This window comes from Nonomuraea sp. NPDC050540, assembly GCF_044457485.1.
In the GTDB taxonomy this organism is placed as follows: domain Bacteria; phylum Actinomycetota; class Actinomycetes; order Streptosporangiales; family Streptosporangiaceae; genus Nonomuraea.
Window position 1 is genome coordinate 607,112 of the sequence record NZ_JBITHA010000004.1, and the last position, 53,891, is coordinate 661,002.

General features: G+C 70.9%; 57 protein-coding genes (1 of these 57 cut by a window edge). 33 read left to right on the forward strand and 24 right to left on the reverse strand.

Features of this window, described 5'->3' with window-relative positions; all coding sequences use genetic code 11:
* Window positions 1-64: 64 nt before the first annotated feature.
* The gene (locus ACIBI5_RS17540) at window positions 65-910 is read left to right on the forward strand and encodes an aldehyde dehydrogenase family protein (protein ID WP_397247868.1); all 846 of its coding nucleotides are present in this window, start codon (window positions 65-67) and stop codon (window positions 908-910) included.
* Between the two features lie 143 nt (window positions 911-1,053).
* Here the strand turns inward: ACIBI5_RS17540 and ACIBI5_RS17545 are convergent, their stop codons facing one another.
* Window positions 1,054-2,343 carry an FAD-binding oxidoreductase gene (locus ACIBI5_RS17545; protein WP_397247870.1) on the reverse strand — a complete coding sequence of 430 codons (1,290 nt, stop codon included), beginning with the start codon at window positions 2,341-2,343 and terminating at the stop codon, window positions 1,054-1,056.
* A 70-nt stretch (window positions 2,344-2,413) separates the two neighbouring features.
* Between ACIBI5_RS17545 and ACIBI5_RS17550 the strand changes: the two genes are divergently transcribed.
* Window positions 2,414-3,301, forward strand: a complete 888-nt coding sequence (locus ACIBI5_RS17550) for a LysR family transcriptional regulator (protein WP_397247872.1) — start codon at window positions 2,414-2,416, stop codon at window positions 3,299-3,301.
* Between the two features lie 7 nt (window positions 3,302-3,308).
* Here the strand turns inward: ACIBI5_RS17550 and ACIBI5_RS17555 are convergent, their stop codons facing one another.
* Window positions 3,309-4,457: an MFS transporter gene (locus ACIBI5_RS17555; protein WP_397247874.1), complete on the reverse strand. Its 1,149-nt coding sequence runs from the start codon at window positions 4,455-4,457 to the stop codon at window positions 3,309-3,311.
* A gap of 57 nt (window positions 4,458-4,514) precedes the next feature.
* Between ACIBI5_RS17555 and ACIBI5_RS17560 the strand changes: the two genes are divergently transcribed.
* From ACIBI5_RS17560 to ACIBI5_RS17570, 3 genes are all read left to right on the forward strand, one after another.
* Window positions 4,515-4,829, forward strand: coding sequence for an ArsR/SmtB family transcription factor (locus ACIBI5_RS17560; protein WP_397247876.1), 315 nt, complete (start codon window positions 4,515-4,517; stop codon window positions 4,827-4,829).
* Window positions 4,830-4,977: 148 nt separating this feature from the next.
* On the forward strand, window positions 4,978-7,356 hold the full coding sequence (hrpB, locus tag ACIBI5_RS17565) for an ATP-dependent helicase HrpB (RefSeq protein ID WP_397248032.1): 2,379 nt from the start codon (window positions 4,978-4,980) through the stop codon (window positions 7,354-7,356).
* On the forward strand, window positions 7,353-8,039 hold the full coding sequence (locus ACIBI5_RS17570) for a hypothetical protein (RefSeq protein WP_397247878.1): 687 nt from the start codon (window positions 7,353-7,355) through the stop codon (window positions 8,037-8,039). Before hrpB ends, ACIBI5_RS17570 begins: the two co-directional genes overlap by 4 nt.
* A 49-nt stretch (window positions 8,040-8,088) precedes the next feature.
* Here ACIBI5_RS17570 and ACIBI5_RS17575 read toward each other — a convergent pair whose 3' ends face one another.
* A complete protein-coding gene (locus ACIBI5_RS17575) occupies window positions 8,089-9,267 on the reverse strand; it encodes a pyridoxal-phosphate dependent enzyme (RefSeq protein WP_397247880.1) in 1,179 nt (392 codons plus the stop codon).
* 56 nt (window positions 9,268-9,323) lie between these two features.
* Here ACIBI5_RS17575 and ACIBI5_RS17580 point away from each other — a divergent pair, with 56 nt between their 5' ends.
* The 3 genes from ACIBI5_RS17580 to ACIBI5_RS17590 are packed head-to-tail and all read left to right on the forward strand — an operon-like array spanning window position 9,324 to window position 11,797.
* Window positions 9,324-10,172, forward strand: coding sequence for an SPFH domain-containing protein (locus tag ACIBI5_RS17580; RefSeq protein WP_397247882.1), 849 nt, complete (start codon window positions 9,324-9,326; stop codon window positions 10,170-10,172).
* Complete coding sequence (locus tag ACIBI5_RS17585) at window positions 10,165-10,326, forward strand: hypothetical protein (protein WP_184958437.1); 162 nt, start codon at window positions 10,165-10,167, stop codon at window positions 10,324-10,326. Before ACIBI5_RS17580 ends, ACIBI5_RS17585 begins: the two co-directional genes overlap by 8 nt.
* A 43-nt stretch (window positions 10,327-10,369) precedes the next feature.
* On the forward strand, window positions 10,370-11,797 hold the full coding sequence (locus ACIBI5_RS17590) for an amidase (RefSeq protein WP_397247884.1): 1,428 nt from the start codon (window positions 10,370-10,372) through the stop codon (window positions 11,795-11,797).
* On the opposite strand, the gene ACIBI5_RS17595 is transcribed toward ACIBI5_RS17590, so the two are convergent.
* Entirely contained in the window at window positions 11,794-12,627 is an 834-nt protein-coding gene (locus ACIBI5_RS17595; RefSeq protein WP_360458744.1) for an undecaprenyl-diphosphate phosphatase, read from the reverse strand. The genes ACIBI5_RS17590 and ACIBI5_RS17595 overlap by 4 nt on opposite strands.
* A gap of 156 nt (window positions 12,628-12,783) precedes the next feature.
* Here ACIBI5_RS17595 and ACIBI5_RS17600 point away from each other — a divergent pair, with 156 nt between their 5' ends.
* Together ACIBI5_RS17600 and ACIBI5_RS17605 are read left to right on the forward strand one after the other, a co-directional pair.
* The gene (locus ACIBI5_RS17600; protein ID WP_397248033.1) at window positions 12,784-13,269 is read left to right on the forward strand and encodes a SigE family RNA polymerase sigma factor; all 486 of its coding nucleotides are present in this window, start codon (window positions 12,784-12,786) and stop codon (window positions 13,267-13,269) included.
* Complete coding sequence (locus ACIBI5_RS17605) at window positions 13,266-13,961, forward strand: hypothetical protein (protein ID WP_397247886.1); 696 nt, start codon at window positions 13,266-13,268, stop codon at window positions 13,959-13,961. Before ACIBI5_RS17600 ends, ACIBI5_RS17605 begins: the two co-directional genes overlap by 4 nt.
* Here ACIBI5_RS17605 and ACIBI5_RS17610 read toward each other — a convergent pair.
* Window positions 13,958-14,767, reverse strand: a complete 810-nt coding sequence (locus tag ACIBI5_RS17610) for an NmrA family transcriptional regulator (protein WP_397247888.1) — start codon at window positions 14,765-14,767, stop codon at window positions 13,958-13,960. The genes ACIBI5_RS17605 and ACIBI5_RS17610 overlap by 4 nt on opposite strands.
* Window positions 14,768-14,842: 75 nt before the next feature.
* Between ACIBI5_RS17610 and ACIBI5_RS17615 the strand changes: the two genes are divergently transcribed.
* The 4 genes from ACIBI5_RS17615 (at window position 14,843) to lipB (ending at window position 17,149) form a co-directional block, all read left to right on the forward strand.
* Entirely contained in the window at window positions 14,843-15,754 is a 912-nt protein-coding gene (locus tag ACIBI5_RS17615) for an AraC family transcriptional regulator (RefSeq protein WP_397247890.1), read from the forward strand.
* Window positions 15,751-16,257 (forward strand): HAD domain-containing protein, encoded by a 507-nt coding sequence (locus ACIBI5_RS17620; RefSeq protein ID WP_379615233.1) that lies wholly within the window; start codon window positions 15,751-15,753, stop codon window positions 16,255-16,257. Before ACIBI5_RS17615 ends, ACIBI5_RS17620 begins: the two co-directional genes overlap by 4 nt.
* 63 nt (window positions 16,258-16,320) lie before the next feature.
* On the forward strand, window positions 16,321-16,509 hold the full coding sequence (locus ACIBI5_RS17625) for a PspC domain-containing protein (RefSeq protein ID WP_379615231.1): 189 nt from the start codon (window positions 16,321-16,323) through the stop codon (window positions 16,507-16,509).
* A 1-nt stretch (window position 16,510) separates the two neighbouring features.
* A complete protein-coding gene (gene lipB / locus ACIBI5_RS17630; RefSeq protein ID WP_397247892.1) occupies window positions 16,511-17,149 on the forward strand; it encodes a lipoyl(octanoyl) transferase LipB in 639 nt (212 codons plus the stop codon).
* 19 nt (window positions 17,150-17,168) lie between these two features.
* Here lipB and ACIBI5_RS17635 read toward each other — a convergent pair whose 3' ends face one another.
* Window positions 17,169-18,695 (reverse strand): amino acid permease, encoded by a 1,527-nt coding sequence (locus tag ACIBI5_RS17635; protein WP_397247894.1) that lies wholly within the window; start codon window positions 18,693-18,695, stop codon window positions 17,169-17,171.
* Between the two features lie 344 nt (window positions 18,696-19,039).
* Window positions 19,040-19,537, reverse strand: coding sequence for a hypothetical protein (locus tag ACIBI5_RS17640; protein ID WP_397247896.1), 498 nt, complete (start codon window positions 19,535-19,537; stop codon window positions 19,040-19,042).
* Between the two features lie 66 nt (window positions 19,538-19,603).
* Here ACIBI5_RS17640 and ACIBI5_RS17645 point away from each other — a divergent pair, with 66 nt between their 5' ends.
* The gene (locus tag ACIBI5_RS17645) at window positions 19,604-20,143 is read left to right on the forward strand and encodes an AAA family ATPase (protein ID WP_397247898.1); all 540 of its coding nucleotides are present in this window, start codon (window positions 19,604-19,606) and stop codon (window positions 20,141-20,143) included.
* On the opposite strand, the gene ACIBI5_RS17650 is transcribed toward ACIBI5_RS17645, so the two are convergent.
* The 3 genes from ACIBI5_RS17650 to ACIBI5_RS17660 all read right to left on the reverse strand — a co-directional run bounded on the left by ACIBI5_RS17650 (window position 20,136) and on the right by ACIBI5_RS17660 (window position 21,750).
* The gene (locus tag ACIBI5_RS17650) at window positions 20,136-20,663 is read right to left on the reverse strand and encodes a type 1 glutamine amidotransferase domain-containing protein (protein ID WP_397247900.1); all 528 of its coding nucleotides are present in this window, start codon (window positions 20,661-20,663) and stop codon (window positions 20,136-20,138) included. The genes ACIBI5_RS17645 and ACIBI5_RS17650 overlap by 8 nt on opposite strands.
* On the reverse strand, window positions 20,638-21,249 hold the full coding sequence (locus ACIBI5_RS17655; RefSeq protein ID WP_397247902.1) for a Pr6Pr family membrane protein: 612 nt from the start codon (window positions 21,247-21,249) through the stop codon (window positions 20,638-20,640). The genes ACIBI5_RS17650 and ACIBI5_RS17655 overlap by 26 nt, the downstream gene beginning before the upstream one ends.
* Window positions 21,250-21,381: 132 nt before the next feature.
* The gene (locus ACIBI5_RS17660; RefSeq protein WP_397247904.1) at window positions 21,382-21,750 is read right to left on the reverse strand and encodes a DUF2809 domain-containing protein; all 369 of its coding nucleotides are present in this window, start codon (window positions 21,748-21,750) and stop codon (window positions 21,382-21,384) included.
* Window positions 21,751-21,808: 58 nt separating this feature from the next.
* Here ACIBI5_RS17660 and ACIBI5_RS17665 point away from each other — a divergent pair, with 58 nt between their 5' ends.
* From ACIBI5_RS17665 to ACIBI5_RS17690, 6 genes are all read left to right on the forward strand, one after another.
* A complete protein-coding gene (locus tag ACIBI5_RS17665) occupies window positions 21,809-23,443 on the forward strand; it encodes an ABC-F family ATP-binding cassette domain-containing protein (protein ID WP_397247906.1) in 1,635 nt (544 codons plus the stop codon).
* A 113-nt stretch (window positions 23,444-23,556) separates the two neighbouring features.
* Window positions 23,557-25,371 carry an ABC transporter substrate-binding protein gene (locus tag ACIBI5_RS17670; RefSeq protein ID WP_397247908.1) on the forward strand — a complete coding sequence of 605 codons (1,815 nt, stop codon included), beginning with the start codon at window positions 23,557-23,559 and terminating at the stop codon, window positions 25,369-25,371.
* The gene (locus ACIBI5_RS17675; protein ID WP_397247910.1) at window positions 25,368-26,423 is read left to right on the forward strand and encodes an ABC transporter permease; all 1,056 of its coding nucleotides are present in this window, start codon (window positions 25,368-25,370) and stop codon (window positions 26,421-26,423) included. Before ACIBI5_RS17670 ends, ACIBI5_RS17675 begins: the two co-directional genes overlap by 4 nt.
* The gene (locus ACIBI5_RS17680; RefSeq protein ID WP_397247912.1) at window positions 26,420-27,292 is read left to right on the forward strand and encodes an ABC transporter permease; all 873 of its coding nucleotides are present in this window, start codon (window positions 26,420-26,422) and stop codon (window positions 27,290-27,292) included. The genes ACIBI5_RS17675 and ACIBI5_RS17680 overlap by 4 nt, the downstream gene beginning before the upstream one ends.
* Window positions 27,289-28,254 (forward strand): ABC transporter ATP-binding protein, encoded by a 966-nt coding sequence (locus ACIBI5_RS17685; protein WP_397247914.1) that lies wholly within the window; start codon window positions 27,289-27,291, stop codon window positions 28,252-28,254. Before ACIBI5_RS17680 ends, ACIBI5_RS17685 begins: the two co-directional genes overlap by 4 nt.
* On the forward strand, window positions 28,251-29,255 hold the full coding sequence (locus ACIBI5_RS17690; protein ID WP_397247916.1) for an ABC transporter ATP-binding protein: 1,005 nt from the start codon (window positions 28,251-28,253) through the stop codon (window positions 29,253-29,255). The genes ACIBI5_RS17685 and ACIBI5_RS17690 overlap by 4 nt, the downstream gene beginning before the upstream one ends.
* Window positions 29,256-29,262: 7 nt before the next feature.
* Here the strand turns inward: ACIBI5_RS17690 and ACIBI5_RS17695 are convergent, their stop codons facing one another.
* Both ACIBI5_RS17695 and ACIBI5_RS17700 read right to left on the reverse strand, forming a co-directional pair.
* The gene (locus ACIBI5_RS17695) at window positions 29,263-29,910 is read right to left on the reverse strand and encodes a response regulator (protein ID WP_397247918.1); all 648 of its coding nucleotides are present in this window, start codon (window positions 29,908-29,910) and stop codon (window positions 29,263-29,265) included.
* The gene (locus ACIBI5_RS17700; RefSeq protein ID WP_397247920.1) at window positions 29,907-31,016 is read right to left on the reverse strand and encodes a sensor histidine kinase; all 1,110 of its coding nucleotides are present in this window, start codon (window positions 31,014-31,016) and stop codon (window positions 29,907-29,909) included. The genes ACIBI5_RS17695 and ACIBI5_RS17700 overlap by 4 nt, the downstream gene beginning before the upstream one ends.
* A gap of 108 nt (window positions 31,017-31,124) precedes the next feature.
* On the opposite strand from ACIBI5_RS17700, the gene ACIBI5_RS17705 reads away from it, so the two are divergent.
* Window positions 31,125-32,177, forward strand: coding sequence for an alpha/beta hydrolase family protein (locus ACIBI5_RS17705; RefSeq protein WP_397247922.1), 1,053 nt, complete (start codon window positions 31,125-31,127; stop codon window positions 32,175-32,177).
* Window positions 32,178-32,213: 36 nt separating this feature from the next.
* Here ACIBI5_RS17705 and ACIBI5_RS17710 read toward each other — a convergent pair whose 3' ends face one another.
* Window positions 32,214-33,032: an NAD(P)H-binding protein gene (locus ACIBI5_RS17710; protein ID WP_397247924.1), complete on the reverse strand. Its 819-nt coding sequence runs from the start codon at window positions 33,030-33,032 to the stop codon at window positions 32,214-32,216.
* Window positions 33,033-33,097: 65 nt separating this feature from the next.
* Window positions 33,098-34,231, reverse strand: a complete 1,134-nt coding sequence (locus ACIBI5_RS17715; RefSeq protein WP_397247926.1) for an FAD-dependent monooxygenase — start codon at window positions 34,229-34,231, stop codon at window positions 33,098-33,100.
* A 60-nt stretch (window positions 34,232-34,291) separates the two neighbouring features.
* Between ACIBI5_RS17715 and ACIBI5_RS17720 the strand changes: the two genes are divergently transcribed.
* The 4 genes from ACIBI5_RS17720 to ACIBI5_RS17735 all read left to right on the forward strand — a co-directional run bounded on the left by ACIBI5_RS17720 (window position 34,292) and on the right by ACIBI5_RS17735 (window position 38,084).
* Window positions 34,292-34,858: a TetR/AcrR family transcriptional regulator gene (locus ACIBI5_RS17720; RefSeq protein WP_397247928.1), complete on the forward strand. Its 567-nt coding sequence runs from the start codon at window positions 34,292-34,294 to the stop codon at window positions 34,856-34,858.
* Window positions 34,859-34,984: 126 nt separating this feature from the next.
* Window positions 34,985-36,172, forward strand: a complete 1,188-nt coding sequence (locus tag ACIBI5_RS17725) for a cation:proton antiporter (protein WP_397247930.1) — start codon at window positions 34,985-34,987, stop codon at window positions 36,170-36,172.
* Window positions 36,173-36,324: 152 nt separating this feature from the next.
* Entirely contained in the window at window positions 36,325-37,245 is a 921-nt protein-coding gene (locus ACIBI5_RS17730) for an NAD(P)H-binding protein (RefSeq protein ID WP_397247932.1), read from the forward strand.
* Window positions 37,242-38,084: an NAD(P)H-binding protein gene (locus ACIBI5_RS17735; RefSeq protein ID WP_397247934.1), complete on the forward strand. Its 843-nt coding sequence runs from the start codon at window positions 37,242-37,244 to the stop codon at window positions 38,082-38,084. The genes ACIBI5_RS17730 and ACIBI5_RS17735 overlap by 4 nt, the downstream gene beginning before the upstream one ends.
* Window positions 38,085-38,131: 47 nt before the next feature.
* Here ACIBI5_RS17735 and ACIBI5_RS17740 read toward each other — a convergent pair whose 3' ends face one another.
* From ACIBI5_RS17740 to ACIBI5_RS17750, 3 genes are read right to left on the reverse strand one after another with little or no spacing between them, the layout of a single operon-like run.
* Window positions 38,132-38,767, reverse strand: coding sequence for a maleylpyruvate isomerase N-terminal domain-containing protein (locus tag ACIBI5_RS17740; protein ID WP_397247936.1), 636 nt, complete (start codon window positions 38,765-38,767; stop codon window positions 38,132-38,134).
* 20 nt (window positions 38,768-38,787) lie between these two features.
* Entirely contained in the window at window positions 38,788-39,102 is a 315-nt protein-coding gene (locus ACIBI5_RS17745; RefSeq protein WP_184958408.1) for a multidrug efflux SMR transporter, read from the reverse strand.
* Window positions 39,099-39,725, reverse strand: a complete 627-nt coding sequence (locus ACIBI5_RS17750) for an FMN-dependent NADH-azoreductase (RefSeq protein WP_397247938.1) — start codon at window positions 39,723-39,725, stop codon at window positions 39,099-39,101. Before ACIBI5_RS17750 ends, ACIBI5_RS17745 begins: the two co-directional genes overlap by 4 nt.
* A gap of 70 nt (window positions 39,726-39,795) precedes the next feature.
* Between ACIBI5_RS17750 and ACIBI5_RS17755 the strand changes: the two genes are divergently transcribed.
* The gene (locus ACIBI5_RS17755) at window positions 39,796-40,341 is read left to right on the forward strand and encodes a TetR/AcrR family transcriptional regulator (protein WP_397247940.1); all 546 of its coding nucleotides are present in this window, start codon (window positions 39,796-39,798) and stop codon (window positions 40,339-40,341) included.
* A gap of 28 nt (window positions 40,342-40,369) precedes the next feature.
* Here the strand turns inward: ACIBI5_RS17755 and ACIBI5_RS17760 are convergent, their stop codons facing one another.
* Both ACIBI5_RS17760 and ACIBI5_RS17765 read right to left on the reverse strand, forming a co-directional pair.
* Window positions 40,370-41,089, reverse strand: coding sequence for a nucleotidyltransferase domain-containing protein (locus ACIBI5_RS17760; RefSeq protein ID WP_397247942.1), 720 nt, complete (start codon window positions 41,087-41,089; stop codon window positions 40,370-40,372).
* A gap of 1 nt (window position 41,090) precedes the next feature.
* Complete coding sequence (locus ACIBI5_RS17765) at window positions 41,091-42,026, reverse strand: ribose-phosphate diphosphokinase (RefSeq protein WP_397247944.1); 936 nt, start codon at window positions 42,024-42,026, stop codon at window positions 41,091-41,093.
* A gap of 68 nt (window positions 42,027-42,094) precedes the next feature.
* On the opposite strand from ACIBI5_RS17765, the gene ACIBI5_RS17770 reads away from it, so the two are divergent.
* A complete protein-coding gene (locus ACIBI5_RS17770; protein ID WP_397247946.1) occupies window positions 42,095-43,126 on the forward strand; it encodes an AI-2E family transporter in 1,032 nt (343 codons plus the stop codon).
* Here ACIBI5_RS17770 and ACIBI5_RS17775 read toward each other — a convergent pair.
* The 4 genes from ACIBI5_RS17775 to ACIBI5_RS17790 are packed head-to-tail and all read right to left on the reverse strand — an operon-like array spanning window position 43,110 to window position 46,017.
* Window positions 43,110-43,532 carry an ester cyclase gene (locus ACIBI5_RS17775; RefSeq protein ID WP_397247948.1) on the reverse strand — a complete coding sequence of 141 codons (423 nt, stop codon included), beginning with the start codon at window positions 43,530-43,532 and terminating at the stop codon, window positions 43,110-43,112. The genes ACIBI5_RS17770 and ACIBI5_RS17775 overlap by 17 nt on opposite strands.
* Window positions 43,533-43,579: 47 nt before the next feature.
* Window positions 43,580-44,056 carry a GNAT family N-acetyltransferase gene (locus ACIBI5_RS17780; protein ID WP_397247950.1) on the reverse strand — a complete coding sequence of 159 codons (477 nt, stop codon included), beginning with the start codon at window positions 44,054-44,056 and terminating at the stop codon, window positions 43,580-43,582.
* 19 nt (window positions 44,057-44,075) lie between these two features.
* Window positions 44,076-44,720 (reverse strand): HAD family hydrolase, encoded by a 645-nt coding sequence (locus tag ACIBI5_RS17785; protein WP_397247952.1) that lies wholly within the window; start codon window positions 44,718-44,720, stop codon window positions 44,076-44,078.
* Between the two features lie 4 nt (window positions 44,721-44,724).
* On the reverse strand, window positions 44,725-46,017 hold the full coding sequence (locus ACIBI5_RS17790; protein WP_397247954.1) for an alpha/beta hydrolase family protein: 1,293 nt from the start codon (window positions 46,015-46,017) through the stop codon (window positions 44,725-44,727).
* A gap of 122 nt (window positions 46,018-46,139) precedes the next feature.
* On the opposite strand from ACIBI5_RS17790, the gene ACIBI5_RS17795 reads away from it, so the two are divergent.
* On the forward strand, window positions 46,140-47,249 hold the full coding sequence (locus tag ACIBI5_RS17795) for a sensor histidine kinase (RefSeq protein WP_397248034.1): 1,110 nt from the start codon (window positions 46,140-46,142) through the stop codon (window positions 47,247-47,249).
* Window positions 47,246-47,914: a response regulator gene (locus tag ACIBI5_RS17800; protein WP_397247956.1), complete on the forward strand. Its 669-nt coding sequence runs from the start codon at window positions 47,246-47,248 to the stop codon at window positions 47,912-47,914. Before ACIBI5_RS17795 ends, ACIBI5_RS17800 begins: the two co-directional genes overlap by 4 nt.
* On the opposite strand, the gene ACIBI5_RS17805 is transcribed toward ACIBI5_RS17800, so the two are convergent.
* Complete coding sequence (locus ACIBI5_RS17805; RefSeq protein WP_397247958.1) at window positions 47,900-48,304, reverse strand: DUF2000 family protein; 405 nt, start codon at window positions 48,302-48,304, stop codon at window positions 47,900-47,902. The genes ACIBI5_RS17800 and ACIBI5_RS17805 overlap by 15 nt on opposite strands.
* Window positions 48,305-48,339: 35 nt before the next feature.
* Here ACIBI5_RS17805 and ACIBI5_RS17810 point away from each other — a divergent pair, with 35 nt between their 5' ends.
* The 3 genes from ACIBI5_RS17810 to ACIBI5_RS17820 form a co-directional block, all read left to right on the forward strand.
* The gene (locus tag ACIBI5_RS17810; protein WP_397247960.1) at window positions 48,340-49,176 is read left to right on the forward strand and encodes an AraC family transcriptional regulator; all 837 of its coding nucleotides are present in this window, start codon (window positions 48,340-48,342) and stop codon (window positions 49,174-49,176) included.
* 193 nt (window positions 49,177-49,369) lie between these two features.
* A complete protein-coding gene (locus tag ACIBI5_RS17815) occupies window positions 49,370-50,743 on the forward strand; it encodes a carbohydrate-binding protein (protein WP_397247962.1) in 1,374 nt (457 codons plus the stop codon).
* Window positions 50,744-51,013: 270 nt separating this feature from the next.
* Window positions 51,014-53,891: the 5' portion of a S8 family serine peptidase gene (locus ACIBI5_RS17820; protein ID WP_397247964.1), read on the forward strand. It continues 419 nt past the right edge of the window; 2,878 of the gene's 3,297 nt are visible here — the first part of the coding sequence; the start codon lies at window positions 51,014-51,016; the stop codon falls past the right edge of the window.

A 53,891-nucleotide genomic window follows, 5' to 3' on the forward strand; every position in this document is an offset into this window, starting at 1 on the left:
AGGTGCGGTCAGATCTTCGCTCCTGTGCAGTTGACCCAGGAGATCACGTGGAGGGGGCGCGGCGATGAGTAGGTTGGCCGTTCGCAAGACCTACAAGCTGTTCATCGGCGGGGCGTTCCCGCGCTCCGAGAGTGGAAGGTCCTACGTCGTGACCTCGGCCAAGGGCGAGTTCGTGGCCAACGCGGCGCGTGCCTCGCGCAAGGACGCCCGTGACGCCGTGGTGGCCGCCCGCAAGGCCTTCCCCGGGTGGTCGGGGGCCACGCCGTACAACCGGGGGCAGATCCTCTACCGCGTCGCGGAGATGCTGGAGGGGCGGCGGGCGCAGTTCGCCGAGGAGCTGGGCGGGCCCAAGAAGGCCGCGGCCGAGCGGGTGGACGCGGCCGTGGACCGGCTGGTCTGGTACGCCGGGTGGTCGGACAAGATCGCCTCGGTGCGCGGGGCGGCGAATCCGGTGGCGGGGCCGTACTTCAACCTCTCGACGCCGGAGCCGACCGGGGTGGTCGCGGTCGTCGCGCCCGCCGACCCGCTGCTCGGGCTGATCTCGGTGATCGCGCCCGTCATCGTCACCGGGAACACGTGCGTGGTGGTGGCAGCGGAGAACGCGCCGCTGCCCGCGATCACGCTGGCCGAGGTGCTGGCCACCTCCGACCTGCCCGGCGGAGTGGTCAACCTCCTCACCGGCCACCAGTCGGAACTGGCCCCGTGGCTGGCAGCGCACATGGACGTCAACGGCCTGGACCTCGGCGGCGTCGAGGATCCTGACCTGGCGCTGAAGTGCGAGCAGGAGGCCGCCGAGAACCTCAAGCGCGTCTTCCGCCCCGCGTCCGAGGACTGGTCCCCGGACCCGGCCCTTTCCCGCATGACCCGCTTCCTCGAAACCAAAACCGTCTGGCACCCGGTGGGGATCTGACCCTCTTTTAGGGCTTCTATCCGTTACGGCGAGCCCCCGCTCACGCCACCCGCCGGCGTGGGCGGGCGCCGATCGTGGGGGTCGCCTCTCACGTCGGACGTGGTGCCCGCCGTCACGGCCTTTCGCCGGCCCCCTCTCCCGGCCTACCGGGGTGGGATGTGGTGGGTGTGGCGGAACAGGTCGGCCGGGTCGTAGGTCGTCTTGAGGTCCCTGAGGCGTTCGTATGCTGTCGGCTCGAAGGCCTTCTTCACGTTTTCTTCCGTCGCGTGGGCGGCGAACAGGAAGTTCAGCGCCTTTCCGCCGGTTGCCCAGGGGCGTAGGGCGGCTTCGGTCTGGGCGTGCTCTGGGGCTACCTCGCCGCCTCTGGAGACGATGCCGTAGAGGAACGAGGCGTCCCGGTTGCCGATGGCGTTCGGTGTGGCCGGCGGGCGGGACAGGGCTCCGCCCAGGTGGCGGATCTCCACGATGGTGGTGGTCAGGGACCTGGCCGCCTCCACCGCCTGGGGTGGCAGTTCCCGCAGGAGGCTGTGGGAGGACTGGGAGGCCACCGGGTCGGTCGGGTCGTTGTGGATGATGCCCGATCGGGTGTAGGGGATCTCCTCCACCTTGTCCATCAGGCGCGGGCCGTACGCGCGCAGGGGTTCTATGAGGCGCTCGCCCTCCTCCGCCGGGCCCGCGTAGGCGATGCGGACGTGGGTCGCCCGGCGGCCGCGCAGGGGTTCGGGGACGAACGGGACGTCGGGGAACGGGATGACGGCCACGGACGAGGTCATCTTCTCCGGGACGTTCGCCACCCACTCGCGCCACGCGTGCACCGCGTCGAAGCCGTCGAAGAACAGCGCGCCGCCGTACAGGGTCGTCACCGGGAACAGGGCGATTTCCAGGCCCGTGGCCATGCCGAAGTTGCCCCTGCCGCCGAGCAGGGCCCAGAACAGGTCGGGCTCCTTGTCGGGGGTGGCCAGGGCGAGGTCGGCGTCGGCGGTGACCACCTCGATCGCCTGGACGTGGTCGGCGGCGTAACCGTGCTCGCGGGCCATGAGGCCGATGCCGCCGCCGAGGGTGTAGGAGAGCGCGCCCACCGCCGGTGCGGCGCCGGACAGCGGGGCCAGGCCGTGGGCGGCGGCGGCCTCGATCACCTTGGACCACGGGGTCCCCGCCTCGATCCAGGCGGTCCTGGCCGCCGGGTCGATGCGGACGCCGTTCATTCTTCCCGTGGTGACGAGGACGCCGCCGTCACCCGCGACCGCCAGTCCGTGGCCGGTGGCCTGGACGGCCACGGGCAGGTCGTGCGCGGCGGCATGGGACACGGCGGCGCGGACGTCCGCGGCGTTCTCCGCGGCGAAGATCACGTCGGGGCGATGGCTCGCGGAGAGCTGGAAGCCGGTCCGCTCGCTGTCGTACTGGTCGGAGTCTGGGGTGATGGTGTGAGCCATACGGCCATCGTGCCCAGAGGCTTTCCATAAGTCCAAGAGCTGTTTCTGCTCGTAGCTATAATCCACAGTTATGGAACTGCGGCAGCTCGAGTACTTCGTGTCGGTGGTCGAGGAGGGCGGCTTCACCAAGGCCGCGACCAAGCTGCATGTGGCGCAGCCCGGTGTGAGCGCCCAGGTCAAGCAGTTGGAACGGGAGCTGGGGCAGCCGTTGTTCGACCGGTCGGGGCGCAGCGTGACGCTGACCGAGGTGGGGCGGGCGGTGCTGCCCTACGCGCGGGCCGCACTGTGGGCGGTGACCGGGATGCGCGACGTCGTCGACGAGTTCACCGGGCTGCTGCGGGGGCGGGTGGTCATGGCCGTGGTGACCGCGCCCTGGGCGCTGGACCTGGCCGGGCTCCTGGCGGACTTCCACGCCAAGCATCCGGCCGTGGAGATCACGCTCAACGAGATGGACCCGGTCACGCTCGCCGAGGCGCTGGCGGCAGGGCAGGTGGACCTGGCCCTGCTCGGGCTCGGGGCGCCGCTGCCCGCCGGGGTGGAGACCCAGGTGGTCATCGACCAGGACGTCGTGGCGGCGGTCGGGCACGGGCACGAGCTCGACGGGCGGGACTCTGTCACGGTGTCGGAGCTGCGAGATCATACGCTGATCACGTTGCCGTCGGGGACCGGGTTGCGGTCCATCCTCGAGTCTGCCTGCGCCGGTGCGGACTTCCGGCCTCGGGTGGCGTTCGAGGCCAGCGAGCCGTACTTCCTGGCCAAGCTGGCCGGTCACGGGCTGGGGGTGGCGATCCTGCCGCGGTCGGCGACCGCGCGGCATCACGACCTGCACGTGCTGGAGATCCGGGAGCCCGCCATGCGGGGGCAGATGGGGCTGGCCTGGCGTACCGACCAGCCCGCTGGGCCGGCGGCCCGTGCGCTGGTCGAGCACGCCAGGGCGACGATGGGCGGGCCGGGCTAGCTCCGGGTCAGGTGGTCGCCTGTGCCACCGCCGCCGGTGCGCGGCGGTAGGTGGCCAAGGTGAACAGCAACGCGGCCACGCCCAGTCCGGTGGAGAGGATGATCACGCCGGCTCTGCCGTACCACTCCAAGGCCAGGCCGCCCGTGAGGCCGGCCACGAACAGGCCCGCGTACTGGGCCGACGAGAGCAGTCCCAGTCCGATCGGCACGCTGTCGGGGACCGCGGCGACCGTCCGGTACTGCTGCGCGGGAGCCATCAGCCAGCCCACCGTTCCCCAGAGGAAGGCCCAGACCAGGGCGATCGGAAGGGACAGGTTCGCGACCGGGATCAGGGCGAGGAAGACGGTCGCGGCGACGAGGCTCAGGAAGACCATCCGGCGTGGGCCGTACGCGTCGGTGAGGCGGCCGCCGAGCTGGTTGCCGATGATCCCGCCCAGCCCCCACGCCCACAACACCGCGGGGAGCGGCAGGTCGAAGAGGGAACCGATGTAGGTGTAGGCGGTGAAGCCCGCGGAGAAGATCAGCAACTGGGTCGTCAGCACCGCCACCACACCTCGGTCGGCCAGCGGGGCGAAGCGGTCGCGCAGCCGTCCCGAGGAGGGGATCACCACTTCCGGCACCAGAACGGCCACGCCGATCAGGCCCACGACGCCGAGCGCCACCACCAGCCAGATCGTCGAACGCCAGCCGCCCGCACCGCCGAGCCAGGTGCCCAGCGGCACCCCGATCGCCGAGGAGACGCTGAGCCCGCCCATCACCAGCGCCAGCGCGCGGCCCCGGCGTTCCGGCGAGGTCAGCGCGTTGGCGACGCCGGAGGCGGTCGGCGTGAACATGGCCGCCCCGGCCGCGGCGATCACCCGCGTGGCCAGGATCAAGGGGTAGGTGGGGGCGATGGCGGTCAAGGCGTTGCCCAGGATGAAGACGGCGAGCGCGATCACCAGCAGGCGCTTGCGCGGCAACCTGGCCGTGAGCGCCGCCAGCACGGGCGAGAGAATGGCGTAGGCCAGCGCGAACACCGTCGCCAACTGCCCGGCCGCCGCCACGGAGATCTGCAGGTCACGGGAGATCGGAGGGAGAAGTCCCGCCGTGACGAACATGCCCGTCCCAACAGCGAAATTTCCCACAGCAAGTGGATAAAGCCTGGAATTCACTCCCACTACGCTGGCTTATAGTTGGATGGTTGTCAAACAATAGAACTGAAGTAGAGTGACATCATGCGCCAGCTTCCGCATCCGGACGCGAAGGACATCCAGCTCACGGAGGTGCTGAGGGTTTTGGGGGATCCCGTGCGGCTGGAACTGGTCGTCAAGCTCTCCGACGGTCGTGAGCTGTCGTGCTCCAGCGCCGGGGACGACCTCGACATCCACAAGTCGACGCTGTCGCACCACTACCGCGCGCTGCGCGAGGCCGGCGTCACCAGGACCCGGCTGAACGGTCGTGAACGCATGCTCAGCCTGCGCAGGGACGACCTCGACGCCCGCTTCCCCGGCCTGATCAACTCCATCCTCACCGCCGCCCACCCCGCCTGAACCCGTGCCCACCCCACCCCGGACCCCCTCACCCAACCCCACAACCACCGGCACGCCATCCGGCTCGTCGGGCACACCCGGCTCGCCTCTCGCGGGGCCGCCGGACGCGCTCGATCCGGCCATCGCCGCACTCGGCCTGGGGGATGGGTTGCCGATCGCTGGGGTGTTGGGGGAGTTGTCGCATGTGCTCGAACGGCATGGCGGCGCGGTGCTCACCGCGCCCCCCGGCACCGGCAAGACCACGGTGGTGCCCCTCGCGCTGGCCGTCGAAGGGTTGCGGGTGCTGGTGGCCGAGCCGCGGCGGCTGGCCGTACGGGCGGCCGCGCACAGGATGGGTGTCAGCTACACGATCAGGGGCGAGCGCAAGGTCGGCCGCAACCCCATGGTCGAGGTCGTGACCACAGGCGTGCTGCTGCAGCGCCTCCAGCACGACCAAGAACTCCCCGGCGTGGACGTCGTCATCCTCGACGAGTGCCACGAACGCCACCTCGACGCCGACACCGCCCTCGCCTTCCTGCTCGACGTCCGCGAGACACTCCGCCCGGACCTGCGCCTGCTGGCCACCTCCGCGACCGCCGACGCCGCGCCCCTGGCCCGCCTGCTCGGCGACGCGCCGATCGTGGCCGCCACCGGCGCCCTGCACCCCGTCGAGACCGTGTGGGCGCCGCCGTCCCGCGCGCTCGCGCCGCCGCACGGGCTGCGGGTGGACCCCGCGTTGCTGTCCCACGTCGCCTCGACGGTACGGCGGGCGCTGGCCGAACGGCAGGGCGACGTGCTGTGCTTCCTGCCCGGCGTCGCCGAGATCGGCAAGGTCGCCAGGATGCTCGCTGACGAGGACGTGCAGGTGCTCCAGGTACACGGCCAGGCCCCCGCCCACGTCCAGGACGCCGTGCTCGCCCCCGCCGAGGCCCGCCGGGTCGTTCTGGCCACGTCGGTGGCCGAGTCGAGCCTGACCGTGCCCGGGGTACGCGTGGTCGTGGACTCGGGGCTGGCCCGCGAACCGCGTACCGACCATGCGAGGGGGCTCGGCTCCCTCACCACGGTCCGCGCCTCGAAGGCGGCGGCCGTGCAGCGGGCCGGACGGGCGGGCCGCGAGGCGCCCGGCGCCGTCTACCGCTGCTGGACCGAGGCCGAACACCAGCGCCTGCCCGACCATCCGCAACCTGAGATCGCCCTGGCCGACCTGACCGGTTTCGCCCTCCAGGCCGCCTGCTGGGGCACTCCTGACGCCACCGGCCTGCGCCTCCTGACCTCGCCGCCGCCGGCCGCGATGTCGGCGGCCGCCCGTACTCTCGAAACGCTTGGAGCCCTTGAGCCCGGAACGGCGCGGGTGACCGATCGTGGGTGGCGGATGGCGCAGGTGGGCGTGCACCCGCGCCTGGCCAGGGCGCTCCTTGACGCCGGACCGGGCTCCGCCGAGGTGGTCGCGTTGCTGTCCGACCAGCTCCCCAGGGACGCCTCAGACGACCTGGCCGAGGTCTGGCGCTCGGCCCGTCGCGGCGCGCTGCCCCGCTGGCGCAAGGAGGTCGAACGCCTGACCCGGGCCGCCGCGGCGACGGGAGGGCGGCGGGGCACCGTCGACGCGGTGGCCGGGGTGACGGTGGCGCTGGCGTTTCCCGAGCGGGTGGCGCGGCGCAGGGGCGGGGCCTATCTCATGGCGTCCGGTACGCAGGCGCGGCTCGGCGAGGGTTCGCGGCTGGGAGAGGCCGAGTGGCTGGCCATCGCGGTGGCCGACCGGCCGGCGGGTTCCGCGACCGCGCGGATCCGGCAGGCCGTGGTGATCGACGCGGACACGGCCCGGCTGGCCTGCGAGGTCACGGTCGAGGACGAGGTGGCCTGGAAGGTGGCGCCCGGGGAGCGGCGCGGTGACGTGGTGGCGCGGCGGGTCGAGCGGATGGGCGCGATCGAGCTGGGGTCCAAGCCGCTGCGGGGCGCCGAGGTGCGGGAGGCTCTGCTGTACGGCCTGCGTACCGAGGACGTGCTCACGTGGACTCCTGAGGCCGTCGCCCTGCGCGAACGGCTGGCCTTCTGTCATCGGGCGGCCGGCGACCCGTGGCCGGACATGGACGCGTTGCCCGATCTGGCCGAGCAGTGGCTGGAGCCGGAGCTGTCGCGGGCGCGCCGCCGTTCCGACCTGGAACGCATCGACGTGGCCACGGCGCTGCGCAGGCTGATCCCGTGGAGCCGGCGGCTTGAGGAGGTCGCCCCGGAGCGGATCGAGGTGCCGAGCGGGTCGCGGATCCGCGTCGACTACTCGGGCGGGCAGCCGGTGCTGGCGGTCAAGCTGCAGGAGCTGTTCGGCTGGGACGACGCCCCGAAGATCGCCGGGGTGCCGCTGCTCATCCACCTGCTGTCCCCGGCGGGCCGCCCGGCGGCGGTCACGGCGGATCTGGCCTCGTTCTGGCGCGACGGCTACCGGGCGGTACGGGCCGAGCTGCGCGGGCGCTATCCCAAGCATCCCTGGCCGGAGGACCCTTTGACGGCGAAGGCCACCCGCCACACCAATGCCCGGATAATGGGGAAATGACCGACGAGAGGGTGCTGGCGGCGGCGCGCAACAACGCCGAGTGGTGCGACCTGATGTCGCGGGCGCACGGAGCCACCGGGCGCTTCGGCCCCGCGGTGTGGAGCAGCGACCGCAGGACGCCGCCCTACTACCCCGACGCCGTCACCCTCGACCCCGCGGCCACCGCCGCCGACGTGCTGGACGGCATCGACGCGGGCCCGTGGGCCTCGGTGAAGGACAGCTTCGCCGCGCTGGAGCTGGACGGCGGGTTCGAGGTGCTGTTCGAGGCGAGCTGGATCCACCGGGAGCCGCCCGAGGACGTGGCCGTGCCGGGCGAGGTGGGCTGGGAGCGGGTCGAGGACGCCGCCGTCCTGCGCGCATGGGAACGGGCCTGGAGCGGCGGGCACGACAACGAGCTGTTCCTGCCCGCGGTCCTGGACGGGGCCCGGGTGCTGGCCGGACGGGCCGAGGGTGAGATCGTCTGCGGCGCGGTGCTCAGCGGCGACGAGCGGGTGGTGGGCGTCTCGAACGTGTTCGCCGCCGGTCGCGACGTGGACGACGCCTGGGCGGGTGTGCTGGCGATGGCCGCTCGGCTGTTCCCCGGGCGGGCGCTCGTCGGGTACGAGAGTGACGTCGCGGCGGCGGCCCGCCACGGGTTCACCGCGATCGGGCCGCTGCGCGTCTGGCTGCACGAGGGCTCGTAGCGGCCCGCCGTACCGTCAAAGGCACACCGCACCCGCTGAAAGGCGCCCGCTAGAGGGCGTCGCGCCAGGTGGGGTCGGCGAGGACCTCTGCCGGACGCGTGCCCACGCCGAGGTCCTTGAAGCCGCTGGACGTCCCGACGCACACCACAGGCCCGTCGAAGGTACGGCCCAGCGCGCGGTAGGCGGCCAGGCCGGCGGCGCCCGAGAGTTCCTGCCAGACGCCCTGATCGGCCAGCTCCCGCTGGGCGGCGCGCATCGCGTCGTCGCCGACCGGCAGCGCCAGGCCGCCGCTGTCGCGGACCGCGAGCACGCCGCGGTGCCCGCCGACCGCGCACAGGATGGCGTAGGCGTCGGAAGGGCCGGCGTCGACGATCGCGGCGGGTTCGCCGTCGGCCAGCGCCCGCGCGGTCGGGGCGCCGGCGGCCGGTTCGCAGGCGAACATGAGCGGCACGTCCGTCGTCGCGCCCGTGCGGCGCAACTCGGTGAAGCCCTTCCAGACGCCGTAGAGGAGCTCGCCGTAGCCGGTCGGCGTGAACACCGCCGCCGGGACCCGGCCGAGCTGCGCGAACAGCTCGTAGGCGATGGTCTTGTAGCCCTCGGGGCCGTAGGGGTGGCCGGTGTGGGTGACGGTCTGGTTGCTGACCGGGTGGTAGCCGAGTTCGTCGACGATGTCGCGCAGCAGCGGCCAGCGTCTGTCCGCGTCCACGGTCAGGACCTTCGCCCCGTACGCGCGCACGAACGACTGGACGGCGGGCGGCGAGTCGGCGGAGGCGAGCACGACGGCCTTGAGCCCGGCGCGGGCGGCGTAGGCGGCGGCTGAGGCGCCGTGGTTGCCGGATGAGGCGACGACCACGCCGGGGGCGCCCGCGGCGAGTGCGGCGCTGACGGTGACGCGGTTGAGCCGGTCCTTGTGCGACCAGGTGGGGTTGCGGGACTCGTCCTTGAGGTGGACGCCGCCGTCGAGCTCCAGCAGCGGGGTGCCGCCCTCGCCCAGGGTGGGCGCGTGGAGCGGCGGCAGCAGCGGCGACCACCGCGCGATGTCGGGCAGCGGCGCCTGCTCGAACAACCCGGCGGGCACCCGGTCGTAGTCGTAGTCCACGTCGAGCGGGTAGGCCAGGGCGTCGGTGCCGGTCTTGGGACAGCCGCGGGTGAGCGGGGGGACGAGGGGATAGCTGATCGAGGGGTCGCCCAGTGAGCGCTGGGCGACGGCAAGCGATGGAGCGGTCACGCGTTCGAGCCTAGTGGGCTATCATCGTGATATCACTTCGATAGCAAGGAGTCGCGATGGAACGACGTGCCTTCCGCCTCAACGGCTTCCTGGCCCTGATCGTGGCGATCGCGCTGGCCGCGGTGGCGGGGCTGACCCTGCTCAACGGCGGGCTGTCCGGGCTGGTGCTCGCGATCGTCCTCGGGCTGGTCGTGCTGCTCATGCTCACCGGGTTCGCCGTGATCAACCCGAACGAGGCCAATGTCGTGCAGTTCATGGGCCGCTACGTCGGCACGGTCACCGACGCCGGCCTGCAGTGGGTGCTCCCGCTCACCACGAAGCGCAAGGTCACGCTCCGGGTCCGCAACTTCGAGACGGCCAGGCTGAAGGTGAACGACGCCGACGGCAACCCGGTGGAGATCGCCGCCGTCGTCGTCTACAGGGTCACCGACGCCGCGCGGGCCGTGTTCTCCGTCGACGACTACGAGGAGTACGTCTCCATCCAGTCGGAGGCCGCGGTGCGCCACCTGGCCACCACCCATCCGTACGACTCGCACGAGGAGTCCCGCACCAGCCTGCGCGACGGCGCCACCGTCGCCGAGGAGCTCACCACCGAACTGCGGGAGCGCACCGAGCTGGCCGGGGTCGAGGTGCTGGAGGCGCGCATCACCCACCTGGCCTACGCGCCCGAGATCGCCCAGGCGATGCTGGTCCGCCAGCAGGCCGCCCAGGTGGTCGCGGCGCGGACGCGCATCGTCGAGGGCGCGGTGGGGATGGTCCAGCTCGCGCTGAACCGGCTCGCCGCCGAGGGCGTGGTCGACCTCGACGAGGAGCGCAAGGCGCAGATGGTCTCCAACCTGCTGGTCGTGCTGTGCGGCGACCGCGCGACCCAGCCGGTGGTGAACGCCGGCAGCCTCTATGCCTGACAAGAAGAAGCTCCTGCTGCGCCTGGATCCGGCCGTCTACGACGCCATCGCCAAGTGGGCGGCCGACGACCTGCGCAGCGTGAACGGGCAAATCGAGTTCGCGTTGCGCCTGGCCCTGAAGGAAGCAGGTCGGGAGCCTCGCACCGAACGCTAGAAACCTGCAGACTCTATGCATGTTGTGGGCAGGAAGGTCCGCCGTGGAGATCGCGGCAGCCGTACGGCATGGGGACGTCGCGCCGGAGACCGTCGTCGAGGAGCATCTCCAGGTGATCGCCGAGCGTGATCCACGGCTCGGGGCCTTCCGCCTGGTCAGGGGGCGCGCGGTCGAGGAGGCGCGGGCGGTGCGCAAGCGCCGCGACCTGGCCGACCTGTCGCTGGCGGGCGTGCCCGTGGCGGTCAAGGACAACCTGGAGGTCGCGGGCGAGGCGTGCCGCCACGGCTCGGCCGCCACGTCCGCCGCTCCCGCGCGTGAGGACCATCCCGCCGTCGCCCGCCTGCGCGCGGCGGGCGCGGTCGTGGTGGGCCTGACCAACCTGCCCGAGCTGGGCCTGGTGGGCTTCGGCGACAGTGCCTACGGCACCGTCAGAAACCCCTGGGACCTCTCCCGTACGGCCGGCGGCTCCTCGTCCGGCGCGGCCGCGGCGGTGTCGGCGGGCATGGTCCCGATCGCCCTCGGCAACGACGGCATGGGCTCGCTGCGCATCCCCGCGGCCTGCTGCGGGGTGATGGCGCTGAAGCCGGGTCCGGGCGTGGTCCCGCCGCCGGTCAACGACTGGCGGGGCCTGACCGAGAACGGGCCGCTGGCGTGGAGCGTGGCCGACCTGTCGCTGACGTTGTCGGTGCTGGCCGCCGACCCGGGCCTGGCCGAGTCGTGGCGGACCGGCTCGCGGACGGAGCCGACGCGCCCGATGCTCCGCTCGGTCTGGGCCGACGACGGTGACGACCAGACCTGGGAGCACCGTCCGATCCGGCCGGACGCGAACGGACCCTTCGACCTGCGCGTGGCCTACGCGCCGCAGCCGCTTCCCGCGGGCCTGTCCATGGACCGGGAGTTCCGGGCGGCGGTGGAGGCGGCCGCCGAGACGCTGCGCGTGGCCGGGCACACGATCGTGGAGCACGAGGAGCGCCTGCCCGCCTGGCTCGGTCCCGCCACGATCGCCGCCTGGCTGGCCCGCTCGGGCGAGGCCGCCGACGGCCTGGACCGCGCCCGCCTGGAGCGCCGCAGCCGCGCCCTCGGCCGGGCCGGACGGGTGCTGGCCAGGCTCTCCCTCGACGGCACGAAGGGCAGGGAACGCTGGAGCGGCTACGGCGCCGACCGCTGGTTCGGCGACGCGGACGTGCTCATCACCCCGACGCTGGCCGCGGTGCCGCCCCGGGCCGACGGGTGGGCACAGCGGGGCCTGTTCAGCAACGTGCTGGCCAACGCCAGGTACGCGCCGGCGACGGGCCCGTGGAACATGTGCGGCTGGCCGGCGCTGTCGGTGCCGATCGCCACCCACTCGACGGGCCTGCCGATCGCCGTGCAGCTCATCGCGCCGCCCGGCGGCGAACCCCACCTGCTCGGCCTCGCCGCCCAGCTGACCACCGCGCATCCGGCGGTGCGCCCGCCGGGCTACTCGCTCTAGCCGGGCAGGGGCGAGATCCAGCCCAGCGCGATGCACAGGAAGATGAACGCCCCAAGCGCGATCCGGTAGATGACGAAGCCGGTGAAGCGGTGGGTGCTGATGTAGCGCAGGAACCAGGCCACGGCCGCGTAGCCGACCACGAACGAGATGATCGTGGCCAGGATCGTCGGGCCCCACGCGGGCGCCTGGCCCTCGCCGATCTCGGTCAGCTCCAGCAGGCCCGACGACAGCACCGCCGGGATGGCCAGCAGGAAGGAGTACTTGGCCGCGTCCTCGCGCCGGTAGTCGAGCAGGAGGCCGGCGGTGATGGTGCCGCCGGAGCGGGAGACTCCGGGGATCAGGGCCAGCGACTGGGCGAAGCCGTACACGATGGCGTGGGTGAAGCTGAGGTGCTTCTCCAGCGTGAGCTTGTTGCGGGCGGTGCGGTCGGCGAACCACAGGATGATCGCGAAGACGATGAGCGTGGTGGCGATGATGCGCAGGTCGCGGAAGACGGTCTCGATCTCGGTCTTGAACAGCAGGCCGAGCATGCCGATGGGGAGCGAGCCGACGATGATGAACCAGCCCATCCTGGCGTGGAACGCGCCGCGCAGGGCGGGTGTCCACAGGGAGCGGGTCCAGGTGGAGACGATCTCCCAGATCTCCTTGCGGAAGTAGATCAGGACCGCGGTCTCGGTGCCGAGCTGGATCACCGCGGTGAAGGCGGCGCCCGGGTCGTCCCAGCCGACGAGTTCGGAGACGACGCGGATGTGTGCGCTGGAGGAGATCGGGAGGAACTCCGTCAGGCCCTGGATCAGGCCCAGGACCACAGCTTCGAGCCAGCCGATCACGCGTATACCCTCCCACGCCCGTCTCTTTGACGAAGCGAGGTTATCGGTCGTTGGGGTTGGGTGGTGACAGCGTTGCTCTCGGGGAGCGGGATGGGTCCGGAAATTTCTGGAAACGGGTGTCGTCCGGTTGGGGCGGTCCAGACCGTAGTACCGGTGATGGACACTTTCGCCGAGTACGTGATGACGCGGTCAGCGCGGCTGCGCCGTACCGCCTATGTGCTCACCGGCGACTGGGACACCGCGGACGACCTCGTCCAGACCGCTCTGGCCAAGGCGTGGACGGCCTGGCGGCGGATCGACGGCGACCCGGATCCCTACGTCTACCGCATCCTCACCCACACCCACGCCTCCTGGTGGCGGCGGAGGTGGCGGGGCGAGGTGCCGACCGAGCGGCTGCCCGAGATCCCGGGCGGCGACTTCTCGGCCGAGGCGGAGGAGAAGGCCGCGGTGTGGTCGGCGATCCGGGAGCTGTCGGGGCGGCAGCGCGCGGTGATCGTCCTGCACTACTTCGAGGAGTTGACGCTCCCGCAGTGCGCCCATGTGCTGGGTTGTTCGCTCGGCACCGTGAAGACGCAGCTCGGCAGGGCGCTGGCCAAGCTGCGCGTACATCCGGGCATCCGGTCCGAGGAGGCGGCGCGATGACGTTCACCGAGGACGACCTGCGGGCGCTGCTGGACGAGCGCACCGCACCCGCACCCGAAAGGGCGACAGACGTGACCCAGATCGTACGGCGGGGCCGCAGGATGCTGATGATCCGGTGGGGGATGAGCGCGGTGCTGGCGGGGGCCGCCGCGCTGGTCGCGTTCCTGCTGATCCCCGGGCAGAGCCCGAACCCGGATCCGGTCCCGGTGGCCGCCGCGACCCCCTCGGTGACGCCGTCGCGGACGGTCGAGCGGGAGCCTTCCCTCACTCTCGGCGGCAAGGACCGCTCCGACGGTCTCTACTCCGACAAGTCGGCCGTCGGTCACGACCTGAAACTCACCCCCAAGTCCTCCACCATTGTGGTGCGGTGCGAGGAACCGGGCGCCTGGGTGGTGCTGTCGTTCAAGGGCGGGGCCGACAGGGACGGGGCCACGGCCCCGTGCGCCGGCCACGGGACCCGGTTCGAGGTGGCGGGGAAGGCCACGAGCGTGCGCGTCTGGGTGTTCCCGGCCAACGCCCCCGTGGTGGACCGGCCGCTCAAGGACTGCGTGCTGGCCGACAAGGAGAAGGGGCTCTGCGACGGCAGGTACGCCGCCGCCGAGCTCATCCGGTACGACGTCGCCCTCTCGCTCGCCGCCGACCTGGGCGTACAGGCCGGGGCCTGGTCGGCCGGGGTCTACGACCGGCCCTAGACCTTCCACGCCGGAGCCGCCTGCTCGGCGTACTCGGCGAAGTCGCGGGCCGGTCGGCCGAGGGCCTGCCGTACCCCGTCGGCGAGGTTTTCGTTACGGCCGTCGAGGACCTCGGCGAACAGCGCGTTGAGACCGTGGGCCTCGTCCTCGGGCACGCCGGCCGCGATGGCGCCGGCGGCGAACTCCTCCGGCGTGACCGAGACGTAGGCGACCTCGCGCCCGGTCGCGGCGCTGATCGTGGCGGCGGCCTCGGCGAAGCTGATCAGGCGGGGGCCGGTCAGCTCGTAGACCTTGCCGGCGTGGCCGTCCTGGGTCAGTGCCGCGGTGGCGACGTCGGCGATGTCCTCCACGTCGACGAAGGGCTCGGTGACCTCGCCGGCGGGCAGCGCGATGGTGCCGCTCAGCACCGGGTCCAGGAGCCAGCCCTCGTCGAAGTTCTGCATGAACCACGAGCAGCGCACGACCGTCGCCTCGACGCCGGCGCCGAGGACGACCTGCTCGGCCTCCTGGGCGAGTTCCTCGTTGCGGCCGGACAGCAGGACCAGCCTGCGCACGCCCGCCGTGACGGCGATCTCGGTGAAGGTGCGGATCCGGTCGAGCGCGCCGGGGAAGGCGAGGTCGGGGTAGTAGGTGATGTAGACGGCGTGGACGTCGCGGACGATGGGCGCCCAGGTGGAGTCGTCCTCCCAGTCGAACGCCGGGCGAGAGCCCTTGCGCACGTCGAGGCCCATCGCCTCAAGCCGCTCGACCACGCGGCGGCCGGTCTTGCCGTTGGAACCGAGAACCAGTGTCGTGTTGTTCGTCATGCCTCATAGTTAAGCGGCTGTGAATGAGACTGGACATGGTTGAAACGCGCCATTCCATATGCGATCGTCTCAACCATGGACCAGCTTGCCGCACTCCTCGACGGGCCACGTGCCCGGGGCGCTTTTCTGCTGCGTGCCCTCCTGGATCCGCCCTGGTCGATGCGGGTGGAGGACCAGGCGCCGCTCACCGTGGTGGGGGTGGTCAAGGGGCAGGCGTGGGTGGTGCCTGTCGGCGGCGGGCCCGTCCGGATCAGCCCCGGTGAGGTGGCGATCGTGCGCGGGCCGGACGAGTACGTCGTGGCCGATCAGCCGGACACCACACCCCAGATCATCATCGGGGCCGACCAGCACTGCACCACGCTGGACGGCGAATCGCTCTACCAGTCCATGGATCTGGGCGTGCGTACCTGGGGAAACAGCGCCGACGGCGACACCATCATGATCGTCGGGACGTACGCCATGGAGACCGAGGTCGGCAGACGGCTGCTGGAGGCGCTGCCGAAGCTCCTCGTGCTCCCGGGCGGGCCGCTGATCGGCCTGCTCGGCGCCGAGATGGTCCGCGACGAACCCGGCCAGGAAGCCGTGCTCGACCGGCTGCTCGACCTGCTGCTGATCTCCACGCTGCGCTCCTGGTTCGCCGACCACGAGGCGCCCGCCTGGTACCGCGCCCAGAGCGACCCGATCGTCGGCAAGGCCATGCGCATGCTCCACAACAACCCCGCCCACCCCTGGACCGTCGCCTCCCTGGCCGCCGAGGTCGGCGTCTCGCGGGCCTCGCTGGCCAGGCGCTTCACCGAACTCGTGGGCGAGCCGCCGATGGCCTTCCTCACCGACTGGCGCCTCGCCCTCGCCGCCGACCTGCTGCGCGAGCCCGGCGCCACCATCGGCTCCGTCGCCAGGAAGGTCGGCTACGGCAGCCCGTTCGCCCTCAGCACCGCCTTCAAACGGGTACGGGGCGTCAGTCCCCAGGAATACAAGGTCGGATGAAACCCCTGGTGCTCGTCGACATCGACGGCGTGCTCAACCCGCTCGGCCGGCCGTCCGCGGACTTCCGGCGCTACCGGTGCGTGCTCGAAGGCGAGACCTACACGGTCCACCTCAACCCGCGGCACGGCACCTGGCTGCTCGAACTGGCCGTGCGGGCCGGCGCCGAACTCGTGTGGGCGACCACCTGGGAACACCACGCCAACGAATGGATCGCCCCCCGCCTCGGGCTGCCCACCTTGCCGGTCATCCGGGTGGCCCAGGATCGTCCGAGCGAGGTGGGGGAGATGTTCAAGACGCCGCACGTGGCCGCGTACGTGCGGGGGCGGCCGTTCGTGTGGTTCGACGACCTGCTGTTCTCCGCCGACGAGCACTATCTCAGGGACCACCCGGACGTCGGCGACTTCTTCCTCGTCCAGGTCGACCCGAAAAGGGGACTGACCAGGCAACATTTCGACCTCGCCGCCGAATGGCTCACCCTGTCAGGGTTTTCTCAGGGTCCATAGTGGAACGCGAATCACCTGGTTGTCCGTTTTACCGGGTGAGTTCGCAACCAACGGAGGAGCGAGATGTACCGCTCGAAGGAGCACAGGATTCTGGCCGGCGTCTGCGGCGGCATCGCGGACAAGCTCGGCTGGTCGCCCACTGTCGTGAGGGCGCTGTGGCTGCTGCTGTCGCTGCTGCCCGGCCCCATGTGGGTGCTTTACATCATTCTCTGGATCGTCCTGCCCAACGGCCCGCGGAGCTACGCTCACTAGTATGAAGTCGCGCCCGCTCACGCTCATCCAGGACGATCTCGTCGGCTACGACGAGGCCATGGACCGCATGACCGACCTGGTCGGTCAACGGCAGAGAGACGAGCGGCGCGACACGCTGTGGTTGCTGAGCCACCCGATGGTCTTCACCGTCGGGCGGCGCACACCGCTGGAGCACCTGCCCGACCCCGCCCGCGGGGTGCCGGTCGTGGAGACCGGCCGCGGCGGCCAGCTGACCTACCACGGCCCCGGCCAGCTCGTCGGCTACGTGATCGTCAAGCTCGGTGAGGACGAGGGCATCGTCGACTACGTCCGCGAGGTGGAACTCCGCCTCGTCGAGGCGCTGGGCAAGCTCGGCCTGCCCGCCGAGCGCCGCGACACCCCGCCCGGCCACGAGCTCCTGACCGGCGTCTGGACCAGTGAGACCAGCCGCAAGATCGCGTCGATCGGGATGCGGCAGAGCCGCGGCGTCACCAGCCACGGCTTCGCGCTCAACGTCGACGGCGACCTCGAACCCTGGCACTGGGCGGTGGCGTGCGGCATGCCGGACGTCGACATGACCTCGGTCAAGCGCGAGCTGGACGCCGCCACCATGACCGAGGTCCGCGAGATCGTCGCGACCGCCTTCGAGGCCTCCGCCTAGGGAGTGGGGACCTCGTCTCTTAAGGCGTGGGCACCTCGTCCACGGTACGGCGGGGCCCGGTGAACCAGCGCTTGGCCGACAACATCCACCACAGGGCGATGCCCGCCAGCACCACGCCCACCGCGAGCGGCGCGTAGTTGACCGCCGTCCAGGTGAACTCGGCGTTGCCCGGGACCCCCTTCGGCGAGACCGGCATGATGAAGTAGATCGAGATCACGATGATCTCGATGATGGCGATCCAGTTCAGGACCTTGTACTTCGAGCCCAGCGTCCACGGTCCCGGCACGAACGCGGCGCCCTGCTTCAGCCGCAGCCAGATCGGGATCAGGAAGGCCAGGTAGAGGCCGATGACCGCGATCGAAACCACCGCGAGGAAAGCGACCGGCGCGGCCGTACCGGGAGGGGCCCACAGGGCCGGGAGCGTGATCAGCAGCGCCACGCCGCAGCCGGCGAGGATGGCGTTGACCGGGGTGCGGTTGTCGTTCACGCGTGACCACAGCCGCCAGCCGGGCACCGCGCCGTCCCGCGAGAACGCGTAGGTCATCCGCGACATCGAGGTCACGCAGCTCATCCCGCAGAAGAACTGGCCGAGCGTCGAGATCGCCAGGATCAGCGTCGCCGGAGCCCAGTCGAGCGCGGTCGTGAAGATCGTCGCCACCGCGCCGCCGCTCTCGTTGATCGCGTCCACGTCCGTGGCCGCGAACAGGAACGCCAGCAGCACGATCCAGCCGCCGATCGCCGAGTAGAAGATCGACTTCCAGAGCCCCTTGGCCGCCGACGTGGCCGCGCCGTGGGTCTCCTCCGAGACGTGCGCGCACGCGTCGAACCCGGTGATCGTGTACTGCGTCAGCAGGAAGCCCAGCGGCAGCACGTAGAACCAGAACGGCAGGCCGCCCGTCCCGTCGCCGAAGCCGGAGTTGTTGATCGTCTCGGTGAACACGAACGAGACCGACTGGTGCTGCTGCGGCAGGAACACCAGAAGCCCGACGACGACCGCGGCCCCCGCCACGTGCCACCAGACGGAGACGTTCTGCAGCACCGAGATCAGGCGATGGCTGTAGATGTTGATCAGCGCGTGGAGAATGAGGATCACCGCGAAGAAGCCGAACACCCTGGCCAGGCTCGGTTCCCAGGTGGGGAAGAACTGCGTGAGCGTGAGGTCGAGGAAGGTGGCGCAGCCGTAGTCGACCGAGGCGGTGACCGCGATCAGGCCCACCAGGTTCAGCCAGCCGGTGAACCAGCCGTGGATGGGTTTGCCCAGCTTGGTCGCCCACCAGTAGATGCCGCCCGCCGTCGGATAGGCGGAGACGAGCTCAGACATGCAGAAGCCGATGATCAGGATGAAAATCGAGATCAGAGGCCAGCCCCAGGAGATGGCGACCGGGCCGCCGTTGTTCCAGGCTTGGTAGAAGGTGGTGAAGCAGCCGGCGAGGATGGAGATGATCGAGAAGGAGATGGCGAAATTGGAGAAACCGCTCCAGGTTCGTGCGAGTTCCTGCTTGTAACCCAGCTCGGCGAGTCGTTTGGAATCCTCATCCACAGTCATGTGGTCTCCTCGGGGGGTTCTTTGGTCTACCTCTAGACCAATTCGTTCCTCCGATCAAGCGGTTACACGAGAGTTTCAAGGTAGTAAGAGATCCTCTTGGTATTTCGCCCCCATACGAGGCTCTCCAAAGGTGCTCCGCTGCGCTCCGTACGTCCTGCCCGTCCCCACCCGACAGGCTCGGTCCAGCCGTGGTGCGCGCTTCGCGCGGTGGGGCAAGGCTGTGTTGTCCAGTCGAGCCGAGCCTCAACCTCCGGAGTCGAAGCCCATGCCCGGAGGTCGCCCCGTTGGGCGCCAGGGCGGGGTCACCCGGTCCGTCGCGGCGCGCCGACGTACCTGGTCAGAGTTCAGGGGAGAGGGGCCCCGGTCTTCCCGGTCACGAGTTCGCCGTCCCGCAGAGAGGCCGGTTCGAGGGCGTCGTCCTCGTAGAAGCGCAGGTGCAGGGAGAGGTCGAACGCCGACTCGCGCACCCTCCGGTCAAGCCATCGGATGAATTGCGTCGCCAGGTCGAAGTCGTCCGCGTGGATCTCCTGGCGCGAGGTCAACGCCCATCCGGGGCGTCGTTCCTCGGGGCCGCGACGCTCGAGCGCCGAGAAGAGCACTCCGCGGATCCTGGCGGCGGCCCCGCGCTGGGCCAGCGCGGGGAGTCGTACCGCCGCCCAATAACCTTCCCCGCTCGCCGCGACCCGGGGATCGTCAGGGTCGTCGACGAACTCGGCGGGGAAATCGGTCACGATGGTGAACGCCTCAGGCTCCGGCCCGAGCCCAAGGTGCCATCGGAGTTCGGCCACTTCGGTTTCTGAGAGGTCATCGGGAAGATCGGCTGTCACCAGCAGTTCGTACAAGTCCGCCATGGCTGGACATCTTCACATATGCGGCTCCGACGGGAGGCGGTGATCTAGCATCCGGGCATGCTCGTCGTCCTCGTGAACGGCCTGCCCGGCTCGGGCAAGACCACGTTGGCCCAAGCGCTGGCCGGTGCTCTCGCGCTGCCTCTTCTCAGCAAGGACCGGGTGAAGGAGACGCTGGCCGACGTGCTCGGCGCCGCCCCGCCCGGCTCATCCCGAGCCGAGTGGAGTCGCAGGCTCGGTAAGGCCGCCGGTGAGACCCTCTGGACTCTGCTGGCCGATGCGTGCGGCGGTGCCGTACTGGAGAGTCCTTGGTTGCGGGATCTTCGTCCGGTGGTCGTGGACGGGTTGCGGCGGGCGGGTGTGGCGGCTTCTCAGGAGGTCTGGTGTGACGTTCCCCCGGATCTTGCCCTGCGCCGGTATCGGGCGCGTGCCGGGCGGCACCCGATTCATCTTGACTCCCGGGTGGACGATGAGCTCTGGCGTCATTGGGTACGGCAGGCGGAACCGCTCGCGCTCGGGCCTGTGCATCGGGTGGACACCACGGGTCCGGTTGACGTCGCGGCTCTGGCTGGCCGGGTGACGGCGGCCCGCGTCAGGTGATCGCGTCCACCAGGGCGTGGCAGAACGCCTTGAGGTCGTCGGGTTTGCGGCTGGTGATGAGGGTGCTCGGGGCGTCGGTGTCCACCACGATCTCCTTGTCGACCCAGGTGGCTCCGGCGTTGCGCAGGTCTGTTCGCAGGCTGGGCCAGGAGGTGAGGGTGCGGTCGCGGACCACGCCGGCTTCTATGAGGGTCCATGGCGCGTGGCAGATGGCCGCCACCGGCTTGCCGCTGTCGAAGAAGCCGCGGACGAAGTCGACGGCCCGCGGGACCGTGCGCAGGAGGTCGGGGTTGGCCACGCCGCCGGGGAGTACGAGGGCGTCGAAGTCGGCGGCGCTCACCTCGTCGACGGTGGCGTCCACGGCGAAGACGTCGCCCTTGTCGAGGTGGTTGAAGCCCTGGATGGAGCCGGAGGTGGTGGAGATCAGGCGCGGGGTGCCGCCGGCTTGCTTGACGGCCTTCCAGGGGTCGAGCAGTTCGATCTGCTCTACGCCTTCAGGGGCTGCGAGGAATGCGATCATCTTTCCCTGCATGGTTATTTCTCCCTTTTTGGGCCCCCTTTCCGGGTGTGGTGGAGATATGCGTGAGGGCGATCAGCGCGTACCCGGCAGTGAGGAACACGGCGCTGAATCCTAGCCCCGCCAGCACATAGTCGAAGAAGCCGATCTCGGTCAGGCGCAGATGGCGGCGGGCCATTCTGACCGGTAGATCCGGGGCGGTGAGCAACACCAGCACCGCGTATCCCAGGGGGAAGGCCAGCCACTTGAACGGGTCGGCCCAGCCGGGGCGGCGGGTGTGCGTGAAGGCGGTCCAGTCGACCAGGACCATCAGCGGCGTGACCCCGTGGAGCAGCAGGTTACGGGCGGACTGGGGCAGGGGGAGGGCGAAGAAGGCGACGACTCCGGTCACGACCAGATAGAGGGTGACCGCGCCGCGGACGGAGGGACCGCCTTCGCGGCGGGCGGCCAGGAGCCACAGGTAGTAGGCGGCCAGCACGGTGTTGCTCTGCACCGTGAACGTCACCCAGGGATCGCGTAGTTCGACGAGTGCGAGTGCGACTCCGGTGAGTGCGGCGGCCACCAGCAGGATTCGCCATAAGGTACGCATGAACACCGGCCTTAGCGTCGCGCAATTCGGCTGAGTGCGGCGGCCACCAGCAGGATTCGCCATAAGGTACGCATGAACACCGGCCTTAGCGTCGCGCAATTCGGCGGATCGGTACAACCAATGGCCCGGCACTCACGCGTCGGCCCCGCCTCCTGAAGGCGCGCGGCGGAGGACGAGGTGATGGGCCGCCGCGGCCAGGGTGGCGCCGGCGGCGTACCAGAAGAGGTCGGGTGGGTTGAAGGTGCTGCCGAGGAGCGGGCGCAGGAGCGCGGGGATGCCGGCGAGCTGGGTGAACTCGATGACCCAGCTCACCCCGCAGGCCAGCAGGGCGGCGATCCACGGGCGCACGTGCGGGCGGATGAAGACGATCACCAGGTAGATCAGCACGGTGTAGAGGGCGTCGCCGGAGTACTTGGCGAAGGGGCCGGAGAACAGCGCGCGTACGCCCAGTCCCGCGGCCACGGTGACGGCGGCGAGTACTGCGGTGGGCAGGCGGGACATTCCCCAGAGCCTAAATGGCTTCGACCGGGGCGCGCCCGGCTGGCTAGCATCAATGCACGTGAGCGCGACGATGGTAGTGAAGAACCTGGCCGCCGGGCACGGGGAGCGGGTGTTGTTCTCCGGGCTCGACCTGGTGGCGGGTCCTGGTGACGTGATCGGGCTGGTCGGCGCCAACGGCGCGGGCAAGTCGACGTTGCTGCGGATGCTCGCCGGGATCGACGCGCCGGAGGAGGGCGAGATACGGCTGAGCCCGGCCACGGCCGTCGTCGGCCACCTGCCGCAGGAGCCGGAGCGCCGGCCGGGGGAGACGGTCAGGGCGTTCCTGGCCAGGCGTACGGGCGTGACCAAGGCGCAGAAGGACCTCGACGAGGCCACTCAGGCCATCGTCGAGGAGGCCGCGGGTGCCGACGACCTCTACAGCGTCGCCCTGGAGCGCTGGTTGTCGCTGGGCGGCGCGGATCTGGACGAGCGGGCCGAGGAAGTGGCCGCCGAGCTGGGGCTGAAGGTCGATCTGGATCAGCCCATGACGACGCTGTCCGGCGGGCAGGCGGCTCGGGCCGGGCTGGCGTCCCTGCTGCTCAGCCGGTATGACCTGTTCCTGCTCGACGAGCCCACCAACGACCTCGACCTCGACGGGCTCGACCGGCTGGAGACGTTCGTGCGGGGGCTGCGGGCGGGCACCGTGGTGGTCTCGCACGACCGTGAGTTCCTGGCCAGGACCGTGACGAAGGTGCTGGAGCTGGACCTGGCCCAGCAGCAGGTCAACCTGTACGGGGGCGGCTACCAGGCCTATCTGGACGAGCGCGAGGTGGCCCGCAGGCATGCGCGCGAGCAGTACGAGGAGTATGCCGACACCCGCGCCGGGCTGGAGGCCCGCGCGCGCACGCAGCGGGCGTGGATGGAGAAGGGCGTCAAGAACGCCCGCCGCAAGATGCCCGACAACGACAAGATCGGACGCAACGCCCGCATCGAGACCACGGAGAAGCAGGCGGCGAAGGCCAAGCAGACCGAGAAGATGATCGAGCGCCTGGACGTCGTGGAGGAGCCGCGCAAGGAGTGGGAGCTGCGGATGGAGATCGCCGTCGCTCCCCGCGCGGGCGCCGTCGTGGCCACGGTACGCCAGGGCGTGGTCCGGCGGGGCGGCTTCACCCTGGGCCCGGTCGACCTGGAGATCGGCTGGGCGGAGCGCGTGGCGATCACCGGGGCCAACGGCTCGGGCAAGACCACGTTGCTCGGCGCGCTGCTCGGCCGTGTTCCCCTGGACGAGGGTCACGCGGCGCTGGGTCCCGGCGTCGTGGTCGGTGAGGTGGACCAGGCCAGAGGGCTGTTCGTGGGTGAGGAACCGCTGATCGACGCCTTCACCCGCGAGGCCGGGCTGGTTCCGGGTGAGGCGCGTACGCTGCTGGCCAAGTTCGGGCTGCGGGCGGGGCATGTTCCGCGCGCCGCCGCGACGCTCTCACCCGGCGAGCGGACCCGCGCGGCGCTGGCGCTTCTGCAGGCCAGGGGCGTCAACCTGCTGGTGCTCGACGAGCCCACGAACCACCTCGACCTGCCGGCGATCGAGCAGCTGGAGTCGGCGCTGGCGAGCTACCCCGGCACACTGCTGCTGGTGACCCATGACCGGCGCATGCTGGAGGCCGTGCAGGTGGATCGCCATCTCAAGGTCGACGCCGGGCAGGTCTTTGAAAATTAACACCGCTCCAGGAAACGAGAATGAAACAATTTTCCGCCACTCGTTGACACGCGACTACGGGATGGTGTGCCTTTCTCTACACAGGGAACCCCCCGCCTGAAGGTGAGGCACACATGAAGAGATGGCTCGCGCGCCTGTCGGCGCTGAGCGTGGCACTTGTCATAGCAGGTCAGGGTCAAATGGCCCTCGCTCAGGAACCGGCGGCGGGGAAGAAGATCGTCCGCGTTGGCGCGACCCAGGCCGTCGACTCGATGAATCCCTTTCTCGCGGTCCGGCTGATCTCGACCTCGGTTCACCGCTGGATGTTCGGCTTCCTCACGGTCCCCGACTCCAAGACCTTGAAGCCCAGCCCCGACCTGGCCGAATCGTGGACGTCGTCGCCGGACGGCCTCACCTGGACGTTCAAGATCCGGCAGGCGAAGTGGTCGGACGGCAAGCCGGTCACCGCCGACGACGCCGCCTGGACCTTCAACAAGATCATGACGGACGAGGCGGCCAAGACCGCCAACGGCCCGGCCGTCGAGAACTTCGAGAGCGTCACCGCCTCGGGCCAGGACCTCACCATCAAGCTCAAGGCCCCGCAGGCCTCGATGCTGGAGAACCCCATCCCGATCATGCCGAAGCATGTGTGGGAGAAGGTCACCGACATCGCCAAGTTCGAGGCCGACCAGTATCCGGCCGTCAGCAGCGGGCCGTACATCGCGACGGAACACAAGAAGGACCAGTACGTCAAGCTGAAGGCCAACCCCGACTACTGGCGCGGCAAGCCCAAGATCGACGAGCTGCAGGTCATCTTCTATGACAACCCGGCCGCCGCGATCGTCGGGTTGAAGAAGGGCGACATCGACCTCATCGGCCGCCTCGCCCCCTCCGACTTCGAGGCGCTCGCCGGTGACGCCAACATCGAGCAGTGGAACAAGCAGGGCAGGCGCTCGGCGTACCTGCAGATCAACCACGGCGCCACCACCACCGACGACAAGCCCGTCGGTGACGGCCACCCGGCGCTGAAGGACCCGAAGGTCCGCACCGCGCTGCACCACGCGATCGACAAGGCCAAGCTCGTCGCCGAGGTGCAGAACGGCCTGGCCAAGCCGGCCGACGGCTCGATCGTGCCGCCGATGTACACGGACTTCTTCTGGGAGGCCGCCGGCGCGGAGAAGATCTCCTACGACGTGGCCGCGGCCAACAAGATCCTCGACGAGGCCGGCTACAAGAAGGGCGCCGACGGCGTCCGCACGATGCCCGACGGCAAGAAGAAGCTCGAGTTCCGCTTCAGCATCCACACCGACACTCCCGTCGAGGACAAGCTGGCCGAGTACCTGACCGGGTTCTTCAAGGAGGTCGGCATCACGCTGACCACGAACCGGCTCGACTCCAGCAAGTTCACCGAGGAGACCGGCGTCACCGGCCTGTTCGACATCGCGATCAGCGGCTGGTCGGTCAACCCCGACCCCGAAGAGGTCCTGGCCACGCACCTGTGCAGCCGGCGGCCGAACGCGGCCGGCGAGGGCGGCGGCACCGAGTCCTTCTACTGCAACCCCGACTTCGAGAAGCTCTACCAGGATCAGCTGAAGGAGCTCGACCGCCCCAAGCGCGCCGAGATCATCAAGCAGATGCAGAAGAAGCTCTACACCGACGCTCCGGTGATCGCCATCTACTACCCGAACGACCTTGAGGGCTACCGCAAGAACACGATCACCAGCGTCACCTCGATCCCCGAGGGCGACGGCATCATCTACGGCGGCAGCAGCTTCTGGCCCTTCTACACGCTGGACGCCAAGGCCACCGCGGCCGGCGCCTCCGGCTCGGGCGCCGGCGGCTCCAACACCGGCCTGATCATCGGCATCGTGGCCGCGGTCATCGTGGTCGGCGGTGCCGGATTCTTCCTGGTCAGGCGGCGCAAGGGCGTCGCGGACGAACGCGAATGACAGCTCCGCTCGAAGCCATCGAACCCGCCGCCGAGCAGGCGGCGGGTCCCGGTGACGAGCGCCCCGCCTACCGGGGAACGCTGCGCTACGCGGCGGTCAAGGCGGGCGGGGCTCTGCTCAGCATCGGCATGGTGATCATCGGTACGTTCTTCCTGTTCCGCATGCTGCCGGGCGACCCGGTGCGGGCCCTGGCCCAGGGCAGGAACATGACACCGGCCCAGCTCGACCTCGAACGCCGCCGGCTCGGGCTCGACAAGCCGCTGTTCGACCAGTTCCTCGACTTCCTGACCGGCACGCTCCGGCTGGATCTGGGCACCTCCTACGAGTACAAGCGCCCGGTCCTCGACCTGATCTGGGACCGTCTGCCGGCCACGATCCTCCTGGCGGGCACGGCCCTGGTGGTCGCCGTCGGCCTCGGCGTCTGGCAGGGCACCAAGGCGGGCTGGCGGCGCGGCAGCCGCTTCGACCGCTTCTCCACCAGCACCTCGCTGATCTTCTGGTCGGTGCCGACGTTCTGGCTCGGGCTGCTGCTGCTCATGGCGCTGGGCAACGGGATCGGCCCGATCCCGGGCATCTTCCCCACCCGCGGCATCGAGAGCGTGGACGCCCCGGACGGCTTCGCGTACGTCCTGGACGTCGGCATGCACATGGTGCTGCCCGTGCTCACCATGGTCGGCGTCGTCTACGCCCAGTACCTGCTGGTCATGCGCTCGTCGCTGCTGGACGAGGTCGGTCAGGACTACATCACGACCGCACGGGCCAAGGGCCTGCGCGACGACGAGGTACGGCGCCGCCACGCCGTGCCCAACGCCCTGCTGCCGACCGTGACGCTGGTCTTCATGCGCATCGGCTTCGTCGTGGGCGGCGCGGTCACGGTGGAGGCCATCTTCACCTGGCCGGGACTCGGGCAGCTGTTCTACCGGGCGATCAAGGTGCCGGACTTCACGCTGATGCAGGGCACGTTCATGCTGCTGTGCGTCTCGGTGATCCTCATGAACACGCTGGCCGACGTGGTCTACCACGTTCTCGACCCGAGGGTGAGGTCGGCATGACCGCGCTCACGTGGACGCGCAGGAAGATGGCGTTCAGCCGGTTCTGGACCACGTTCCGCCGCCAGCCCGCCGGTGTCGTCGGGCTGGCCATCCTGCTGGTCGCCGTCGTGCTGGCGCTGATCGCGCCGCTGTTCATCGACGAAAGCGTGACCGGCGTGGTCTCGGACACCGGGAAGAGGTTCGGCGCGCCCGGCACGGACAGCGCCCTGGGCAACGACGAGTCCGGGCGCTCCATCCTGGAGCTGATCTGGTGGGGCTCGCGGACCTCGTTGCTCATCGGGTTCCTGGCCGCCGTGCTCGCCATGGTGATCGGCACCGTGATCGGGATCGCCGCCGGGCACTTCCGCGGCTGGATCGGCGCCGCGCTGATGCGGGTCACCGACTGGTTCCTGGTGCTGCCGTCGCTGGTGACCGCGCTGGTGCTGGCCGCCATCCTGGGCGGCAGCATGACGACGATCATCGTGGCGATCGGGGTCACGGCGTGGCCGTCCACGGCGCGGCTGATCAGGGCGCAGACGCTGGCCGTGGAGGCGCGGCCGTACATCGAGCGCTCGAAGGCGCTCGGCGCGGGGCACTGGCACATCATGACCAGGCACGTGCTGCCGAACGTGGCGCCGCTGCTGCTGGCCAGCACCACGCTGGAGGTGGCCAGCGCGATCGTCACCGAGTCCACGCTGGCCTTCCTCGGCGTGAGCTCCAACAGGACGTCGTGGGGGACCATGCTGCGCGGCTCCTACGACTGGAACGCCGCCTCCAACGGCGCCTGGTGGTACATCGTCATCCCCGGCCTGTGCATCGTCGCCGTCGTGATGGCGTTCACGCTGGTCGGCCGGGCCCTGGAAGCCGTGCTGAACCCGAGGTTGCGATGAGCCTGCTCGAACTGGACGACCTCCACGTCACCTACCGGATCGCCTCGGGCGAGGTTCCGGCGGTACGCGGGGTCTCGCTGAAGCTGGCGGCGGGCGCGGCGCTGGGCGTCGCGGGCGAGTCGGGATCGGGCAAGTCGACGCTGGCCATGTCGCTGCTGCGGCTGCTGCCCGCCGACGCCCGCGTCACCGGCAAGATCCTGCTCGACGGCGAGGACGTGCTGACCATGAAGTGGGGCCGCCTGCGGGCGGTCCGCTGGGCGGAGGCGTCGATCGTCTTCCAGGGCGCGCAGCACGGCCTCAATCCGGTACGCCGCATCGGCGACCAGATCGCCGAGCCGCTGCTGGTGCACGGCCTGGCCAAGCCGGAGGGCGCGCGCAAGCGGGTCGCCGAACTGCTCGACCAGGTGGGTCTGCCGTCCTGGCGGGCGCGCAGCTACCCGCACGAGCTGTCCGGCGGGCAGCGGCAGCGGATCATGATCGCGATGGCGCTGGCCTGCGAGCCCCGGCTGATCATCGCCGACGAGCCGACGACCGCGCTCGACGTGATGGTCCAGGCTCAGGTGCTGACGTTGATCAAGGAGCTGGTGGCTTCCCAGGACATCTCCCTGATCATGATTTCTCACGATTTGTCGGTCCTGGCGGATGTGTGCGGGGAGCTGGCCGTCATGTACGCCGGCCGCATCGTCGAGAACGGCCCCTCCCACGAGGTCTTCCACGACGCCAAGCACCCCTACAGCAAGGCACTGGCCGCCGCCTTCCCGACCGTCGGAGACCCGGTCTCCCGCATGGCGCCCAAAGGCCTCGGCGGCGACCCGCCCGATCCGATGCAACTGCCCGGCGGCTGCTCGTTCCATCCCCGGTGCCCGGTGGCGGTCGAGGCCTGCCCGACCCTGGACACCGAGCTCTGGTCCGCCGGCGCCGGCCGTTCCGCTGCCTGCGTGCACGTGAAGGAGGCGTCATGACCGAGACCGAGACGCCCGTGGAGCGGACGGCCGCCACCCGCACCACCCTGCTGGAGGCGCAGGACCTGCACGTGGACTTCGCCTCGCGCGGGCGGCGCGCCCGCGCCGTCGACGGCGTGAACCTGGCCATCGGCGAGGGCGAGATCGTCGCGCTGGTCGGCGAGTCCGGCTGCGGCAAGACCACGCTCGCGCGCACGCTGCTCGGCCTGGAGCGTCCGAGCTCCGGCACCGTCCGATACGGCGGCGCGTCCCTGTCCTACGACTCCCGCTCGCTCAAGGCCTACCGGCGCGAGGTGCAACTCGTCCTGCAGGACCCGACCGGCTCGCTCAACCCCCGCCACACCGTGTACGAGGCGGTCGCCGAGGGTCCGCGCATCCACGGCCTGCCCGACGAGGAGAAGGTCGTCGCCGAGGCGCTGTCACGGGCCGGGCTCCGGCCGCCGGAGCGCTTCTTCCTGCGCTACCCGCACGAGCTGTCCGGCGGCCAGCGTCAGCGCGTCGTCATCGCCGGGGCGCTCGCGCTCAACCCGCGCGTCCTGGTGGCCGACGAGCCGGTCGCCTCGCTGGACGCCTCCGTACGCGGCGAGATCCTCGCCCTCATGCTCAGGCTCCGCGCCGACCTCGGCCTGTCGGCCCTGGTCGTCACCCACGACCTGGGCCTCGCGTGGAACATCGCCGACCGGGTGGCGGTCATGTACCTGGGCCGCATCGTCGAGTCCGGCCCGGTCGAGCAGGTCCTGACCGCGCCGCGCCACCCGTACACGCAGGCGCTGATGTCGGTGCTGCCCGAGTCGCCGGAACGCGTCATCCTGACCGGTGAGCCCCCGGACCCGACCCGCATCCCGGGCGGCTGCCGCTTCCACGCGCGCTGCCAGGTGCTGGCCTCGGGCAAGGCGGAGGAGGCCGGGGTGGCGGCCAGGTGCAGGACCGAGACGCTGGAGATCCTGCCCGCCGTGCCCAGCGCGCAGGAGGCCTGCCACTACGCGGCTCTGACCACCTGATACGAGGTCAGCCCAGGTCGGCGTCGTGGACGAGGACGGCGGCCTGGACGCGGTTGGCGAGGCCGAGTTTGGCCAGGACGCGGCTGACGTGGGCCTTGACCGTGGCTTCCGTCAGGTGGAGTTCGCGGCCGATCTCGGCGTTGGACAGGCCGCGGGCCAGGCAGCGGATGACGTCCTCCTCCCGGCCGGTGAGCAGGGCGAGCCGCTCGCGGGCCCGGTCCGCGCGTGAGGGAGCCCGGTCGGCGAAGGCGGAGATCAGGCGTCTGGTCACCGTGGGCGAGAGCATGGCCTGTCCCGCGGCCACGGTGCGGACGGCAGCGGCGAGCTCTCTGGGCGGCGTGTCCTTCAGGAGGAAGCCGACCGCGCCCAGCCGGAGCGCCTCGTGGACGTACTCGTCCAGGTCGAACGTCGTCAGCATGACCACCTTCGGCGCCCGCTCCCCGGCCAGGACGCGGGCGGCGGCGGCCAGGCCGTCGGTGCCGGGCATCCGCACGTCCATGAGCACCACCTCGGGACGCAGCCTGGCCGCCGCGGTGACGGCCTCGTCGCCGTCGCGGGCCTCGCCGACGACCGAGATGCCGCCCGCCGCCTCCAGGATCATCCGCAGGCCGGACCTGACCAGTTCCTCGTCGTCGACGACCAGGACGCGGATCATGCCGGGATCCTGGCGCGTACCCGGAAGCCGCCGTCGGGTGCGGCGCCGGCCGCGAGCGTGCCGCCGATCAGCTCCACCCGCTCCCGCAGCCCGACCAGGCCCCACCCCGACGGCGCCGGCGTCGTCGCCGGCGCCGTCGGGGCCGGGCGGGCGTTGTGTACCTCTATCTCCAGGTCCGCGCCCTCGAAGCGGAGGGTCACGGCCGTCGGGGCGCCGCCGCTGTGTTTGTGCACGTTGGTGAGGGCCTCCTGGACGATCCGGTACGCCGTCCGCTCCACCGCGTCACGCAGGGGACGGCGTTCGCCCTCGTCCCGGCGGGTCACCTCGATGCCCAGCTCGCGGGACTGGTCGAGCAGCCGGTCGAGGTCGGCGAGCATGGGCTGGGGGTCGCGGGAGGTGTCGTGCCGCAGGACGCCGAGCACGTCGCGGAGGTTGGTCAGCGCCTCCCTGCCGATGCCGCCGATCAGCGCGGCGGCCCGCGCCGTACCGTCGTCGGGGGCGCGCATCTCCAGCGCGCCGGCGTGCAGCACCATCAGCGAGACGCGGTGCGCGACGACGTCGTGCATCTCACGGGCGATGCGCGCGCGTTCGTGCGCGCGGGCCCGCTCGGCGCGCATGACCTGCTCCTGCTCCAGGCGTTCCGCGCGCTCGCGGGCGGCGGCGCGTACCTCGGCCCGCGCCCGTATCCACAGCCCGGCCAGCAGCGGCACGACGATCGTGAGCAGGGCCATGAAGAGCGCGTTGACCGGCGTGGCCGTCACCATCTCCCGCTCGCCGCCGACCGCCCGGCCGATCGCGACCGACAGAGCCACGGCGAGCGCGGCGGCGCCCAGGTAGGCGGCGACGTCACGGCCGCGCCGCAGGCTGGCGCCCGCGTAGTAGGAGGCCAGCATGATCGGCGGCCAGATCCCCAGCCCCGCGTACGCCGCCGCGCCCACGACGGCCAGCGGCCACCACGCGCGCGGGGCGTGCCAGGCGGCGACGGCCGCGACGCCGGCGATCGCGAGCAGCACAGGCAACGGCAGCCCGGAGGCCACGCCGAGCTGACCGGTGGCGGGCCCGAGCGAGAGCGCGAACATCGCGAGGCCGAGGAGGACACGGGGCATGCTTCGAGGGTATGGCCGGTTGACCTGCGCGTATGACGACGAAAGTAGGGGGTGCCGATCGACGTTCGCAGCGGGCGTGAGCGGGCGGGTCACCGCGAGTCTGGGGCCATGAAACGCACCCTGACCCTCGTGACCGCCGCCGCGCTGACCCTCGCGAACGGCACCGCCGCCCAGGCCGCCACCACGCCTGAGCTGCCGCGGCCCACCGGCGAGGCCCCCGTGGGCCTGTCGACCCTGCATCTCGTGGACTCCTCCCGGCCCGATCCGTGGAACCCCGCGGCCAAGAGCCGCGAGCTGCTGGTCTCGGTCTGGTACCCGGCCAGGAAGGCGGGCGGGAAGCCGGTGCGCTACGTCAGCCCGGAGGAGTCGGCGCTGATCCTGAAGCAGTTCCCCGAGGTCCCGCCGGAGATCCTCTCGCGGACGAAGACGCATGCCACCACCGACGCCGTGCCGCGCAGGGGGCGGCTGCCGCTGGTGCTGATGTCGCCGGGGTTCAGCTGGCCGAGGGCGACGATGACCACGCTGGCGGAGGACTTCGCCAGCCGCGGCTATCTCGTGGCCGCGGTCGAGCACACCTACGAGGCCGTCGCGACCTTCCCCGACGGCCGGACCACGACCTGCCTGGCCTGCGTCAAGGGCCAGGACCTGGCGAAGGTGGCCGCGAGCCGGGTGAAGGACGTCCGGTTCGTGCTGGACGAGGTGAAGAAGCGGTGGCGGGTGGGCGGCGTCGCGATGGTGGGCATGTCGGCCGGCGGCAACACCACCGCGCACGCGATGCTCGCCGACCGGCGGATCAGGGCGGGCGTCAACCTGGACGGCACGTTCAACCCGGTTCCCGGGCGGCTCGCGCGGCCGTTCCTGCTGCTCGGCAACCCCGCCTCGCACGAGCCGGCCGGCAAGGACACGACCTGGGGCCAGGCGTTCGCGAACATGACGGGCTGGAAGCGCTGGCTGACGATCGACGGCAGCGTGCACGCGAGCTTCACCGACTACGGCGTCCTGCAGCCGCAGATCGGCCTGCCCGACTCCGAGATCGGCGGCACCCGCGGACTCCTGCTGACCCGGACATACGTAGGAGCCTTCCTGGACAGGCACCTGCGCGGCGAGAAGGCGCCGCTGCTGGACCGGCCGGAAGACTCCGCGGTGAAGCGCTGGAAGTAGGTGAGCGGGGGCTCTCCGCGGAGAGCCCCCGGCGGCTCAGAAAGCGGCCGCGTTCTCCTGCGCCCACTGGGCGAAGGAACGCGCCGGGCGGCCGGTGACGCGCTCGACGGTGTCGACCACGGTGTAGCCGATCTCGGGGGTGTTGCCGAGGGCGTCGACCAGGAACTCGATCAGCTCCGGGCCCATGCCCTTGGCGGCCCACATCTCGCGGGCCCCGGCCTCGGTCAGCTCCTCGAAGGCGACCTCCTTGCCGATCGCCGCGCCGAGCTGGCGGGCCTTCTCCTCGGTCGTGACCGCCTCGGGGCCGGTCAGCACGAGCTCCTGGCCGTCGTAGCCGCCGTCGACAAGGACCTTGGCCGCCACGGCGGCGATGTCGCGCTCGTGCACCATCGCGCTGAGCCGCCCGCCGAACGGCTCCTTGATGACCTCGCCGGCGCGGACCGTCTCGGCCCACCACTGCTTGGTGTTGGACATGAACTCGACCGGGCTGAGCAGCGTCCACTCCAGCTCGCTTCCGGTCAGCGCCTGCTCCAGGGGGCCGTCGGCGCGGCCGCCGAGGACGGTGGCCCGCCGTACGCCGTGCTTCTCGGCCAGCTTGACGATCAGGTCGCCGTTCTCCAGCGGCTCGTAGTTGTCGCCGGCGAAGTTGATCAGGTGGACGGCGGTGACGCCGGCGAAGGCGGCGTCGAGGGTCTCGGGCTGCGCGAGGTCGCCGGCGACGACCTCGACGCCCTCGGGCAGCCCGGCCTTCTCGGGGTTCCTGGTCAGCGCCCGCACCTGGTGGCCGGCCTCAAGCAGCTCGGCGACGACGTTGCGGCCGACCGTACCGGTGGCGCCGGTGACGAGGAAAGTCATGGGAAGCTCCTTCTGAAGAGTGTGGAACGGAACGTTCTGATATCACTCTAACAGAACGGAACGCTTTATTCCACATATTTCTTCAGTGAGATGGCGTTGGCCGCCCGGCCGATGCCGCCCGCGATGCGGTCGATCATCGCGTCCTTCCAGGGCAGGCGGGGGAGCAGCTTGATCATCTTGAGCTGGAACCAGATCATGCCGGCCGACGCCAGGACGATGCCCTTGATGTTCGTCGGGCCGAGCTTCTGGTTCTCCTCGACGAAGTGCCGCATCTCGCGCTCGTAGCCCTCCAGCGAGCCGCCTGCCAGCTCGCCCGCCAGGACGTACGCGCCGACCAGCGCCAGGCTGGTCCCCTGGCCGGAGGCGGGCGAGGCGCAGTAACCGGCGTCGCCGACCAGCACCACGCGCCCCTTCGACCAGGAGTCCATGTGGATCTGGGTGAGCGTGTCGCGGTAGAAGTCGTCCGACCGCCGCACCGCCTCCAGCAGTCTGGGCACCTCCCAGCCGACCCCGGCGAAGGCCTCGTGGACGTCCTGCTCGCCCGACCACATGAACAGCGCCTTGGCGTCGCCGTCCTGCTTGGTGCTGTAGACGTTGGCGGTACGGCCCGGCGCCAGGTGCACCGCCTCCTCGCGATCCAGGCCCAGGTGGTTGGGCACGGTGGCGATCGCGATCTGGTAGCCGAGGTCGCGGGCGAACCGCTTCTCCTCGCCGAAGGCCAGCCCGCGGACGTTGGAGTGCACGCCGTCGGCGCCCACGACGTAGTCGAAGCGGCGCGGGGCCGAGCGCTCGAAGGCGACGGTCCCGTCCTCGTCGATGGCGGTGATGGAGTCGTCGAACACGTACTCCACCTCGTCGCGGGTCAGCTCGTAGAGCAGTTCGGTGAGGTCGCCGCGCATGATCTCGGCGTCGTCCTTCTGTCGGCCGCCGAACAGGTCGGCGTCCATGGTGGCCATGACCCGGCCGCGGGCGTCGTAGTTGGTCGCGATCGTCATCTCGGTGCTGTGCGCCCGGACGGCCTCCAGCAGTCCCATCCGCTCGATCACGGTGAGCGCGGCGCCCCGGATGTCGACCTTGTAGCCGCCCTTGCGGATCTCGGTGGCCCGCTCGACGACGGTGACGGTGAAGCCGTGGCGGCGCAGCCAGTAGGCGGTCGCGGTGCCGGCGACGCTGGCGCCGGAGATCAGGATGTTCGTCATGTCCTGAACGGTACACTTGTCTTAGACGCTTGTGCAAGACGTTTGTGCTAATCTTCTGCCATGGGAAATCGCGAGGAACTGCTGGCCGGTGCCAAGAGCTGTCTGCTGGAGAAGGGCTACTCGCGCACGACGGCGCGCGACATCGCCAACGCCTCGGGTGTGAGCCTGGCCGCGATCGGCTACCACTTCGGCTCGAAGGACACACTCATGAACGAGGCGTTGTTCGACGTCATGCGCGAATGGGGCGACGAGCTCGGGGCCACGCTCACCGCCGACCTCAAGCCGGACGTCACCCCGCTCGAACGTTTCGAGAGCGCCTGGGACCGGGTCGTGGAATCGTTCGAGCGGATGCGGCCGCTCTGGGTCACGCAGTTCGACCTGCTCGGGCAGATCGACCATCTGCCGGAGGTGCGCGCCCAGCTGATCGGCGTCATGGGCGAGGCGCGTACGGGGCTGGCGGAGTTGTTCCAGGGCATCGACCCGGCCGCCGAGCCGGAGCGCGCCCGCCTGGTCGGCACGTTCTACCAGGCCATGCTGACCGGGCTGCTGGGCCAGTGGCTGCTCGACCCCGCGAGCGCGATGAAGGGCCGCGACGTCGTCACGGCCCTTCGCTCGATCGTGTCCTAGGGATGCGCCGTCTCATGGGCTGCCGTCGGCTTTGACGGGCGCAGGACTCCGGCTCAGTCCCGCCGAGCTCGCGGCGTACCGTGCGGCGCGCTGAGATCAGGAGGCGGACCTGCGACGATACCGGTCGTGATTTCCTCGATCATCGCCGTTGGCGCCACACTCGTCGTCTGGTCCCTGATGGCCGGGAAGTTCGAGCAATGGCGGCTCACCGCGCCCGTTGTCGCGGTGGTGGCGGGGGCGCTCGTGGGACTGACGGTTCGCGACAGCATCGGGGAGACGCTCAACACGCACGCGGCGTTGCGGGCGGCGGAGATCATTCTGGCGGTGCTGTTGTTCATCGACGCGGCCGACGTCCAGGACGGGATGTTGGGCCGCAGTCCCGGGGCGGCGCTACGGGTTCTGCTGATCGCGCTGCCCTTGAGCCTGGCGCTCACCGTGGCGATGGGGTGGTGGTTGCTGCCGGAGGTGGCGTGGCCCGTGCTGCTGGTGATCGCGTGTGTGGTGATGCCCACCGACTACGCGCCCGCGCAGGCGATTCTGCGGGATCCGCGGTTGCCGGCGCGGGTGAAAGACGTGCTCAACGTGGAGGGCGGATACAACGACGGGGTCGTGTCGCCGATCATCCTCTTCGCGTTGGTCCTGGCGGGAGACGGCACGAAGACACAGACGCCGGGGGACGCACTGGGCTCGGCCTGGCCTTCGGCGGCGAAGGCGATCCTGGTGGGCCTCGCGCTGGGGGCGCTGCTGGGCTTCTTGGTGAGCCGCGCCGGACGGGCGGGATTCATGAGCACCCAGTCGAAGCGGCTGGTCGTGGTCGCGGCGCCGTTGCTGACGTACGGCACCGCGGTGGCCATCGGCGGCAACGGGTTCGTCGCGTCGTTCGTGTGCGGGTTCGTCTTCCATGCCGTACGGCAGAGCGAAGAGACGCGCCGGGAGATGGAACTGATCGACGACATCGGCTTTTTGCTCGGTGTCGTCATGTGGTTCGTCTTCGGGACGGCGGCCTTGTTCGCGCTGTGGGGAGGTGTGGACTGGAGGCTGCTGGTGTTCTGCGTGGCAGCGCTGACAGTGGTGCGGATCGCGCCGGTGATGTTGTCGCTCATCGGGTCCGGAGTGCCTGCCAAGGAAGGGCTGCTCATCGGGTCGCTCGGGCCGCGTGGGACGACGTCGATCGTGTTCGGGCTCCTGGCCTTCAACGAACTGCACGACGACGTTGCCATTCTCGTGCTGACGGCACTGGTGATCACTGTGCTCGGCAGCGTCGTCCTGCACGGGCTGGGCTCGCCCGTCGCCGCCCGGAGGTATCGGCCCTAGCTCAGCCGCGCCGTAGATCGGTCCATAGATCGGTCCATAGGCGAAAAATCGAAATCCGTCCTAGCATCCTCCGGGACAACGGAACCGCCGCGAACGCGGGCACGGGCGCGGCGGTTCCTCGGCAACCTTCAGGTAACCGCAGGGGAGTCTACGTGACGCTGTTGGTAACAGGTTCGAGCGGAAAAGTCGGCAGGAGGGTGGTCGCCGGGCTGGTCGGCGCCGGTCAGCGCGTACGCGCGATGGCCCGTGACCCGCAGGCCGCCGCGGCTCTGCTTCCGGCAGGGACCGAGGTGGTCCAGGGGGACTTCGAACGGCCGGAGACATGGGCGGCCGCGCTTGACGGGGTGGAGCGGGTGCATCTGTTCCCGTTCGCCGGCGGGAGCTTCGTCGAGGCGGCGGTCGCGGCGGGGACACGCAGGTTCGTGGTCCACTCGGCGGTGGCCGCCGGCTTCGACCCGGCCCCGGGGCAGGGGCCCGGCCAACCGCATGGGTCCGCGCTGCGGCGCCACCTCGACGAGGAGCGCGACGGGCATCGCATGGTCGAACTGGCCGTCGAGGCCAGTGGGGCCGAGTGGACGCATGTCCGCCCCGGTCTGCTGGCCAGTGGCGCGCTCGACTGGGCCGAGGAGATCCGCGGCACCGGTGCGGTGCGCGCGCCGTACCCGAAATCGGGCAGTGCGCTCGTGCACGAGGCCGACGTGGCGGAGATCGCGGTCGCCGCGCTGCTCACCGACGAGCACCTCGGGGCCGCGTACACCATCACGGGGCCGGAGAAGGTCACCCAGCTGGAGCAGGTGCGGCTCGTCGGCGAGGCGATCGGGGAGGAGGTCCGCTTCGTGGAGCTGACGCCTGAGCAGGCGCGAGCGGAGTGGTACGACCCCGAGCAGGGCGTCGACCACGAGCTCCTGGACTGGGTGCTGGAGTTGCGGGCGGCCCTGGCCGACGAGCCGGACCTCATACCCGCCACCGACACCTATGAACGCCTCACCGGACGGCCGCCCCGCACGTTCGCGCAGTGGGCGCGCGACCACAGGGCGGACTTCCAGGTGAGCGGCAGGGAGGGCCGGCGATGACGGTACTGGTGACGGGAGCGACCGGCAGGGTCGGGCGCGGCGTCGTGGCCGAACTGCTGCGGGCGGGCGTACGCGTGCGGGCGCTGACGCGCCGGCCGGAGAGCGCCGGGCTGCCGGAGGGGGCGGAGGTGGTACGCGGAGACCTGGAGAACCCCGAGTCCCTGGCGGAGGCGCTCAAGGGCGTCGAGCGCATGTACCTGTTCCCGGTGGCGGAGACGGCCAGGGAGGTGGTCGCGATGGCCAGGCGGGCCGGGGTGCGGCGCATCGTCGTCCTGTCCGGAGCGCTGGCCGAGGAGGAGGCCGACGACGAGGAGGGCGGCTACCGCGCGGTGGAGGTCGCGGTCCAGGAGTCCGGTCTGGAGTGGACACTCGTACGGCCCGGCGAGTTCGCCGCCAACTGGCTCGACTACGCCGCAGACATCCGGGACAAGCGCGAGGTGCGACGGCCATTCGGCGAGGCGGTCACCAGGCCGACGCATGAGGCCGACATCGCTCTGGTGGCCGCTCGCGCCCTGGTCGAAGAGGGGCATGCCGGGCAGATCTACGTCCTTGCCGGTCCCGAGGCTCTGACGGTGGCCGAGCAGGTGCGGCTCGTCGGCGAGGCGATCGGGGAGGAGGTCCGCTTCGTGGAGCTGACGCCTGAGCAGGCGCGAGCGGAGTGGTACGACCCCGAGCAGGGTGTCGACCACGAGGTCATCGACTGGCTGCTGGACCTTTACGGCACGTCGGCCGGAGGGAGCGGCAGGGTCCCCGGCTCTGACACCTTCGAACGCCTCACGGGCCGTCCGCCCACCTCGTTCGCCCGATGGGCGGCCGACCACGCTCACGACTTCCGCTGATCCGCACCGGCTCATCAACCAGATGAGCCGGTGACTCCTGGGCAGGGCTAGAAGGCGCTGATGGTGGCGGGCGCCCGCTCGGCCCTGCTCAGCGTGCGGATGACCGCCGTGGCCCCATGCCGGTGTACGGCCAGCCGCGCCAGCAGGTCGACGACCGGATCGATCACCGAGTCCGGCAGCTCGGGCGTCTCAAGCCCCACGCTGGCCGCCAGGTCGTCGGAGTGCACGACGATCTCCATGAGCCGCGTGAGCAGGAAGTCGTCCAGCCGCAGCGACCAGCCGTTCCAGTCGAGGTGCACGACCCGGTCGGCAGGTTCGGCGGGCAGCGCCGCGGTGAGGTGGGCGAGCACCTCGGCCATCCGGCCGGCCAGCACGCCGGGACCGCAGGCGGCGATCGACTCGCCGCCCTGCCGGATGGTCAGGTTGCTCTCGTGGTCGAGCCCGGCCTCGACCCAGGGCGAACTGATGTAGTGCTCGATGAGCGCGATGGGCGGCTGGAGGGCCGGTCGCGGCAGGACCTCGTCCACTCTGACCAGTTGGTGACCCAGATGTCCGGCCAGCCCGCGGACGCTGAACTCGGTCAGCGCGCTCGGCTTCTCCCACGCGGCGGCGACCGCGGGGTGGCCGAGCAGCGCGACCGCCGAGCCGGCGGCGATCAGGTAGGACTCCCGAATCTCACCCATGCGCATGCCTTTCGGAGGGGTCAGGTCGTTACTCGCGCCAACACTATCCCGCCGACTATCAGCGCCAGCGCCGCCATCCTGCCCACGGACACCGGGTCGTCGTTGAGCACGATGCCGAGGACGATCGCGCCCACGGCGCCGATGCCGGTGAAGACCGCGTAGGCGGTGCCGACGGGCAGCGTGTTCATGGCCAGTGACAGCAGGAACACCGCCGCCGCCATCAGCAGCAGGCTGACCAGGGTGGGGATGGGCCGGGTGAAGTTCTGGGTGGGCTTGATGCTCTGCGACCAGGCGACTTCGACCAGGCCGGCCAGGGCGAGAATGAGCCAGTTCACTTGGACGCCTCCTTGAGGGCGGCACGGCGCGACTCCTCGTGCTGCTCGCGCAGGTGCGACAGCCGGGGGTCGATCAGGGCGTTGGCCAGTTCGGTGCTGATGAAGGAGACGTCCTCCACGTCGAAGTGGCCCTTGAAGAAGTCGCGCAGGTAGCGCTCCTGGTAGTCCATGGGCTCGCGGACGGTTCCCGGGCCGTAGGCGCCGCCGCGGGCGGAGGTCACCACGAAGCGGCGGCCGCGCAGCGACATCTTCGGGAAGGTGATCTGGTCGAGCCAGGCCTTCAGCGACGACGGGATCGAGTAGTTGTACATCGGGGTCCCGATCAGCACGACGTCGGCGGCGACCACCTCGTCGAGCAGCGGCTTGAGCGTCTGCCAGGCCTCGCTCTGGGCGGGGGTGGAGACGGCCTCGCCGTACCGGGAGATGTCGGTGATCTCGTGCCGGAGCACGTGGTCGCACAGCTCGGTCCAGGCCTCGGTGATGTGCGGGACCGGGTCGGCGGCCAGGTCGCGGTAGAGGTATCCGGCACCGGGGTGGGCGGCGCGCCAGGCGTCGGCGTAGGCGCGCGACAGCTCACGGGAGAAGGAGGCACGGCGGGCGCTGGCGTCCAGGTGAAGCAGCATGGGTCTCTCCGGAGTTAAGTGGACGGACTGTCCGCTTAAACGGACGCACTGTCCGGATATATTCCTGGGTATGGAAAGAGCCGATGCCGCCCGCAACCGGGCCAAGATTCTGCGGGCAGCGGCGGAGTTGTTCGCCGGCCGGCCGCCGCAGGACGTCACCATGGACGAGATCGCCAAGGCGGCGGGCGTCGGGCGGGGCACCCTGTACCGCCGCTATCCCGACCGGGCCGCCATCGCCGTCGCGCTTCTGGACGAGCACGAGCGGGCGCTGCAGGAGCGGCTCATGCAGGGCCCGCCGCCGCTGGGCCCCGGCGCGCCGCCCGCCGAGCGGCTGGCCGCCTTCTACGCGGCGATGTGCGACCTGCTGGAGGACCACGCCCACCTGGTGCTGGGGACCGAGGTGGGCAGGCAGCGCTTCGAGACCGGGGCCTACGGCTTCTGGCGCGTGCACGTGCGCTCGCTGCTGGCCGCCGCCGGCACGCCGGGTCCCGACGCGCTGGTGGACGTACTGCTCGCGCCGCTGGCCCCGGAGGTCTACACCTACCAGCGGCGCGAGCGCGGCCTGACCAAGAAGCAGATCGCCGACGCCCTGGCCAGGCTGACCACCGCCCTTTAGGCGGTGGCCGCCGCTCTCCACGCGGCCTCTAGGCGTCCTTGGCCAGGGTGCGGTGGATCGTGGCGCGGATGAACGAGCGGGCCAGCATCGCCCGGCGGGCGCGGCCGAGCTTGGGGCCGGGCGAGCCGTAGCGGCGGGCCCTGACGTCGGCCACCACCCGCTCCGGCGCGCCCAGCTCGGCCAGCACGTCGAACGCCTCCCGCTTGGTGATCAGGCGGTTGTCCCTGAGCGTGACCGTCGCCCTGGCCACCGTGATCAGGCCGAGGTCGACCCAGATGTCCTGCAGCCAGCGCTTGAAGCCGTCGGTCTTCAGCAGCCAGAAATCGGCCAGGTCGGCGCGGATGAACGCGTGCAGTTCGGCGTCGCTGACCTCGGGAAGCAGGTCGGGGACGGCGGCGCCGTACAGCTCGACGGGGCTGGAGTGCAGCTCGCGGCGGGTCACGGCCGTGACGGGGCGGTGGAACAGCTCGCCGTGCGCGGCGGTGAGGTGCCGCGCGGTCAGGTCGGGCAGTTCGTCGCGGACGATGTAGGAGCAGTGGAGCAGCTCGGGGAAGCCGCCGTGGATCTCCTCCAGCCGCGTCGGGTCGGTGACCGGGGACTCGACGACGGCGATCAGGTCGAGGTCGCTGCGGCCCGGCTGGTAGTCACCGGCGCCGAGCGAGCCGTGCGCCCACAGGGCGAGCAGCGGGACCTCCTGCCTGATCTCGCCGAGGAAGCGCGTGAGCAGCAGGTCCGTCTCGGTGTGCATGTCAGGCGCCGAACAGGGCGCTGACGGACTCGCCCTCGTGGATGCGGCGCATCGCCTCGGCCAGGGCGGGCGCGATGGACAGGACGGTCAGCTTGCCGCCGGACTTGTGACCGGGCACGGTGTTGGTGCAGACGATCTCCTCGACCTCGGGCCGGTCGCTGAGCCGTTCGATCGCCCCGCTGGAGAACAGGCCGTGGGTGCAGGCCACGCGGACGCTGCTGACGCCGCGCTCCTTGAGCCGGTCGAGCAGTTCGATCATGGTGGTGCCCTTGGCGATCTCGTCGTCGAGCACGATCACGTCCTTGCCCGCCACGTCGCCGATCACCGAGCTGATCACCACGCGGTCGTCACTGAAACGCTGCTTGGCGCCCATCGCGACGCCGGCGCCGAGCCGCCGGGCGAAGGCCGCCGCCTCCTTGGCGTTGCCCAGGTCGGGGGAGACCACGACCGTGTTGGACAGGTCGTACTGCCGGAAGTGGTCGGCCAGCTCCCGCAGCGCGTGCAGGTGGTCGACCGGCACGCTGAAGAAGCCGTGTACCTGCGGCGAGTGGAGCGTCATCGTCAGCACGCGGCCCGCTCCCGCGGCCACCATGAGATCGGCCACGAGCCGGGCGCCGATGGAGATGCGCGGGGCGTCCTTCTTGTCGGAGCGGGCGTAGGCGTAGTGGGGGAGGACGACCGTGATCCTGGCGGCCGAGGCGCCGCGCGCGGCGTCCAGCATGAGCAGGAGCTCCACCAGGTGTTCCTGCGTGGGCGGGACCAGGGGCTGGATCAGATACACGTCGCGCTCGCGGCAGTTGGCCGGCAACTGTACTTCCAGGACGTCGTTGGCGAACCGTTTCACGCCGGCCGGGTGCAAGGGCGTGCCCAGATGGGCGCAGATCTCCTCGGCCAGTTCGGGGTGGGCACTTCCGCTGAAGACAGTGATGTCGCGCACGCCACGCAGGATAGTGGTCGGCGCGTTGACCACGCTTCGCGGTCGTGAGCTGCCATAACGTAGCGGCCATGCAACTGTCCCGTGGCCTGCGCCTGCTGATCGGCACCGCCGCCGCCGTCATCGCGCTCGCCGGGATCAAGCACATGAGCCAGATCATCGGGCCCGCCTTCCTCGCGCTCACGCTGACCATCGCGGTCAGCCCGCTGCGCAGGTGGCTGGCGCGCAAGGGCGCGCCCGGCTGGGTCACCGTGTTCGTGCCGCTGGCCACGGTCATCGTCGTCATGGGCGCCCTGGCGCTCTCCCTGGTGGTGGCGCTCGCCCAGCTCGCCACGCTGGTGCCGACCTACGCCGCCAAGTACCAGGAGCTGCTGGCGTCGCTGACAGCCGAGCTCGGGCGGCTCGGGATCACCTCGGAGCAGGCCAAGACGATCTTCAGCGGACTGGACATGGGTCAGCTCGTCAGGGCCGCTCAGGGCATCCTGACCGGGCTGCTCGGCGTGATGTCGGCGGTGGTGCTGATCGTGCTGCTGTTGTTCGGGATGAGCCTGGACGCGAGGTTCATGCACGGGGCGATCCAACGGCTGTCGCCGTCGCCACTGGTCTCGGCGCTGGCCGGGTTCGCCAAGGGCACCTGCAACTACCTGGTCGTCTCGACGTTGTTCGGGCTGGTCGTGGCCGTGCTGGACACGGTGGCGCTGGCGATCCTCGGGGTTCCGCTGCCGCTGCTGTGGGGACTGCTGGCCTTCATCACCAACTACATCCCCAACGTCGGCTTCATCATCGGGCTGGTGCCGCCGGCGCTCCTGGCGCTGCTGGCGTCGGGCCCGGCCACCATGCTGTGGGTCATCGCCGTCTACTGCGTGCTCAACTTCGTGATCCAGTCGGTCATCCAGCCCAAGTACGCCGGAGCCTCGGCCGGGCTGTCGACCACGCTGACCATGCTGTCGCTGCTGGTGTGGGCCTACGTGCTGGGCGCGCTGGGCGCGATCCTGGCCGTGCCGCTCAGCGCGTTCGTCCGGGCCGTGCTGCTCGACGCCGATCCGGCGACCCGGTGGGCCACGCCCCTGGTCGCCGGGCGGGAGATCACTCCCCGTCCATGAGGCCGAGCTGCTCCAGCAGGTCGGCCGGGTCCCAGTACTGGCGGAAGTCGGCGATCTTGCCGTCCGTCAGCTCGGCGAAGATCGCGCCGCGCAGTTCGAGGCGGCGGCCGGTGGGCTCGATCTCCAGGTCGTCGTCGAGCCTGAGCGGTCCGGTGTGCAGGGCGGTCATCGTCCACTCCGCCACCACCGGGCCGCCGGGGAACTCGACCGGCACCGCCCGCACCTGGATCTCCGACAGGGCGTCGCTCCTGCCGACGGCCTCGGCGATGAGGTCCTCGATCGAGGCGATGTCCTCGCCCGCGCTCCAGCCCACCACGTCGGGCGAGTAGAACTTCCGGATCGCCGAGGCGTCGCCGGTGGCAGACGCGTTGAGCGCGCCGAGCAGGATGTTCGTAGCTTGTGCCATAAGTGGGTTCTTATCCGGAAACGGGGCAAGGACCGCTCAAGTCCGGGTCATGGCATGACGTAATGGTGCATCACGGCCGGTTGGCCGGCGTTGTTCAGCCAGGTGGCCCGGGTGGTGGCGACCCGCCGCCAGCCGGTGCGCTCGTACAGGGCGATCGCGGCCACCCCCTCGTCGGAGACCTCCAGCGCGAGCGGGCCGTCCGCCTGCCCGCGTACGGTCGCCATCAGCTTCTCCGCCAGACCCCTGCCCCGCCCGCCCGGCGTCACGAAGAGCCTGGCGACGGTCAGCGCCCGCGCGCTGCCGACGATCTCGGCCACGGCGGGGTCCAGATCCTCGGGCACCAGCCCCACGTGGCCGACGACCGCTCCGGGTTCCACGGCGATCCACGCCCGGACCATGGACGGCGGAGCCAGCCAGCCCCGCGGATCCGCCGGCCACGAGACCGGGTAGCCGTCGGCCTTCTGAACCTCGGCCAGCGCCTCGACGCAGGCGCCCAGGTCCGCCTCAAGCCTGGGCCTGATCATCCGGCCACCGCCGCGGGCGTCAAGACGTCACCGCGGCCGGCGTCAGGGCGTCCAGGTCCGGCAGCACCTTCCAGGCCAGCGCCAGCGCGTCGGCGGCGGGCGGGTAGACCGGGTGCGGGATGGCGAGCACCCGCATGCCGGCGGCGTGCGCCGAGCGCAGGCCGTTGCTGGAGTCCTCCACGGCCACGCACCGCTCGGGCGCCACGCCCAGGTCGCGGGCGGCGGCCAGGTAGCCGTCGGGGGCGGGCTTGCCGCGCTCGACCTCCTCGGTGGAGACGGTCGCCGCGAAGTGCGCGCCGAGCCCGGTCTCCGCCAGCACGGTGTCGATCAGCGCGCGGGGCGAGGAACTGGCCAGGCCCAGCGGCACGGCCGCGGCCATCCGCGCCACCGCCTCGACGGCGCCGGGCAGCAGGGGGACGCCCCTGTCGTGGTAGCGGGCCTTCATACGATCGACCACGCCGCGGGCGATCTCGTCGGGCGGGCGCCGTACACCGAGTTCGTGCAGGTAGGCGGCCCATTCGCCGGTGCTCATGCCCATCAGCCTGGACTGGGTGTCGGGTTGCCAGACGCCGCCGTGCTCGGCGACGAAGGCGCGCCGTACCTCCTCCCAGACGGGTTCGGAGTCGACGAGCACGCCATCAAGGTCGAATACACAGGCTTCCACCACCTCAGGGTACGAGCAGGCCCCAGTACACCCCCCACGGGATGAAGACGAGGCCGGCGACGGCGGCCAGCCGTACGCGGAAGGAGGAGGCGCGCCACTGCGTGAGGCAGGTGAGCGCGGCCACCGCGGCAACGGCGGCGAGCAGCTGCGCGGCGAGCCAGGTCAGCGGGCGGCCCATGAGCAGCGGCCCGGCCTGTACGCCGCGCGAGGTCGAGGACAGCAGCAGCGAGACCAGCGTGTACGCGAACGCCACCAGCGACAGCGACCCGGAGACGGCGACCAGGCGGGCGGGCCAGCTGCCGGGGCCGAGCCGCCGGACGGTGGAGGCGAGGAACGCCAGCGACAGCAGGGCCATGGTGCCGATCTGCGGCTGCCACGACTCCCACCAGGCCGAGGGCGGCGTGTCCACGCTGCGCGGCTGGGCGGGCAGCGGCTCGGTGACGGCCGCCGGGACCCTGCCCGCGGCGACCTCGCGCACCCAGGAGCCCACGGCGTCGGCGTAGCCGGGGGTGAGCGCGCCCGAGTTCTGGTGCAGGGAGTGGCCGGCCCCGGCGAAGAACCTGACGGTGAGCCCGGAGGGGATGTTCGCCTGGAAACGTTCCGCGCTCTCGGCGGGCGGCACCTGGTTGTCTTCGGCGCCCCACAACGCCAGCACGGGCTGCTTGATCCGGCGCAGCTCGGGGGCCGGGTCGTGATAGGCAGAGGCGAACAGCCCGGCGTCGGCGGCCAGGCGGTGGAAGGTCCGGGCGTACGCGCTGCGCAGCGAGCCCTGGATCCCGGCGCGGTCGAGCTTGCCGGCCGCGTTCCACGACTGGGTGCGCAGCGGGCTGAGCCCGGGGCCGCCCACGGTGACCAGGAACTCCACGGACGTGCTCCGGTTGGCGGCGATCGGCGCGACCCAGCCGCCCTCGCTGACGCCCCACAGCCCGGCCCGGCCGACCGAGGGGTGCCGCTTCAGCGCCGCGAAGGCGGCGAGGGCGTCGCCGGCCAGCTCGTGGTAGTCGCGACGGGTCGAGCTGTAGCCCGCCGCGCGCTTGTCGGGTGCCAGGATCACCAGGCCCTGGCGGGCGAACGCGTCCGCCTCCGTCTCCAGGTCGCGCCAGCTGTTGCCGCCGCCGGAGCCGTGCACGAGCACCAGCCCCGGCCGCTTGCCCGCGGTTCCGGCGGGCTCGAAGATGCGGCCGCCGAGCTTCTGGCCGTCCCGTGTGGTGAAGGTGATGTCGGTGGTCTTCACCTCCGCCTGCGCGGCCGGAGTGTGCAGGAACAGGGTCAGCAGCGCCGTGGCGACGAGTTTCATGAAGTCCAAGTCTCGAAAAATCGGGCTTTGAGGGCATCGCCGGTGCGGGCGATCTCCGTCCTCGGTCGCGCGGGGGATTTCGGCGCCCGTCCACAAGGGGATACTGAGGCCTTGTGTCCGAAATGTTCCGTAGCTGGGAGCGGCGGGCCGCCGCCTGGCTACGCGGGCTGCCGCCCCTCGTCGTCGACTTCGCCATCGCCCTGCTGGTGCTGGTCGGGCAGAGCGTGCCCTTCTTCTACACCACGCGGAAGCTCGGCCCGGAGCCGTGGAGCATGGTCGAGTACTGGCCGGTCCTGCTCGGGGTGGTGCCGTTGCTGGTGCGCCGCCGGTACCCGCTGACCGTGCTGACCCTGTGCGTCGCCTCCGCCGCCATCTACTCCCTGCGCGACCCCGACCTGCCGGCCCAGCCCATCTGGTACGGCTGGCTGGTCGCGCTCTACACCGTCGCCGCGCTGTCACCCCGCTGGAAACGTTCGCTGGCGATCCTGCTCAGCATCGCGCCGGCCATCGGCGTCTCGCCGGTGACCTTCATCCGCGGCGTGCTCAGCGCGCTGGGCGCCTACGCGCTGGGCCGGGCCACGGTGCACTACCGCGAGCGCGCGGCGCTACTGGAGGAGCGGGCCGTCGAACGGGAACGGGCCAGGATCGCCCGCGACATGCACGACATCCTGGCCCACGGGATCAGCATCATGATCGTGCAGGCGGAGGCGGGGCCGCTCGCCGTACGGGCCGCTCCCGAACGCGCGGAGAAGGCCTTCGAGGCGATCGGCGCGGCCGGGCGCGACGCGCAGGCGCAGTTGCGGCGGATGCTCAACCTCCTGAAGGAGGAGGAAGGGCCGCGCGCCCCGCAGCCCACGCTCGCCGGCCTGGCCGGCCTGGTCGCGCGGGTCTCGGAAGCCGGCCCCACGGTACGGCTGGCCGTCACGGGCACCCCGTCCCCGCTCCCGGCCGACGCCGAGGTGGCCGTCTACCGGATCGTGCAGGAGGCGCTGACGAACATGGTCAAACACGCGCAGGCCACCAGCGGCGTGGTCCGGCTCGACTGGAAGGACGACGAGCTGCTGATCACGGTCGCCGACGATGGCCGCGGTTCGTCGCCGGGGAAGGGCGGCGGCCACGGGCTGATGGGCATGCGCGAGCGGGCCGCCGCGTACGGCGGCGCGGTGGCCGTGACGCCGGATATTTCGGGATTTGAGGTTGTCGTGAACTTGCCGATCGGAGACCAGCAGTGACCATCACCGTCGTCGTCGCGGACGACCAGGAACTCGTCAGGAGCGGGTTCGCGCTCATCGTGGACTCCCAGCCCGACATGTCCGTGGTGGCGGAGGCGGCCAACGGACGCGAGGCCGTCGAGGCCGTCCGCGCGCACGCCCCCGACGTGGCCCTCCTCGACATCCGCATGCCCGAACTCGACGGCATCGAGGCCGCCCGGATCATCTGCGCGCAGACGCCGGCCAAGGTCATCATGCTCACCACCTTCGACCAGGACGACTACGTCTACGACGCCCTCCAGGCCGGCGCGAGCGGCTTCCTGCTGAAGGACGTGCGCAGGGACGACCTGGTCCACGCCGTACGCGTGGCCGCCGGCGGCGAGGCCCTGCTCGCGCCCGCCGTCACCCGCCGCCTCATCGACGACATGGTCCGGCGCAACGTCCGCCCCGGCCCGCCGCCGCGCTCGCTCGACCCGCTCACCGACCGCGAACGCGAGACGCTCACCCTGCTCGGCCGCGGCCTGTCCAACGCCGAGATCGCCGCCACGCTCGTGGTCAGCGAGCACACCGTGAAGACGCACGTCAGCAACGTGCTGAGCAAGCTCGGCCTGCGCGACCGGGTCCAGGCCGTCATCGCCGCCTACGAGAGCGGCCTGCTGCGCCCCGGCACGTCAGGGGTGCAGTGACAGGCCCTTGAGCAGCTTGTCCACCAGATTGCGCGGACCGTAGACGGCCAGCCCGACCAGCGCCAGGTCGTCGGCCGCGACGGCGCGGACCGCCGCCCGGTTGTCCGCGTCGTGCCCGGTCTTGAACATCTCCTCGATGAACACGGCCGTCCCCACGCCCTTGGCCACGGCCTTCTCCCTGACCGGCCGCAGGTCGTCGGCGGCGTAGACGAGCACCGGCTGGCGGAACAGGGCCAGGTAGCCGTTGTCCGAGGCGTCGGCGTAGGGCTCGCCGATCGTCTCCGGGTACGCGCCGGCGACCGCCCCCGCCAGGAACGCGGTCACGTTGAGCTTCTGCCAGGTGGCCAGGTCGGGGCGGACCACGATGGCTATCTTTGTATCGAAACGCATGCTCGTGAGCATGGCCCCGCCGTACCGGAGACGTCTTGAAGGCTCGTGCGCAGGACTGGTCGAGCTACTGGCGTGCGCCCGATCGCCCGCTGGAGGCGATGCACGCGCACTTCGTCGAGCACGTCTACCACCGCCACAGCCACGACAGCTACTCCTTCGGCGTGACCGAGGACGGCGCGCAGTCCTTCAGCTGCCGCGGCGCCGCCCACACCAGCGCCGCCGGCATGATCATGGCCTTCAACCCCGACGAGCCCCACGACGGGCACTCCACCACGGAACTGGGCTTCACCTACCGCATGGTGCACATCGGGCCGAGCCTGGTCGAAGGCGCCCTCGCCGACCTCGCCGGGGACCGCGCGGGCCTGCCGCTGTTCGCGGCGCCGGTGGTCGCCGACCCCGTGCTCGCGGGCGCGCTGCGCCGCCTGCACACCGCACTGCTCGACGACCGCGCGAGCGCCCTGCGCCGCGACGAACTGCTCGCCGTCACGCTCGCCTCCCTGGTACGGCGGGCCGCCACCACCCCTCCCCGCCTCATCGCCGCGGGAGCCGACGACCAGGTCGCCACGCTCGTCCGCGACCGCCTGCACGAGGCGTTCCTCGACGACCTGACCGCCGACGACCTGGCCGGGGCCGCCGGCCGCAGCCGGTTCGCCGTCTACCGGGCCTTCCACGCCAAGTACGGCATGCCGCCCAGCGACTACCAGCGCCAGCTTCGCCTGCGCGAGGCCCGCCGCCTGATCGCCGGCGGCCTGCCCATCAGCGACGCCGCGGCCGCGGCCGGCTTCTCTGACCAGAGCCACCTGACCAGGTGGTTCACCCGCGTCTACGGGCTGACCCCGGGCGCGTACCAGCTGTCAAGCACTCTGGCATAACGTGATGCTGGGACCAGATGTTATGGTCCGGCCACCCGCGTTCACCGGATCTTCAATCATGCGCTTCACCTGCGGAAACGCTGATTCTCCCGTGCTGCCATAACGCGCCGTTCCTAACAGGTTGATATGCCCGGAAAGGCGGCTTTCCCACTTACGTTGACGGCGCGCCCCCCAATTCGAGGAGAGAAACCCCATGCTCCGCAGGCACGTCGTGGGGATGAGCGTCGCGCTCGCCCTCACCCTGGCAGTCGTCCCGGTGGTGGCCTTCGCCGCCTCCGCCGGCGAACCCCCCAACCCCTACGCACAGGCGCGCGAACAGGCCGCCGTCGTCGCCAACCCCGACCCCAAGGTCGTCGCCGCGCTCCAGCGCGACCTCGGTCTGACCGCTGACCAGGCGCTCGCCCGGCTGGTCAACGAAGCCGCCGCCGCCCAGGTGGAAGCGGACTACTCCGCCCGGCTGGGCACGAACTTCGGCGGTCTCTGGGTGACCGGGCCGACCGCCGAACTGGTCCTGGCCACCACCCAGTCCGCCGGCTTCTCGCAGATCACCGAGCTGGGCGCCAAACCGGTGCTGGTGTCCCACTCGGTCAACGATCTGAAGGCCGTCACCGCCCGCTTCGACAAGCTGGCCCGCCGCATGCCCGCCGGCGTGCACGTCTGGTACGCCGACATCACCGCCAACAAGGTCGTGCTCCAGGCCAAGGACCTCGTCGCCGCGCAGAAGTTCGTCGAGTCGAGCGGCGTCAACGCCGCGCTGGTCCAGCTGCAGAAGTCGGAAGAGCAGCCCAGGCCCTTCTACGACGTACGCGGCGGCGACGCCTACTACATCGGCAGCGGCAGCCGCTGCTCGGTGGGCTTCGCCGTGAACCGGCCGGGCAGCCAGGGCGGCTTCGTCACCGCCGGCCACTGCGGCAACACCGGCGCCACCACGACCGGCTTCAACCGCGTCGCGCAGGGCACCTTCCGCGGCTCCTCCTTCCCGGGCAACGACTACGCCTGGGTCGAGGTCAACAGCCAGTGGACGCCCACCAACCGGGTCAACGGCTACAGCCAGGGCAACATCACCATCACCGGATCGACGCAGGCCGCGGTCGGCGCCTCGATCTGCCGCTCCGGCTCGACCACCCAGTACCACTGCGGGACGATCGGCGCGCACAACACCAGCGTCACCTACCCGCAGGGCACGATCACCGGCGTCACCCGCACCTCGGTCTGCGCCGAGCCCGGCGACTCCGGCGGCTCCTTCTTCTCCGGCAACCAGGCGCAGGGCGTCACCTCCGGTGGCTCCGGCAACTGCTCCAGCGGCGGAACGACCTTCCACCAGCCGGTGAACGAGATCCTGCAGACGTACGGGCTCACGCTGCCCGGCGGCACCGGAACTCCCACCTCCACCCCGACCTCGACCCCCACCGGGACACCCCCCGGCGGGACGTGGGCACCGTGGACCGCGTACGCGGCGGGCGCCACCGTCACCTATGACGGCGCCTCCTACCGCTGCCTGCAGTCCCACACCTCCCAGCCTGGCTGGACACCGCCGGCCGTCCCTGCCCTCTGGCAGCGGATCTAGTCCGGTAGGCGAGCGCCCCCGGAGCGGCGGCTCCTGGGGGCGCTCGATCATTGTTTGGCCAGGGTGACAGTTGCCATGCTCACCCCGTCAGGGCTGGCAACTTCCCCATCTAGGCCATATCCCACCTGCGAATTAGGCTCCGCATTTGGCATGTCACCCGCGGGGCGGGGCGTCGAGGTGACACACCTCCCGGCGGGTACTCACGCAGCCCTTCAGGGAGGTTTCTCAGTGCCGAGCAATCCCCGTTTATCCGTCGCCGGACGCTTAGCCGTGGGCACCGCCGCCCTCGCACTCGTCCTCACCGCGGCGCCGCCCGCCATCGCGGGCCCGACACCCACCCCGGTGGACAAGTGGCGCGTCACGCCGCTCACCGGCGGCCAGCTCGTCGACGGCGACAAGTCCGCCACCGGCAAGCTCGCCAAGAACGACGCCGCGCTGCTCAGCGCCACCAGCGCCGGTGAAGTGAACGTGATGGTCAAGCTCGACTACGACGCGCTCGCGGCGTACCGGGGCGGGCTCAAGGGCCTGCCCGGCACCAGCCCGTCGGTCACCGGCAAGTCGCTCGACGTGGGCAGCACCGACGCCAAGAAGTACGAGACGCACATCACGAAGATCGAGAACGACTTCCTCGCCGCCCTCGGCAAGACCGTCCCCGCCGCCAAGGCAGGACAAAAGCTGCGGGTCGTGTACGGCGGCATCGCCCTGCGCCTGCCCGCCAACCAGGCCAAGAACCTGGTCAAGCTGCCCGGCGTCGCCGCGGTCCAGTCCGACGCGCCCGAGCAACTGCTCACCGACTCCAGCCCCGCCTTCATCGGCGCCCCCGCCATCTACAACAAGCTCGGCGGCGCGCCCAGCTCCGGCAAGGGCGTCAACGTCGGCATCCTCGACTCCGGCGCCTGGCCGGAGCACCCGTCCTTCGCCGACCCCGGCACCCTGCCGGCGCCCGGCCCCACCAAGGACGGCACGCCGCGCATCTGCGACTTCGGCGACAACCCGCTCACGCCGGCTCCCGACGTGTTCGCCTGCAACAACAAGCTGATCGGCGGCGGGCCGTTCCTGGACACCTACAACGCCGTCATCGGTGGCGAGGTGTACGGGGACTCCGCGCGTGACTCCAACGGCCACGGCACCCACACCGCCACCACCTCCGCCGGCGGTCCCGTCGCCGACGCCAACCCGCTCGGCATCAGCCGCGGCCCCATCCACGGGATCGCGCCCGCCGCGCAGGTGTCGGTCTACAAGGTCTGCGGCGCCGAGGGCTGCTTCCCCTCCGACTCCGCGCAGGCCGTCGGCCGGGCCATCCTCGACGGCGTCCGGGTGATCAACTTCTCGATCTCCGGTGGCACCGACCCCTACAGCGACCCGGTCGAGCTGGCCTTCCTCGACGCGTACGCCGCCGGTGTGCTGGTGTCGGCCTCGGCCGGCAACGACGGACCCGGCGCCGCCACCGTCAACCACGTCAGCCCGTGGGTGACCACCGTCGCCGCCTCCACGCAGACCCGGACGTTCCGCTCCACGGTCACGCTCAAGGGTTCCGGCACCAACACCGCCACGGTCTCCGGGTCCACGGTCACCGCTGGTGTCGCCACTCCGGCGCAGGTGGTGCTCGCCTCGGCGCCGCCGTACTCGAACGCGCTGTGCACCACTCCGGCCCCGGCCGGACTGTTCACCGGGAAGATCGTCGCGTGTGAGCGCGGGCCGAACCGCGTGCTCAAGGGCTTCAACGTCCGGCAGGGCGGCGCCGCGGGCATGCTGCTCTACAACTCCACGCCGCTCGACATCATGACCGACAACCACTGGCTGCCGACCGTCCACCTGGACAAGCCCGACGGTGACGCGCTGCTGGCGTTCCTCGCGGCCAACCCCGGCACCACCGCAACGTTCGCGCAGGGCACGAAGACCACGTGGCAGGGTGACGCCATCACCACGTTCTCCTCGCGCGGCCCCGGCGGCGACTTCCTCAAGCCCGACGTCACCGCGCCCGGCCTGCACATCCTCGCCGGAACGACGCCGACGCCGGAGAGCCCGCTCGAAGGCCCGCCCGGCAACCTGTACCAGAGCATCACCGGCACCTCGATGTCCTCGCCGCACGTGGCCGGCTCCGCCGCGCTCGTCTTCGCCCTCAACCCCGGCTGGACGCCCGGCCAGGTCAAGTCGGCGCTGGAGAGCACCGCGACCACCAAGGTCACCAAGCAGGACCGGACCACCCCGGCCGACCCGTTCGACACCGGCGGCGGGCGCATCGACCTCACCAAGGCCGGCGACCCCGGTCTGACCATGGACGAGAGCGCCGCCAACTTCGTGGCCGCCGAGACCGACACCCTCAACCGCATCGACCTCAACCTGCCGTCGGTGAACGCGCCCACCATGCCCGGTGTCATCACCGCCAAGCGCACGCTCACCAACGTCACCAACAAGACGCTCACCTTCACCGCCACCGGCACGACCGTGAACGGCGCGCACATCGCCGTCCTGCCGCCGCTCGTGGTGGTCAAGCCGGGCAAGAGCGCCAAGATCGAAGTCGTGATCGCCGCGCCGGAACTGCCCGACGGCCAGTACTTCGGCCAGGTCAACCTCAAGCAGGTCGGCGGCTCGCGCAACCTGCACCTGCCGGTCGCGTTCTTCCGCAAGGAAGGCGCCGTCCCGATCGACCAGACCTGCGCCCCGGCCGCCATCCCGCGCGACACCGGCGAGTCGGTCTGTACGGTCTCCGTCCAGAACAACACCCTGAAGGACGCCGAGGTCACCGCGCTCAGCACGCTCGACGGCAAGCTGCGCCTCAACTCGGTCACCGGCGCCACCAAGGTGGGCAGCCAGATCGCCACCACCAAGCAGACCCTGGCCGCCCGTCAGCCCGACAGGCCCGGCATCGCCCCCGGCACCAGCCCGGCGGGTTACCTGCCGTTGTCCGACTTCGGCATCACACCCGTCCCCATCGGTGACGAGCAGGCGCTCAACTTCACCGTCCCGCCGTACGTCTACGCGGGCAAGACGTACAACCGCATCGGCATCGTCTCCAACGGCTACAGCGTGGCCGGTGGCACGAACGGCAGCGAGGACATCTCCTTCACGCCGCAGACCCTGCCCGATCCGGCCCGTCCGAACAACGTCCTGGCCCCGTACTGGACCGACCTCGACGGCACCGGCG

Excerpts from the sequence above, each read along its gene's own strand:
- ACIBI5_RS17540 (WP_397247868.1), top strand. The coding sequence starts at position 65 with ATGAGTAGGTTGGCCGTTCGCAAGACCTACAAGCTGTTCATCGGCGGG.
- ACIBI5_RS17545 (WP_397247870.1), bottom strand. The coding sequence starts at position 2,343 with ATGGCTCACACCATCACCCCAGACTCCGACCAGTACGACAGCGAGCGG.
- ACIBI5_RS17550 (WP_397247872.1), top strand. The coding sequence starts at position 2,414 with ATGGAACTGCGGCAGCTCGAGTACTTCGTGTCGGTGGTCGAGGAGGGC.
- ACIBI5_RS17560 (WP_397247876.1), top strand. The coding sequence starts at position 4,515 with ATGCGCCAGCTTCCGCATCCGGACGCGAAGGACATCCAGCTCACGGAG.
- ACIBI5_RS17570 (WP_397247878.1), top strand. The coding sequence starts at position 7,353 with ATGACCGACGAGAGGGTGCTGGCGGCGGCGCGCAACAACGCCGAGTGG.
- ACIBI5_RS17580 (WP_397247882.1), top strand. The coding sequence starts at position 9,324 with ATGGAACGACGTGCCTTCCGCCTCAACGGCTTCCTGGCCCTGATCGTG.
- ACIBI5_RS17585 (WP_184958437.1), top strand. The coding sequence starts at position 10,165 with ATGCCTGACAAGAAGAAGCTCCTGCTGCGCCTGGATCCGGCCGTCTAC.
- ACIBI5_RS17600 (WP_397248033.1), top strand. The coding sequence starts at position 12,784 with ATGGACACTTTCGCCGAGTACGTGATGACGCGGTCAGCGCGGCTGCGC.
- ACIBI5_RS17605 (WP_397247886.1), top strand. The coding sequence starts at position 13,266 with ATGACGTTCACCGAGGACGACCTGCGGGCGCTGCTGGACGAGCGCACC.
- ACIBI5_RS17610 (WP_397247888.1), bottom strand. The coding sequence starts at position 14,767 with ATGACGAACAACACGACACTGGTTCTCGGTTCCAACGGCAAGACCGGC.
- ACIBI5_RS17615 (WP_397247890.1), top strand. The coding sequence starts at position 14,843 with ATGGACCAGCTTGCCGCACTCCTCGACGGGCCACGTGCCCGGGGCGCT.
- ACIBI5_RS17620 (WP_379615233.1), top strand. The coding sequence starts at position 15,751 with ATGAAACCCCTGGTGCTCGTCGACATCGACGGCGTGCTCAACCCGCTC.
- ACIBI5_RS17625 (WP_379615231.1), top strand. The coding sequence starts at position 16,321 with ATGTACCGCTCGAAGGAGCACAGGATTCTGGCCGGCGTCTGCGGCGGC.
- lipB (WP_397247892.1), top strand. The coding sequence starts at position 16,511 with ATGAAGTCGCGCCCGCTCACGCTCATCCAGGACGATCTCGTCGGCTAC.
- ACIBI5_RS17635 (WP_397247894.1), bottom strand. The coding sequence starts at position 18,695 with ATGACTGTGGATGAGGATTCCAAACGACTCGCCGAGCTGGGTTACAAG.
- ACIBI5_RS17645 (WP_397247898.1), top strand. The coding sequence starts at position 19,604 with ATGCTCGTCGTCCTCGTGAACGGCCTGCCCGGCTCGGGCAAGACCACG.
- ACIBI5_RS17650 (WP_397247900.1), bottom strand. The coding sequence starts at position 20,663 with ATGATCGCATTCCTCGCAGCCCCTGAAGGCGTAGAGCAGATCGAACTG.
- ACIBI5_RS17655 (WP_397247902.1), bottom strand. The coding sequence starts at position 21,249 with ATGCGTACCTTATGGCGAATCCTGCTGGTGGCCGCCGCACTCACCGGA.
- ACIBI5_RS17660 (WP_397247904.1), bottom strand. The coding sequence starts at position 21,750 with ATGTCCCGCCTGCCCACCGCAGTACTCGCCGCCGTCACCGTGGCCGCG.
- ACIBI5_RS17670 (WP_397247908.1), top strand. The coding sequence starts at position 23,557 with ATGAAGAGATGGCTCGCGCGCCTGTCGGCGCTGAGCGTGGCACTTGTC.
- ACIBI5_RS17675 (WP_397247910.1), top strand. The coding sequence starts at position 25,368 with ATGACAGCTCCGCTCGAAGCCATCGAACCCGCCGCCGAGCAGGCGGCG.
- ACIBI5_RS17680 (WP_397247912.1), top strand. The coding sequence starts at position 26,420 with ATGACCGCGCTCACGTGGACGCGCAGGAAGATGGCGTTCAGCCGGTTC.
- ACIBI5_RS17685 (WP_397247914.1), top strand. The coding sequence starts at position 27,289 with ATGAGCCTGCTCGAACTGGACGACCTCCACGTCACCTACCGGATCGCC.
- ACIBI5_RS17690 (WP_397247916.1), top strand. The coding sequence starts at position 28,251 with ATGACCGAGACCGAGACGCCCGTGGAGCGGACGGCCGCCACCCGCACC.
- ACIBI5_RS17695 (WP_397247918.1), bottom strand. The coding sequence starts at position 29,910 with ATGATCCGCGTCCTGGTCGTCGACGACGAGGAACTGGTCAGGTCCGGC.
- ACIBI5_RS17700 (WP_397247920.1), bottom strand. The coding sequence starts at position 31,016 with ATGCCCCGTGTCCTCCTCGGCCTCGCGATGTTCGCGCTCTCGCTCGGG.
- ACIBI5_RS17705 (WP_397247922.1), top strand. The coding sequence starts at position 31,125 with ATGAAACGCACCCTGACCCTCGTGACCGCCGCCGCGCTGACCCTCGCG.
- ACIBI5_RS17710 (WP_397247924.1), bottom strand. The coding sequence starts at position 33,032 with ATGACTTTCCTCGTCACCGGCGCCACCGGTACGGTCGGCCGCAACGTC.
- ACIBI5_RS17715 (WP_397247926.1), bottom strand. The coding sequence starts at position 34,231 with ATGACGAACATCCTGATCTCCGGCGCCAGCGTCGCCGGCACCGCGACC.
- ACIBI5_RS17720 (WP_397247928.1), top strand. The coding sequence starts at position 34,292 with ATGGGAAATCGCGAGGAACTGCTGGCCGGTGCCAAGAGCTGTCTGCTG.
- ACIBI5_RS17735 (WP_397247934.1), top strand. The coding sequence starts at position 37,242 with ATGACGGTACTGGTGACGGGAGCGACCGGCAGGGTCGGGCGCGGCGTC.
- ACIBI5_RS17740 (WP_397247936.1), bottom strand. The coding sequence starts at position 38,767 with ATGGGTGAGATTCGGGAGTCCTACCTGATCGCCGCCGGCTCGGCGGTC.
- ACIBI5_RS17750 (WP_397247938.1), bottom strand. The coding sequence starts at position 39,725 with ATGCTGCTTCACCTGGACGCCAGCGCCCGCCGTGCCTCCTTCTCCCGT.
- ACIBI5_RS17755 (WP_397247940.1), top strand. The coding sequence starts at position 39,796 with ATGGAAAGAGCCGATGCCGCCCGCAACCGGGCCAAGATTCTGCGGGCA.
- ACIBI5_RS17760 (WP_397247942.1), bottom strand. The coding sequence starts at position 41,089 with ATGCACACCGAGACGGACCTGCTGCTCACGCGCTTCCTCGGCGAGATC.
- ACIBI5_RS17770 (WP_397247946.1), top strand. The coding sequence starts at position 42,095 with ATGCAACTGTCCCGTGGCCTGCGCCTGCTGATCGGCACCGCCGCCGCC.
- ACIBI5_RS17775 (WP_397247948.1), bottom strand. The coding sequence starts at position 43,532 with ATGGCACAAGCTACGAACATCCTGCTCGGCGCGCTCAACGCGTCTGCC.
- ACIBI5_RS17780 (WP_397247950.1), bottom strand. The coding sequence starts at position 44,056 with ATGATCAGGCCCAGGCTTGAGGCGGACCTGGGCGCCTGCGTCGAGGCG.
- ACIBI5_RS17790 (WP_397247954.1), bottom strand. The coding sequence starts at position 46,017 with ATGAAACTCGTCGCCACGGCGCTGCTGACCCTGTTCCTGCACACTCCG.
- ACIBI5_RS17795 (WP_397248034.1), top strand. The coding sequence starts at position 46,140 with ATGTTCCGTAGCTGGGAGCGGCGGGCCGCCGCCTGGCTACGCGGGCTG.
- ACIBI5_RS17805 (WP_397247958.1), bottom strand. The coding sequence starts at position 48,304 with ATGCGTTTCGATACAAAGATAGCCATCGTGGTCCGCCCCGACCTGGCC.
- ACIBI5_RS17815 (WP_397247962.1), top strand. The coding sequence starts at position 49,370 with ATGCTCCGCAGGCACGTCGTGGGGATGAGCGTCGCGCTCGCCCTCACC.